The organism is Streptomyces sp. Y7, assembly GCF_043195415.1.
Classification (GTDB): Bacteria; Actinomycetota; Actinomycetes; order Streptomycetales; family Streptomycetaceae; genus Streptomyces.
Map to the genome: position 1 here is coordinate 1 of NZ_JBIDDQ010000007.1, position 56,254 is coordinate 56,254.

Below are 56,254 nucleotides of genomic sequence, written 5' to 3' on the forward strand. Positions count from 1 at the left end.
CCTCCGGCGGGTGGAGACTGGGGTGGGGATCCCGGCCCTCCGGCACGTCGTGGTCAGGCGTACAGCGCGGGTCGCTCGGTCAGGCTCACCGGGACCCGGCCGCCCTCCTGCAGGGCCTGTACGGCGGCCTCGCAGACCGCGGCGACCGCGTAGCCGTCCCAGGCGCTCGGGCCGGTGACCTCGCCTCGCCGGGTGGCGTCCACCCATGCCTGGACCTCGCGGTCGTAGGCGTCGGCGAAGCGTTCGATGTAGTCCTGGGCGATGATGCCGCCCCACCGGCCGGCGGCGTTGGTGACCAGGGCGTGGCCGTCGCCGACGCGGGCGGTGCCGCGTTCGCAGACGACCTCGGCCTGGACCTGGTAGCCGAAGCCGCAGTTGACGTAGATCTCGACGTCGACGATGGCTCCGCCGTCCGTCTCGAACACGACGAACTGGGGGTCGCGGATGCCGTCCGGCGCATTGCCCGACGGCGTCGGGGCGAGCACGGTGACGGCCGTGATCTCGTGGTCGAGCAGCCAGCGCGTGACGTCCATCTCGTGCGTGACGGAGTCGTTGATCAGCATCTCGGAGGTCCAGCCGGGTGGGCTGGCCACGTTGCGATGCCGGTTGTGCAGCATCAGCGGACGGCCCAGCTGCCCCGTCTCCAGCAGGGACTTGAGCTTCATGTACTCGGCGTCGTAGCGCCGCATGAAGCCCACCTGGACCCGGCGCCGGCCGAGCTTCTGCTCGGCCTCCAGCACCCGCAGGGCGGACGCCGCGTCCGGGGTGAGCGGTTTCTCGCACAGGACCGGCAGGTCGTGCTCGAAGGCCGCGAGGAGGGCCGCCTCGTGGGCGGGGCCCGGCGAGGCGATGATCACCGCGTCGACGTCGGCCGACGCCATCGCGGCGGCCGGGTCGGTGTGGACGGTGCAGCCGTCGACACGGGCCGCGACCGATGTGGCGCGTTCCGCGTCGACGTCCACGACGGCGGTCACCCGTGCCCCGCTGGTGACCTCCTGGATGCGGCGGACATGGTCCGCGCCCATCTTTCCGGTACCGATGACGGCGACTCCGAGCGTGTGCGGACGCTGAGTCATGGTGATCGGCCGTCCTTTCGGGTCGTCAGGCGCCGCAGGACCTCAGGAACTTGCGGGTACGGACCGCGATGGGCATGGGCTTGTCCGGCTCGCAGGGGTACATGTCCTGCTCGACGATGGCGAACAGGTCGACGTCGAGCTTCTGCGCGGCCTCCAGGACCGGGCCCAACGCCGGTACGCCGGAGGGGGGTTCGCACATCACGCCACGCTGGACCGCGGGTCCGAAGGGGATCTCGTTCTTCACCACGTCCGCGAGGATCTCCGGGTCCACCTGCTTGAGGTGCAGATAGCCGATGCGCTCGCCGTAGGTCTCGATCAGCTTGACGCTGTCGCCGCCGCAGTAGGCGTAGTGACCGGTGTCCAGGCACAGGTTGACGAGGCCGGAGTCGGTCGAGTCGAGGAAACGCTCGACGTGGGCCTCGGTGTCGATGTGGGTGTCGGCGTGCGGGTGCACGACGATGTCGAGGCCGAACGTCTCCTTCACCTCGCGCCCGAGCCGCTCCATGCCCTGGGTGAGGTGGCCCCACTGCTCGGAGGTGAGCTCCGGCGGCTCCAGGATCTCGGCGGTCTTGTCGTCCCGCCAGAAGGACGGGATGACGACGAGGTGCTTAGCGCCCATGGCCTGGGTGAGGGCGGCGACCTCGCTGACGTGGCTCCAGGTCGACTCCCACACGGCGGGGCCGCGGTGCAGGCCGGTGAAGATCGTGCCGGCCGAGACCTTGAGGTCGCGCTTGGTGATCTCGTCGGTCAGACGGGCCGGGTCGGTCGGCAGATAGCCGTACGGTCCCAGTTCGATCCAGTCGTAGCCGGCCTCGGCGACCTCGTCGAGGAAGCGTTCCCAGGGCACCTGGACGGGGTCGTCGGGGAACCACACGCCCCAGGAGTCGGGGGCCGAGCCCACCCGGATACGGTCCAGCGCAGGGGCCATGTCAGGACTTCCCTTCCGAGGAGGCCACGGGTGCGGTGAGGTCGGACGCCTCGGGGAGTTCCTCGACGTCGACGCCGCGCACCTGGGACAGCTCGTGCTTGAGTGCGGCCAGTTCGGTGCCGCCGGCCATGTGGTTGGTGAGCTCTTCCAGGCTCACCTCGTCACGGGAGGCGTTCAGCTCCATGGTGCCCAGGCGCAGGACGCTGAAGTGGTCGCCGACCATGTACGCGTGGTGAGGGTTGTGGGTGATGAAGATGACGCCGAGGCCCCGGTCGCGGGCGGCGGCGATGTACTTCAGGACCACGCCGGACTGCTTGACGCCGAGGGCGGCGGTGGGCTCGTCCAGGATGAGGACGCGGGCGCCGAAGTAGACGGCGCGGGCGATGGCGACGCACTGGCGCTGGCCGCCGGAGAGGGTGCCGATGGGCTGTTCCAGGTCGTCCAGGACGATCCCCATGTTGCGCAGCTCTTCATCGGCGGTCTTCTTCATCCTCTCGATGTCGAGACGGCGAACGGGCCAGGGGCCCTTCGTCATCTCCGAGCCGAGGAAGAAGTTCCGCCAGACCGGCATCAGGGGGACGACCGCGAGGTCCTGGTAGACCGTCGCGATGCCCTTGTCCAGCGCCTCGCGCGGGGTGGAGAAGCGCACCGGCGCGTTGTCGACGAGGAAGTCGCCCTCGGTGTGCTGGTGCAGACCCGAGATGATCTTGATGAGGGTCGACTTGCCTGCGCCGTTGTCGCCGAGCACGCAGGTGACCTGGCTGGGGAACACCTTCAGGTCGACGCCGTGCAGGGCGCGGATGTTGCCGTAGGACTTGCCCGCGCCGCGCAGTTCGACGATCGGGGCGTCCTTGTCGGGGACCTCGTCCTGGAGGACGGCGCCGTGGGTGCCGGTTTCTTTGCTGGTCATTCGGGTCACCTCCGGGTCGCCGTGCGCTGGACCCACAGATTGATGAGAACGGCGCCGAGGAGCATCACGCCGAGGAAGGCCTTGAACCAGTCCGGGTTCCAGCCGGCGTAGACGATGCCCTGCTGGACCATGCCGAACATGAAGGCACCGAAGACCGGGCCGATCGCGGATCCGGCACCACCGGTCAGCAGACAGCCGCCGATCACGGCCGCGGCGATGTAGATGAGCTCCTGGCCCACGCCCTCGCCGGACTGCACGGTGTTGAACGAGAACAGCTGGTGCATGCCGACGAACCAGGCGCCGAACCCGACCAGCATGAACAGCGAGATCTTCGTGAACGTCACCGGCACACCGACGGCGCGGGCGCTGCCCTGGTTGCCGCCGACCGCGAAGATCCAGTTGCCGTACTTCGTACGCAACAGCACCCACGTGGCCAGCGCCGCGAAGACCAGCCACCACACCACGGTGATCTTGACCTGGACGCCGCCGACGTCGAAGGAGGAGGCGAAGAGCGCCTTGGCCTGGTCGAAGCCGTCCATGTCGCTGATGTCGTCGGTGGCGACGTTGCCGGTGACCAGCTTGGTGACCGCCAGGTTCACGCCCTGCAGGATCAGGAACGTGCCGAGGGTGACGAGGAAGCTCGGCAGCCCGGTCTTGACGAGCAGCCAGCCGTTGAACAGGCCGATCGCGAGGGACACGATCAGGGCGACGATCACGCCGACCCACACGTTCATCGTCAGCTGGTAGCTGACCATGCTCGCGGTCAGGGCCGAGGTGATCACGGCGACACCGGCGGACAGGTCGAACTCGCCGCCGATCATCAGCAGCGCGACCGGGAGCGCCATGATCCCGATCGTCGACGACTGGTACAGGATGTTCGCCATCGAGCTGCCGTCACGCACGGCCGGGGCCGTGATGAGGAAGAAGATCAGCACCGCGACGGCACCGAGGAAGACACCGACCTCGGGACGGGCGAGGAGACGCAGCGCGAGGGGGCGCTGCCGGGTCCGCCCGTCGGATTCCTTGCCGGGGCCGGAGGCCGGCGGTGTGGTCACCGCCGGCTCAGCCTGTCGGGTCATGCTCATCACCGAGTGCCCTTCGCGGCGAACGCGTCGATCTTCTCGACGTTCGTCTTGTCGACGAAGGCCGGACCGGTCAGCACCGGGGCCTCGCCGCCGCCCATGTAGTTGCCGTTGTTCTTGTAGAGCCACAGGGAGTCGATGGCCAGGTAGCCCTGGAGGTAGGGCTGCTGGTCGACGGCGAACTCGATGTCGCCCTTGCTGATCGCTCCGGTCAGTTCCTTGTTGAGGTCGAAGGTCGCGACCTTCGCCTCGCTGCCCGCCTCGGACACGGACTGCGCGGCTGTCAGCGCGAACGGGGCGCCGAGGGCGACGACGTAGTCGATGTCCTTGTCCGTCTTGAGCTTGGCGGTGATCGTGGACTTCACGGACGGCATGTCCGTGCCGTTGACGTTCAGGGTCTCGGTCGTGCCCTCGAACGTCTTCTTCACGCCGTCACAGCGCTGGGTGAGGCCGATGTTGCCCTGTTCCTGGATGACGCAGACGGCCTTCTTGGCGCCGGCCTCGTTCAGGCGCTTGCCGAGCGCCTCGCCGGCCACCGTCTCGTCCTGGCCGAAGAACTCCATCAGGCCGAGCTTCTGCCACTCGCTGACACCGGAGTTGAGGCCGACGACCGGGATGTTCGCCTTCTGCGCCTTGCCGACGACGTCCTTGAGGGCGTCCGGCTTGGCGAGGGTGATCGCGATGCCGTCGACCTTCTGGTCGATCGCGTTCTGCACCAGGTTGGCCTGGTTGCCGGCGTTCGGGTCGGCGGAGTAGATCAGCTTGATGTTGTCCTTCGCGGCGGCCGCCTCGGCGCCCTTGCGGACGATGTCCCAGAACGTGTCGCCGGGCGACTGGTGGGTCACCAGGGCGACCGTCATCCGGGGCGTGTTGGCCTTGCCCGCGGAGGCGTTCGCCCCGCCCTCCTCGGACTCCTTTCCACCAGAGCTGCTGGAGCAGCCTGCGAGAGTCAGCGCGGCCGCGGCGGCCATGGCCACCATGGGGACCAGCTTGCGGGAGCGGGGGTAAGAGCGGTCCATCTTTCCAGCACCTCACTGTGCGACGGGGTGTGCGACGGGGGAAAGGGATTGATCACTGGGATCCATGACCCGGACCTCGTGGTCCGCGTCCTGTGTGCCGTGGAACACGGCGGTTTCGCTGGGACGGGATCCAATCCCTAGATGCGCCCGCTGTCAATACTTTGTTAAGACATCATTTCACACTCAGGTCCGAATGTAAGTACAAACTATTGACAGCGTCGGCCTTCACGTCCTACACCTGGGAGGCGGCAGGCCGCTTGGGACCCGCAACCCCTGTCCAGCTCTAGGAGCGTCACGCATGGCCGAGTCAGCCAAGTCCTTCGACTTGATCACGATGGGAAGAATAGGAGTCGACCTCTATCCCTTGCAGTCCGGCCTCCCTCTGGCGCGGGTGGAGACGTTCGGCAAGTTCCTCGGAGGCTCCGCCGCGAACGTCGCGGTGGCCGCCGCGCGGCTCGGCCGCGGCACCGCAGTGATCACGCGCACCGGCGACGATCCGTTCGGCGCCTACCTGCACGAGGCCCTGAAGGACTTCGGCGTCGACGACCGCTGGGTGACGCCCGTCGCGGCGTACCCGACGCCGGTGACGTTCTGCGAGATCTTCCCGCCGGACGACTTCCCGCTGTACTTCTACCGGCAGCCCAAGGCGCCTGACCTGGAGATACATTCCGACGAGCTCGACTACTGGGCGGTGCGTTCGGCCCGGGTCTTCTGGATCACCGGCACCGGTCTGAGCGAGGAGCCGAGCCGCTCCGCCACGCTCGCCGCCCTCAAGGCACGCGACAGGGCGGGCACCACGGTCTTCGACCTCGACTGGCGCCCCATGTTCTGGCGCGATCCCGACCAGGCCCGCCCGTACTACGCCGAGGCGCTGCGGCACGCCACCGTCGCCGTCGGCAATCTCGACGAGTGCGAGGTCGCCACCGGCGTCCGAGAGCCACGGGCGTGCGCCGAGGCGCTGCTGGCGGCCGGCGTGGAGCTGGCGGTCGTCAAGCAGGGCCCCAAGGGCGTGCTGGCGGTGCACCGGGACGGCACCGAGGCCGAGGTGCCGCCGGTGCCGGTCGAGGTGGCCAACGGACTCGGCGCGGGCGACGCCTTCGGCGGCTCGCTGGTGCACGGGCTGCTGTCCGGCTGGGAGCTGGAGAAGGTCATGCGGTACGCCAACGCCGCCGGCGCGCTCGTCGCCTCCCGCCTCGCCTGCTCCTCCGCGATGCCGACCGAGTCCGAGGTCGAGGAACTCCTCGCACAGGCGTCGTGACGGCCGCCCCAGCCACCCCTGAACGGAGCTTTCCTTGAGCATCACCATCCCCGACCTCACCGCGATCAGAGCCCGGCACCCCGAGGCGATCGCCGAGGCCGCCGCCCGCCGGGTGCGCCGCCCCCTGATCGGCGACAGCGGCCGCCTGATGATCGTGGCCGCCGACCACCCGGCCCGCGGCGCCCTCGGCGTGGGCGGCCGGCGTCTGGCGATGGCCGACCGGGCCGATCTGCTGGAACGTCTGTGCATCGCGCTCTCCCGGCCCGGTGTCGACGGAGTCCTCGCCACCGCGGACATCCTGGAGGACCTGCTGCTGCTCGGTGTCCTCGACGACAAGGTTGTCATGGGCTCCATGAACCGCGGGGGCCTGGCCGGCGCCTCCTTCGAGATGGACGACCGCTTCACCGGCCACCGCGCCGAGGACATCGCCCGCCTGCGCTTCGACGCGGGCAAGCTGCTGGTCCGCATCGACTACGACGACCCGGGCTCGCTGACCACCCTGGAGTCCACGGCCCGTGCCATCGACGCGATGGCGGCGCTGCGGCTGCCGCTGTTCGTCGAGCCCTTCATCTCCCGGCGCGTGGACGGCAGGGTGCGCAACGACCTCTCCGCGGAGGCCGTCACCCGCTCGATCGCCATAGCGTCCGGACTCGGCGGCACCTCCGCCTACACCTGGCTGAAACTGCCCGTCACCGACGACCCCGACGACATGGCCGAGGTCCTGGAGACGTCCACGCTGCCCGTCGTCCTGCTCGGCGGCGAGGTCGGGGGCTCGGCGGAGGAGCAGGAGGGAGCGTACGCGCGCTGGGGCAAGGCGCTCAGGCTCCCCACCGTCCAGGGCATGGTCGTCGGCCGCTCGCTGCTCTACCCGGCCGAGGGCAGTGTGGAGACGGCGGTGGACACGGCCGTCGGCCTGTTGTGACACGGACTGTGACGCGGAGGAACGACTGTGACGCGGAGGACACGATGACGTATCACCTTCCCGCGGGAAAGGCGCCCGACGGCCCGTACGTCGTGGACGTCACGCCCGAGAAGGCCGGCTGGGGCTACTCCGGCCTGAAGGTCCTTCAGCTGCCGCCCGGCGGCTCCCACACCTTCGAGACCGGAGACAGCGAGTGGATCGTGCTGCCGCTCAGCGGCGGCTGCACGGTCGAGGCGACGGACGATTTCGGCCACGACACCTTCCGGCTGAACGGCAGGGAAAGCGTGTTCAGCGGGGTCAGTGACTTCGCCTACGTGCCGCGGGACTCGCGGACGACCGTCTCGTCCGCCGCGGGCGGGCGGTTCGCGCTGACCGGCGCGCGCTGCTCGCGGCGGCTGCCCGCCCGCTACGGCCCGGCCTCCTCGGTGCCGGTGGAGCTGCGCGGCACCGGCAACAGCAGCCGCCAGGTGAACAACTTCGGCGCGGCCGGGGTCTTCGAGTGCGACAAGCTCATCGCGGTCGAGGTGATCACGCCGGGCGGCAACTGGTCCTCGTTCCCGCCGCACAAGCACGACGAGCACCGGCCCGGCGAGGAGTCGGTGCTGGAGGAGATCTACTACTTCGAGTTCGCCGGCCACGAGGGCATCCCCGGCCTCGGCTACCAGCGCGTCTCCCCGTCCGGCCACGGCCGGGGCACCGACGTCCTCGCGGAGGTGCGCGGCGGCGACGTCGTGCTCATCCCCAACGGCTGGCACGGACCGTCCATGGCCGTGCCGGGCCACCACATGTACTACCTCAACGTGATGGCCGGCCCGAAGGCCGAGCGCGCCTGGCTGATCTGCGACCACCCCGACCACGCCTGGATCCGCGGCACCTGGCCGGACCAGCCCGTCGACCCCCGTCTGCCCCTCTACACCGCTCCGTCCGAGTGAGGTCCCCGATGAGCCCATCCACCGTCCGCCTGACCGTCGCCCAGGCGCTGGTGCGGTTCCTGTCCGCCCAGTACACCGAGCGCGACGGCGTACGGCGCCGGCTGATCGCCGGCACCTGGGGCATCTTCGGCCACGGCAACGTGGCCGGCCTCGGGCAGGCCCTCCTCCAGGCGGGCGAGGACGTCATGCCCTTCCACCAGGGCCGCAACGAGCAGTCCATGGTGCACGCGGCCGTCGGCCACGCCCGTCAGCTCGACCGCCTCTCCGCGCAGGCGGTGACGACGTCGATCGGCCCGGGCGCGACGAACCTCGTCACCGGTGCCGCCCTGGCCACCATCAACCGTCTGCCCGTCCTGCTGCTCCCCGGCGACTACTTCGCCTCGCACGCCCCCGACCCGCTGCTCCAGCAGCTGGAGCACCCCACCGAGGCGGACGTCTCGGTCAACGACACCCTGCGTCCGGTCTCCCGCTACTTCGACCGGATCACCCGCCCCGAGGCGCTGATCCCGTCCGCGCTGAACGCGATGCGCGTGCTCGCCGACCCGGCCGAGACCGGCGCGGTGACGCTGGCCCTCCCCCAGGACGTGCAGGCGGAGGCGTACGACTGGCCGCAGGAGTTCTTCGCCGACCGCGTCTGGTACGTACGCCGCCCCGCGCCCGACCCCGCCGAGCTGACGGCGGCCGTCGAGGCGATCCGCTCCGCCGGGCGCCCGCTGGTCGTCGCGGGCGGCGGCGTCCACCACAGCGAGGCCGAGGCGGCGCTGAAGGCGTTCGTCGAGGCCACCGGCATCCCGGTCGCCTCCACCCAGGCCGGCAAGGGCTCGCTCCGCCACGACCACCCGGGCGACCTCGGCGGCATCGGCCACACCGGCACCTCGGTCAGCGACGACATCGCCCGCGCCGCGGACCTGGTGATCGGTGTGGGGACGCGGTACACGGACTTCACCACCGCCTCGGGCACGCTCTTCCAGAACCCGGACGTCCGCTTCCTGAACCTCAACATCACCGGCTTCGACGCGCACAAGCTGGCCGCGCGGACGCTGGTCTGTGACGCGCGCGCCGGTCTCACGGCTTTGACGGAGGCGCTTTCCGGCCATCGCGTGGAGGCCGCCTACGAGGCGGAGTACCGCGCCGGCAAGGAGCGTTGGGACGCGGTCGTCGAGGCCGCCTACCGCGCCGACGACGAGACGGCCGTACCGACGCAGACCCAGGTTCTGGGCGCGCTGGACGCGGTCGTCGGCGACGACGACGTGGTGATCAACGCGGCCGGTTCGCTCCCCGGCGACCTGCACAAACTGTGGCGGGCCCGGTCGCGGCGCCAGTACCACCTGGAGTACGGCTACTCCTGCATGGGCTACGAGATCCCGGCCGGGATCGGCATCCAGCAGGCCGCGCCGGACGTCGCCGTGTGGTCGCTGGTCGGCGACGGCACCTATCTGATGATGCCGACGGAGATCGTGACCGCGGTCCAGGAGGGCCTGCCGGTCAACATCGTCCTGATCCAGAACCACGGTTACGCCTCCATCGGCGGGCTGTCGAAGGAGGTCGGCGGCGAGCGCTTCGGCACCGACTACCGCTACCGGACCGCCGACGGCACCTTCAGCGGCGCCCCGCTGCCGGTCGACCTCGCCGCCAACGCCGCCAGCCTCGGCATGGACGTGCTGCGCGCCAAGACGGTCGGCGAACTGCGCGCGGCACTGGCCACGGCACGCGCCTCCGACCGGCCGACCTGCGTGTACGTCGAGACGGACGTCACGAACCCGGCCTCGCCGGGCGCCGAGGCCTGGTGGGACGTGCCCGTGGCCGAGGTCGCCTCCCGCGAGGCCGCCGTCGAGGCCCGCGAACGCTACGACCAGCACGTCGCCGGCCGCCGCCGTCACCTCTGAACTCCCCTTTACGAAAGGCACTTTCGCACCATGAAGACCATCACCCACTGGATCGACGGCAAGCCGGTCGAGGGCACCTCCGGCCACTTCGGCCCCGTCTACAACCCGGCCACCGGCGCCCAGGAGAAGCAGGTCGCCTTCGCGACCGTGGACGAGGTGGACGCCGCCGTCGCCTCCGCCAGGGCCGCGTTCGAGAGCTGGGGCGAGTCGTCCCTGGCCAGGCGCACCGCGATCCTGTTCAAGTACCGCGAGCTGCTCGACGCGCACCGCGACGAGATCGCCGAGCTGATCACCGCCGAGCACGGCAAGGTGCACGCCGACGCGCTCGGTGAGGTCGCGCGCGGTCTGGAGATCGTGGAGCTGGCCTGTGGGATCTCGGTGCAGCTCAAGGGCGAGCTGTCGACGCAGGTGTCGACCCGGGTGGACGTGGCCTCGATCCGGCAGCCGCTGGGCGTGGTCGCCGGCATCACGCCGTTCAACTTCCCCGCCATGGTGCCCATGTGGATGTTCCCGCTGGCCATCGCCTGCGGCAACACCTTCGTGCTGAAGCCGAGCGAGAAGGACCCGTCGGCGTCCTTCCGGCTCGCCGAGCTGGCCTCCGAGGCCGGGCTGCCGGAGGGTGTGCTGAACGTCGTGCAGGGCGACAAGGTGGCCGTGGACCGGCTCCTGGAGCACCCGGACGTCGAGGCGGTGTCCTTCGTCGGCTCGACGCCGATCGCGAAGTACATCCAGCTCAAGGCGGTCGAGCACGGCAAGCGCGTCCAGGCCCTCGGCGGCGCCAAGAACCACATGCTCGTGCTCCCCGACGCCGACCTGGACTTCGCGGCCGACCAGGCGATCAACGCCGCCTACGGCTCGGCGGGCGAGCGCTGCATGGCGGTGTCGGTCGTGGTCGCCGTCGGCGACACGGGCGACGAGCTGGTCGGCAGGATCGCCGAGCGGGCGAAGGCCCTGCGTATCGGTCCCGGCAACGACCCGGCGAGCGAGATGGGCCCGCTGATCACGCGCGAGCACCGCGACAAGGTCGCCTCGTACGTGGCCTCGGCCGCCGAGCAGGGCGCCGAGGTCGTCGTCGACGGCACCGGCTACTCCGTCGAGGGCCACGAGAACGGCTTCTTCCTCGGCGTCTCCCTGCTGGACCGGGTGCCGCTGACGGCGGACGCGTACCGGGACGAGATCTTCGGCCCGGTGCTGGCGGTGGTGCGCGCGGAGACGTACGAGGAGGCCATCAACCTCATCAACGCCTCCCGCTGGGGCAACGGCACCGCGATCTTCACCCGGGACGGCGGCGCCGCCCGCCGCTTCCAGCTGGAGGTGAAGGCGGGCATGGTCGGCGTGAACGTGCCGATCCCGGTGCCGGTCGGCTACCACTCCTTCGGTGGCTGGAAGGACTCGCTCTTCGGCGATCTGCACATCTACGGCAACGACGGCATCGCCTTCTACACCCAGGGCAAGGTCATCACGACGCGCTGGCCGGACCCGTCCGACGGCGGCATCAACCTCGGTTTCCCCAGCAACTCCTGACGCCCCGACAGGGAGGTTCGTCCCATGGCGAAGCCCCGTGGCTCCGCACGCGCCGCGTCCGTCACCGCGCTGGACTCGGTGGACTTCGCCCTGGACCGGGGCAGTCCCGTGCCGCTGTACTACCAGCTCGCGCAGCAACTGGAGGCGGCGATCGAGCACGGGGCCCTCGCCCCGGGCAACCTCCTGGGCAACGAGGTCGACCTGTCGGTACGCCTCGGCCTGTCCCGTCCCACCGTCCGGCAGGCCATCCAGTCACTCGTCGACAAGGGGCTGCTGGTGCGGCGGCGCGGGGTGGGCACCCAGGTGGTGCACAGCCAGGTCAAGCGCCCGCTGGAACTCAGCAGCCTCTACGACGACCTGGAGGCGGCCGGACAGGGCCCGACCACGCGGGTCGTCCGCAACGAGCGCGTCCCGGCGACCGCCGACGTCGCCGCGGCCCTCGGCATCGCGGAGGGCGAGGAGGTCACGCTGCTGGAACGGCTGCGCTGCACCCACGGCCAGCCCGTGGCGATCCTCTGCAACTACCTGCCCGCGAGCCTCCTCGACCTCGACACCGCGCGGCTCGAGGCGACGGGCCTGTACCGGATGATGCGGGCCGTCGGCATCACCCTGCACAGCGCCCGCCAGACCATCGGCGCCCGCTGCGCCACCGCCACGGAGGCCGAGCGCCTCGACGAGAAGGAGGGCTCCGCACTGCTGACCATGCAACGCACGGCATACGACGACACGGGCCGGCCGGTCGAGTACGGCACCCACATCTACCGCGCGTCCCGGTACGCGTTCGACTTCCAGCTGCTGGTCAGGACTTGAGGCTCGCGGTGAACGGCGAGACGGGCCGCTTCAGGCGCTCGCCGTCCACGACGATGTCCACCGCCTCGTTGTAGAACGCCACCATTCCCTTGATCGGCCCGACCGCGGGCAGCGGCTCGGCGTAGCTCCAGACGATGTTCCGCGGGACGTCGCCCTCACCGCGCCAGGTCCAGTACTGGGCCGTGCCCTTGTACGGGCACCCGGTGTGGTGGTCGGTGGGCGCGAACAGGTCGAGCCGGACGTCGTCGCGGGGCACGTAGTAGCGCGTCGGCAGCCCGGTCTCGAACAGCAGCACGGGCCGCATCGTGTCCGCGACGACCGTGCCGTCGATCTCGACCTGGACATGGCGGCTGCTGGGCATGGCGTCCACCCGTTTGTGCGGGTCCCGGGGGTGGATGAAGATCTCTTCCTCCTCCTCGAACCAGTGGTCGAGGCCGCTGCCCCAGCGCCAGAACCACTCGAAGGAGATGTGTCCGGCGAGGTCGGCGGAGGGGAAGGTCCACGCCGCGTTCTCCACCAGCTCGCCGGCGGCCTGAAGGTCGTAGAAGATCTGCGATCCCGTGTGCTTGCCCGGCGACGGGTTCTTCGCCGGGCGCAGGAGGTCGGTGCGGACCTCCTCGCGGGGGAACGCGTAGCACGGGACGGGCAGGTCGGGTTCCCACACCAGAAGGGGGTGGCGGCTGTCGACGACGGTGACGTCGCCCTTGAGGCCGCGCACCCAGCGCTCGCTGGGCTCCCACAGGAGACCTTCGGGGGTCGTGCGGACGGACCGCTCGTTGGGGAACAGAGGCATGGCCCACTCTCCTTCGGCTCCTCCTCGGAGCGTACTCCCGGCCGGGTCAGTGAGCCGCGTCGAGCCGGGCCCGCTGGTCCGCGGTGAGCTCCAGGTCCACGGCGGCCAGGCTCTCCTCCAGCTGGGCCACGGACGACGCTCCGACCAGGGGAAGGATCGGCAGTTCGGCACCGATCTGCCAGGCCAGGACGACCTGGTTGACGGTGGCGCCGGTCTCCTGGGCGACCTCGCGCAGCACCGCCAGCCGGGCCGGGGTGCCCGGGTGGTCGAAGTCGCCGGGGAGAGCGACGTCCGGTCGGGTGTACGCCCCCTTCAGCAGCGGTGAGTAGGCGACCAGCGTCAGACCGGGCTCGGCCCGCAGATGGCTCAGCAGCTCCGGGCCGGCGTGCCCGAGGCTGCCGTCGGGGAACAGGCCCTCGGGGACGTCGACGCGGGGCCGGAGATGGCTGTGGGCGTACTGGAGCACCTCGTAGCCGGGCAGACCGGCCTCCACTGCGAGCGCGCGGGCCCGCTCGACCCGCCAGATCGCGTGGTTGCTGACGCCGAGGAGGCCGACCGTGCCCTCGGCGACCAGCTCGGCGAACCCTTCCACGGTCTCCTGGAGGGGAACCTTCCGGTCTTCGATGTGGGCGTAGAGCAGGTCCAGCCTGTCGACACCGAGCCGGTCGCGGCTGCGCTCTGCGGACTCGCGGATCACCTTCGCCGACAGGCCCTCGGCGTTGTCGACGTAGCCGGTGCCCGGGGCCAGCGGGCGGGCGCCGAGCTTGGTGGCGATGACGATCTCGTCGCCGACACCTCGGCTGCGCCGCCACCGGCCGAGGAGTTCCTCGCTCTGCCCGCCCTGGCCGCCGTCCTCCCAGAAGGCGTAGTTGTCGGAGGTGTCGATGAAGGTCCCGCCGGCCTCGGCATAGCGGTCGAGTACGGCGAAGGAGGTCTCCTCGTCGGTGCGTGAGCCGAACAGCATCGCGCCGAGCGCGAGAACGCTGACCTCGCGGCGGGTGTTCGGGGCGGTGCCGATGGTGCGGTACTTCATGGATGAAATCCCTCCCGTTCGCGCGCCCGGGTCCGGGGCACGAAGGGGAGTGTTCATCTTGAAGCGCACTTCAAGTCAAGGGCGTGGGCGGCCAGTTGCCCTCACCTGGCGAACGGCCCCTCCAGCGCCGCCCACTGCAGCAGCATGATCGTCTTGGCGTCGGCGATCTCGCCGGTGCGGATCATCTCCAGGGCCCGGCGGAAGGGCAGTTCGAGGATCTCGATGTCCTCGCCCTCCTCGTCCAGGCCGCCGCCCTCGTGGGTGTGGGTCGAGGGGCCGTAGGCGGCGGCGTAGAAGCTGACGCGTTCGGTGACCGATCCCGGGCTCATGTAGATGTCGAAGACGTGCTGGACGTCGCCGATGGTGTGCCCGGTCTCCTCCACGACCTCGCGCCGCACGGCGATCTCCGGGTGCTCGTCATCGTCGTCGAGCAGCCCGCCCGGGGTCTCGATCAGCATGCCGTCGGGGTGGCCGTTGACGTACACGGGGAAGCGGAACTGGCGGGTGAGCAGGACGGTTTCGCGTTCGGCGTCGTACAGCAGCATGGTCGCGCCGTTGCCGCGGTCGTGCGTCTCGCGCTGCTGGGTCCGCCAGGTGCCGTCGGCGTGCCGGAAGTCGAAGGTGGTGGCCCGCTCGACGTACCAGTGGCTGGACAGGAGCTGCACGTCACGCACTTTGACGCGGGGGTTGCCGGTCAGGTCCCGGCCCGCCTGGTCGAGTCCGGTGCGGCCGCGGCGGTCGGGGGTGTCGATGCCGGCGGTCATCGGGCACCGGCCGGGGGGATGAGCGAGTTGGTCATGGCTCGCTTCTACCATCCGACCGCGGCCGACGTCGTACGGTCCGGGTGACGGCCGGGCGACCTCCGGGCGTCGTCACCCGACCGCCCGGGCCTCGATACCGGTCAGGCCCTGGGCGCCACGGCATGCTCGAAGCCGAGCTCGCGCAGGGCGACGCGGAGCTTGTCCGCGGCCTCGTCCAGGACCGCCGTGTCCGCCACGGGCTTGGCGTGGTCGAAGTTCAGGTTGCCCATGCCCCACATCGGCGCCACATGAAGGTGCAGGTGCGGCACCTCGAAACCGGCGATGAGCAGTCCGGCGCGCGGCGCGTCCCACGCCCGCTGGACACCCTGGCCGACCGCCTGCGCGACCTGCATGCAGTGGGCCAGCAGCTCACCGTCGGCCTGGGTCCACTGGTCGATCTCCTGCCGGGGCACGACGAGGGTGTGGCCGGGCGTGAGCGGCGCGTGGGACAGGAACGCCGTCGCGTGCGGGTCCTGCCAGACGAACCGGGCGGGAAGCTCGCCGTCCATGATCCGGGAGAAGACGGTGGTCATGCGTGCCCCTTCGCTGCGGAAGATCTCTCGGAACGGAGCTTACGCAGTCGGACACCTGCTCGTTCACGTATTCGATCTCGCTCCGGCACCGCAGAAGGGGCCTTTGCGGGCTACTGCCCACGAGGAACTTTGTGCACCATCGGAACGCCCCTTTCCCTCGTCAGTCCGCCGTGACCGGATGCGTGAGGTTCGCTCCGGTCGCCGGGTCGAACACGTGGGCCTTGCCCATGTCGACCTGCAGCTCCACCGGTTCGCCCTCGCGGGCACGCGTGGCGGCGTCCAGGCGGGCCACGATGTTGTGGGTGTCGGCGCCGGTGTCGCGCAGGCCCGAGTCCTTGGCGAGCTCCTCCAGTTCGGTGGTCGTCGCGGGCCCGCCCTCCGCGGTGAAGTAGACATACACATCGGAGCCCAGCGACTCCTGTACCTCCACGGTGACGGTGAAGACCGGGCCCGTCCGGTCCCGGTCGTGTGACAGGGCCACGTCCTCGAACGCCTCAGGTCGCAGCCCGACGATGACCTCGCGGGGCGCGTTCTGACGCTCCAGCGCCTGCCTCGTACGGTCGTCGAGGGGCAGCTCGCCGAGGGACGAGCGCAGGGCGCCTTCCTCCAGAGTGGCGTTCAGGAAGTTCATCGCCGGGGAGCCGATGAACCCCGCGACGAAGATGTTGCGCGGGAGGTCGTACAGCTCGGCAGGGGTGCCGATCTGCTGGACCAGGCCCTGCCTCATGACCACGACCCGGTCGCCGAGCGTCATCGCCTCAGTCTGGTCGTGGGTGACGTACACGGTGGTCGTGCCGAGGCTCCGCTGCAGCCGGGAGATCTGGGTGCGCATCTGCACCCGGAGCTTGGCGTCCAGGTTGGACAGCGGTTCGTCCATCAGGAACGCCTTGGGATCACGGACGATCGCCCGCCCCATGGCCACCCGCTGGCGCTGACCGCCGGAGAGGTTGGCGGGTTTGCGGTCCAGGTGCTCGGTGAGGTCAAGGATCCGCGCGGCTTCTGTCACCTTGGCGTCGATGGTGTCCTTGTCCACCTTGGCCAGGCGCAGCGGGAAGCCCATGTTCTCCCGGACGTTCATGTGCGGGTACAGGGCATAGCTCTGGAACACCATGGCGACGTCGCGTTCCTTGGGAGCCAGGTCGTTGACGACGCGGTCTCCGATGCGCAGGGTGCCCTCGGTGATGTCCTCAAGCCCGGCGATCATGTTCAGGGTGGTGGACTTGCCGCATCCCGACGGACCGACCAGGATCACGAACTCGCCGTCGGCGATCTCGAGGTCCACGTCCTTCACGGCGAGGGACCCGTCGGGAAAGCGCTTGGTGACTCCCTCGAGGATGATCTCGGCCATGGCTGGTTCCTCCTTGCCTTCATGCCTTCCGGGTCCGGGTACCGCGGTCGGTGTCCCGGGCCTGTGGCCTGTCCGCCGCGGTCGGCCCGTTCACCCCTTGACTGCCCCGGAGGTCAGTCCGGCGACGATCCGACGCTGGAAGAACAGGACGAAAACGATGATCGGGATCGTGATGACCACAGCGGCGGCGGCGATCGATCCTGTGGGCTGCTGGAACTGGGAGCTCCCGGTGAAGAAGGCGATCGCGGCAGGCACGGTGCGCGCGGATTCGGTGGACGTCAGGGAGATCGCGAACAGGAAGTCGTTCCAGCAGAAGATGAACACGAGAATGGCCGTGGTGAACACGCCCGGCGCGGCCAGCGGTGCGATGACCAACCGGAATGCCTGCGCGGGCGTCGCCCCGTCGACCTTCGCGGCCTTCTCCAGATCCCAGGGGATCTCCCGGAAGAACGCCGACAGGGTATAGATCGCAAGCGGCAGGGAGAAGGTCATGTACGGGATGATCAGCCCGATCCAGGTGTCGAAGATCCCGATGATCCGCTCGATGTTGAACAGCGGTGACACCAGGGAGATCGGGGGGAACATGGCGATCAGCAGTGACATCCCGATGAGCACCCGCTTGCCGGGGAAGCGCAGCCGGGCCACCGCGTAGGCGGCCATGGTGCCCAGCGCGACCGCGATCACCGTGGCGATCAGCGCGATACCGATCGAGTTGATCAGCGCACGGGTGAACTCGGAGGTGTCGAAGATGCCCCGGTAGTTCTCCAGGGTCCAGTCCCTGGGGATGTAGTCGCCGTCCGTGAGGGTGCTGGGGTCCTTGAACGACAGCGCCGCGATCCACCACACCGGGAACAGGGCGTACAGCACCACCACCACGTTGATGACACCCCATCGGGCGGCGTGCGTCTTTCCCACCTCGGCCATCAGCGCTTCACCTCCGCACCGGGTGCGGCAGCGCCGAACAACTTGACGAAGGCGAAGGCGATGATCCCGACGCAGATGAAGATCAGGACCGAGATCGCCGACCCGATGCCCAGGTTCAGGGCGGTGAACAGGTTGTCGTACCCGAGGATCGACACGGAGCCGGTCCCCTGCGCGCCGGCGGTCAGGATGTAGATGTTGTCGAAGATCCGGAACGCGTCCAGTGTGCGGAAGAGCAGTGCCACCAGGATGGCAGGCTTCATCAGCGGCAGCACGATCTTGGTGAAGCGCTGCCAGGCGGTGGCACCGTCCACCATGGCCGCCTTCAGCGTCTCCTCGGGGACCAGCGCGAGGCCCGCGAGCAGCAACAGGGCCATGAACGGCGTCGTCTTCCACACCTCGGCAAGGACGATCAGCCAGAGGGCGGGCCACTGTTCGGTCAGCGGAGCCTCTCCGCTGGGCAACAACTCGGCGAGGTATCCGAGGTCCGGGGTCCAGGCGTACTGCCAGGAAAAGGCGGCGACCACAGTGACGATCCCGTACGGAATGAGGACCGTCGTGCGGACGGTGCCGCGCCAGAAGATCGTGCGGTGCATCACCAGGGCGAGCCCCATTCCGAGGACCAGTTCGATCGCCACGGACACGCCGGTGATGAAGAGCGTGACCCAGAAGGCGTCCCACCAGAACGGGGAGGACAGCACCGCCCCGTAGTTGCTCAGGCCCACGAACTCCGCGCGTCCGGGAAAGCGCAGGTCGTAGCGCTGGAGGGACAGATAGACGGCGTAGCCGATGGGGTAGGCGGTCACCGCGATCATGACGACGACCGCGGGCGCGCAGAGCAGCCAGCCGAGCCGCCGCTCCTGCCTGGCGCCCGCCGAGAGTGCCGCGCGGTCCGGCTCCGTCCGCTCCACCTCCGGCTCGGGGGGTGGCGGTGCTCCGGCCGGTTGCGCCCGCGTGCTCATCTCAGGCCGCCCGAGGACGAGGCCCGTGCGCTGCGGCACGGGCCGGCGAAGTGGTGCGGTGGGAGGTGGTTCACGGGATCACACCCTCGGATCGCAGGGCATCGTCGATCTGCTCCCCGATGGTGTTGACGGAGCTCACCGGTTTGATCCCGGACGGCGGAGACAGCGTGTGGGAGACCGCGATCGACACGTTCTGGTAGACCGGAGTGATCGGGCGCACGCTCGCCGACTCCAGGGCGGCCAGCACGTCCTGGGAGAAGGGGTACTCCTTCATGAACGCGGGCTCGTCGTACAGGGCGCGCAGGGTGGGCGGCAGACCGCCCTCGAGCGCGGCGGTGAGCTGGTTCTCCCGGTTGCGCAGGCACAGCGCCGCCTCGAACGCCAGGTCGGGGTGGCGCGAGTAGGCGCTCACCGCCAGGTCGATGCCGCCGATGGTGGGCCGTGCAGGGCGCTTCGGGTCGACCCGGGGGTACGGCGCCCAGCGGAAGTTCTTGAACAGTGCGGGGTTGTTCGCCTTCATCGACGGATACACGAACGGGTAGTTGAGCTCGAACGCCGCCGACCCCGACTCCATGGCGAGGCGGTTCTGGTCCTCCATCTGGTTGGGCAGGGAAGGGTCCGCGGCCGGGGAGTTCGCCAGCTCACGCATGATCCCGGCGGCCCGCACCGCGGGAGGACCGAGCGAAGGCTCGGTCGCGCTCGCGTTGAGGATGGAGCCGCCCGCACTGTTGATCAGCGTGTTGAACCAGACAGTCAGGCCCTCGTACTGGGCGCCCTGGATCTCCACGAAGTGCGGTTTGCCCTGCCGGGCGAGCGCGCCGGCCATGTCCAGCATCTCGGCCCAGGTCCTGGGTGGGGTGGGCACCAGGTCCTTGCGGTACCACAGGAGCTGGGTGTTGGTGTTGTACGGGACGGCGTACAGCTTGCCTTTCCAGGTCGAGGTCTGCAGCGGTACGCGCAGGGTGCCCGCTACGGCCCGCCGCCTCGCCGTCCCCGTCCATTCCCGGATCCAGCGTGCCTCGGCGAACTCCGCCGCCCAGGTGACGTCCAGGCCCAGGATGTCGAGCGCATCGTCCTCGGCGGCGAGTCTGCGGACCAGCTGCTGGCGCTGGCCGTCCGCGGCACGCGGGAGCTTGTTGTAGCTGATCCTGTAGCGGCCGCCCGACGCCTGGCTGCACCGGTCGGCCGCCTTCTGGAGCGCACCGGAGTCGTCGGGGAAGTTGTACCAGTTGAGCGTGGGCCTGCCTGAGCCCTCGTCACTGCCACAAGCGGCGAGCACCGACGCCAGCAACGGCAGTACGGCGAACGCCCGTAGCCATCGCGTCCCTCTGAGACGCCCCTTCTGACCCGGAACAGGCCGGCAGCCGCACCTCGCGTGCACGCGCTCCACACCTCGATTCCGCATGATGGCACGGGACTCGGACCTCGCAGCGTTTCCCTCCGGCGAACACTAAGGAGGATAAAAAGTAAGATCAAGCACATATCGCACCAAATCACCCAACCTGACCCATCAGTGGGCCGGACTCTGCGACATGGAAGAGTCCGCTGCACCCGATCGGGGCGCCAGCTGTGCGAGGCCGTGCACCGTCGGCCGGCCGGACGCGGCATTGAGGGAAACGTCTGCACGACGAAGAGGCCACTTCCAAGTAACTGGAAATGACCTCCGACCTGCCAATTCGCAAGTCGGGACGACAGGATTTGAACCTGCGACCCCTTGACCCCCAGTCAAGTGCGCTACCAAGCTGCGCCACGTCCCGGTGCCTCTCGCGCGGTGAACCGCGTGATCGCGCGAACAGCACTTTACCTCACGACGACGACCGCACCGAAGCGGGCATCCGTCCGCCCTGGGACGGGGCGATGGACAATCGGGAGTATGGGCAGCACATCGTCAGGACGACAGGCGGCGGCACGGGACAGGGACAGCGAGGGGCGGGCGCGTAACGCGCGGCCCCGGGACGGTCTGGGGCGGCCCCTGCCGTACGGCGCGGACGGCGTCGCCCGCCAGCCCGAGGGTGTCGTACGCACTCCGCGGGCGTCGGTCGCGGAGGCGCAGGAACTGCTGGACGCGGGGAAGCCGTTCCATGCGCACGAGGTGTTCGAGGACGCGTGGAAGACGGGGCCTCAGGAGGAGCGGGCCCTGTGGCGCGGGCTGGCACAGCTGGCCGTCGGGCTCACGCACTCGGCGCGGGGGAACGTGACGGGTGGCGCGCGGCTGCTGCGGCGCGGGGCCGGGGCCGTGGAGGAGTGGGCGGCCGGGAGCGGTGAGCCACGGCCGTACGGGATGGATCTCGCGGGGCTGGCCGCTTGGGCGCGGGAGCTGGCGGGCGACGTGGAGGCCGGCGGTCAGGTGGACGCGCGGGAGCGGGCGCCACGGTTGCGCGGGCGGGCGTAGGAGGGTTCGGCGCGGGGCGCGGCTCGGCCGGTTCTCGGCACTCGGTGCGGCCTGCGTGGACTCGGTGACGGCGCTGTCGGTGGCGTGCGGCAGACTCGGGGCGTGCGAAAGATTCATGTCATCGGGATCGGGGCGGGTGACCCCGAGCAGCTGACGCTCCAGGCGGTCAGGGCGCTGCGCGGAACGGATGTGTTCTTCATCCTCGACAAGGGCGAGGTGAAGAACGACCTCACGCAGCTGCGCCGGGACATGCTGGACGCGCACATACCCGAGGGGACGTACCGGGTCGTCGAGGCCCGCGACCCGGAGCGGGACCGCTCGGCCGGCGGCTCGGCCTACTCCCCCGCCGTCGGGGACTGGCGCAGTGCCCGCGCCGGGATCTACGAGCGGCTGATCGCCGAGGAGCTGGGCGAGGACGAGACCGGCGCGTTCCTGGTGTGGGGTGATCCCGCGCTGTACGACAGCACGCTCGGGATCCTTCAGGAGGTGCTGGACAAGGGCGCGGTGGACTTCGAGTACGACGTCGTGCCCGGCATCAGCAGCGTCTCGGCGCTCGTCGCCCGGCACCGGACGGGGCTGAACCGGGTGGCGCGGCCGGTGCAGATCACCACGGGGCGGCGGCTGGCCGAGGGCTTCCCCGAGGACGTGGACGACGTGGTCGTGATGCTCGACGCCCACCAGACCTTCCGCCAGTACGCCGACCAGGACATCGAGATCTACTGGGGTGCCTACATCGGAACCCCGGACGAGATCCTCGCCTCGGGTCCGATCGCCGAGGCCGCGCCCCGGATCGAGCGGCTGCGCGCGCAGGCGCGGGAGCGCAAGGGCTGGATCATGGACACGTATCTGCTGCGCCGCCGGGATGCGGAGGCGCCGAAGGAGCAGTAGGCGGAGGGTTCCTTACGCCACCCGAGTGGCCCGTCCCCGCATGCGGCACGGGTTCCGCGCTGTGATCGTGGCCCCGTGACGCTCGCCGAGGAATCCGCGCCGCCCGCCGCCTCCCAGCCACCCGTGCTGGACAAGCGTCGCCGGAACGTGGTCTTCGTGACGATCATGCTGGGGATGCTGCTGGCGGCTCTCGACCAGACGATCGTGGGCACGGCGCTGCCGACGATCGTGTCGGACCTGGGCGGCGCCGAGCACATGTCCTGGGTCGTGACGGCGTATCTGCTCGCGGAGACCGTGGCAACGGTCCTGGTCGGCAAGTTCGGCGACCAGTTCGGGCGGAAACTGGTCTTCCAGATCTCCGCGATCGTGTTCATCACGGGCTCGTTCCTGTGCGGGCTGGCCTCGAACATGACGATGCTGATCCTGTGGCGGGCGATGCAGGGCGTCGGGGCCGGCGGGCTGATGGTGACGGCGATGGCGCTGATCGCGGACGTCATCCCGCTGCGCGAGCGCGGCAAGTACCAGGGCGCGATCGGCGCGGTGTTCGGTGTGGCGACGGTGATCGGGCCGCTGCTGGGCGGGCTGTTCACGGACCATCTGACCTGGCGTTGGGCGTTCTACGTCAACGTCCCGATCGCGATCGTCGTCGTCTTGGCGGCGGCCCGCACGATCCCGGTGGTCAAGTCGGCCGCCCGGCCGGTGATCGACTATCTGGGCATCGGGCTCGTCGCCGTCGGCGCGAGCGCGCTGATCCTGGCGACCAGCTGGGGCGGCAACGAGTACGCGTGGGGCTCCGGCCTCATCATCGGGCTGTTCGTCGGGGGCGCGGTCGCGCTCGGGCTGTTCTGCTGGGCGGAGACGCGGGCGGCGGAACCGATGCTGCCGATGCGGCTGTTCACCGACCCGGTCTTCTCGGTCTGTTCCGCTCTCAGCTTCATCGTCGGCTTCGCCATGCTCGGCGCGCTGACGTATCTGCCGACGTATCTCCAGTACGTCGACGGCGACTCGGCCACGGTGTCCGGTGTGCGGACCCTGCCGATGGTGATCGGGCTGCTCATCGCCTCCGTCTTCAGCGGCAACGTGGTCAGCAAGACCGGGAAGTACCGCATCTTCCCGATCGTCGGCTCCCTGGTGATGGCCGTAGGGCTGTTCCTGATGTCCCTCATGGGTCCGTCGACCGGCGCGTGGCTGGAGTCGCTGTACATGTTCGTGCTCGGCACCGGCATCGGCCTGTGCATGCAGGTGCTGACGATCGCCGTGCAGAACACCGTCGACTACGCCGACCTCGGCACCGCGACCTCCGGCGTGACCTTCTTCCGTACGCTGGGCAGCTCGTTCGGCACGGCCGTCTTCGGCACGATCTACACCAACACGCTCACCCCGAACCTCGCCGACGGGGTCGCGGCCGCCGCGGGCACGGGCTCCGGTCTCGATCCGGCGGCCATCGGCCGGGCCGCGACCAGCCCCGAGGGCCTGAACGGGCTGCCGTCGCCGGTCGCCGCGCCGATCGTCGAGGCGTACGCCGACACGCTCCAGACCGTGTTCCTGTGGACGGTGCCGGTCGCGGCCCTCGGCTTCGTGATCGCGCTGTTCCTCAAGCAGGTCCCGCTGCGCGACAGCGCCCGCATGGCCTCCACCGACCTGGGTGACGGGTTCGCGTCCCCGCACGACCCCAATGCCCAGCGGGTGCTGGAGGCGACCGTCGGGAAGATCATCGGGGGCACGGGCCCGGATGCCGCACGCCGGATCGTCAGCGCGTCCGAAACCCGCCTCGACGTGGCCGGCGCCTGGGCGGTGATGCAGGTGGAGATCCTGAACACCCTCGTCGGGCACGCCGGCCTCGGGCTGATCGCGGCCCGCCGCCACCTCCCTCCGGAGGTACTGCTCCCCGTCTTCGACCGGATGGTCGACGAGGGCTACCTCACCCGCGACGGCTCCCTCCTGACCCACACCCCGGCGGGCGCCCGGGAGGCCCGCGCCATCGGCACGGCCTGGGCGTCCTGGCTGGAGGAACGGGTCCGCGAGGACATCGGCCGCCCGCCCGGCACGGACCTGCGTGCCGCCGTCCACACCATCGCCAAGCGCCTCCTGGTCGAGGACCTCACCGAGGGACTGACGGGACGGGTGCAGGAGCGGGCGCTGAGCGAGCCCCGCTGAAGGCCGGCCTCGTCAGGGCGTCAGGCCAAGTCGCTCCAACACCACCGCCACGTCCGGCACCGCGTCCACGCCTTCGGCCAGTGCGGGGCGGCGTACGACCACGACCGGGAGGGCGAGGCCGCGGGCGGCGGTGAGTTTGGCGGATGTGGCGGTTCCGCCGCTGTCCTTGGTCACCAGGACGTCGATGCGGTGGTCGCGCAGCAGGGCCGCTTCGTCGGACGGGGTGAAGGGGCCACGGGCCAGGAGCACCTCGGTGTGCGGGGGCATGGGGGGCTCGGGCGGTTCGACGGAGCGTGCGACGAAGTGCAGGTCGGACAGGTGGGCGAAGGCAGCGAGTCCGAGGCGGCCGGTGGTGAGGAACACGCGCCGGCCGAGGCTCGGCAGCAGCGCGGCGGCCTCGTCGAGGGAGGCGACGTCGTGCCAGCGATCGCCCGGTCCGGGCAACCAGCCGGGGCGGCGCAGGACCAGTGCCGGGACGGCCGCCGACCTCGCGGCGCGGACCGCGTTCGCCGTGATCGACTCGGCGAAGGGGTGCGTGGCGTCGACGAGGTGGTCGACGTGCTCGGCGCGGAGCCAGTCGGCCAGCCCTTCCGCGCCACCGAAGCCTCCGATCCGTACGTCCCCTTCGACCGCGCCCGGCCGTGACACCCGCCCCGCGAGCGAGGTGGTGACGCGGACATCGGGCCGCGCCGCGAGCACGGCGGCGAGTTCACGGGCCTCGGTGGTGCCACCGAGGATCAGGATGTGGCGGGGGGACATGGGGTGAGCGTACGAGGAGGGGTGGGCGACGGAGATCGGGGGCCGGCGCTGCCCGGCGAGCTCATCGCGGAACCGCCCGAGGTGCGGGCGCACCAGAGTTCACGCCGCCCCGTCCCGTGCCCGTTCGGGCGGCCACTGTGCCCGGATCCGTCAATTCCGGTGCCCGTGGGGGCTCGTGACCGCGCCGATCCTGTTCGACCCGGCGAACACTATGAACACAACGGTCAGACCGTGGTCCCCCCGGCCCGCCGCTCCCTAGCATCTCGGCGCACGGCTCGGCGACGCGCCGACGAGGACGAGGAGCAGCGTCTTGGACTGGACGAGAACGAACTCAGTGATCCGCAGATCCGTCCCATCGCCCGCACAGCGGCGCACCACGCTGGCCGCGGTGCTGGCAGGTGCGCTCGCCGTCGGCATCCTCGTCGGCGCCTCCAACGCCCGGGGCGAGACGGCGGAAGGGCCGGCGCCCACCGAGTGCCCCGCGGAACTCGCCGGCCGGGCCGACTGCTACACCGGCCGTGACACGAACGGCGCCTACTACGCCATCGCCGTACCCGACGACTGGAACAAGTCCCTCGTCGTGCACGCCCACGGCGGCCCCGACCTCGGCGCGGAGTCCGACCCCGCGCGCAGCATCGACGACCTGGGCCGCTGGTCGGTGATGGTGAAGGAGGGGTACGCCTGGGTGGGGTCGTCGTACCGCCGGGGCGGTTACGGCACACGGATGGCCGCCGCCGACACCGAGAGCGCGCGCCGCCTGTTCGTCGAGGAGTTCGGCAAGCCGCGGCGCACGTATGTGCACGGCCAGTCGTGGGGCGGGAACGTCGCCGCGAAGGTCGTGGAGACGTACGCGAAGAAGCCGGGGGCCTACGACGGGGCGCTGCTCACCAACGGCGTCCTGGGCGGCGGCTCGCGCGGCTACGACTACCGCGTCGACCTGCGCGTCGTCTACCAGTACTACTGCGGCAACCACCCCCGCCCGACCGAGCCGCAGTACCCGCTGTGGCAGGGTCTGCGCGCCGGTTCGACCATGACCTCCGCGGGGCTTCGGGCCCGCCTGCAGGAGTGCACCGGCTTCGCGTCGCCGGCGGCGGAGCGGACCGCGCTCCAGCAGCGCAATCTCGACGACATCCTCGCGGTCACGCGGATCCCCGAGCGCACCCTGGAGTCGCACCTGCGGTTCGCGACCTTCACGTTCCGGGACATCGTGCACGAGCGCCTCGGCGACCGGAATCCCTTCGGGAACGTGGGCGTCCGCTACTCCGGATCGCATGACGACGCGGCGCTGAACGCCGGTGTCGAACGGTTCGCCCCGGACCCCACGGCCGTACGGGACCTGTCCTACGACAGCGATCTCACCGGCAAGGTCTCGATCCCGGTGCTGACGCTGCACGCCATCGACGACCCGACGGCGTTCGTCGAGCACGAGGCGGCCTACCGGGCCACGCTCCAGGGCGCCGGGCGCGACGGGCACCTGGTGCAGACGTTCACGCGGGAGCACGAGCACAGTGAGCTGAGCGACGCCGAGTACGCCACGTCCGTCGCCGCCCTCGACACCTGGGTGCGCCAGGGGAGGAAGCCCACCCAGAAGTCGGTCGCGGCGGCGTGCGACGCCTTCGACGGGAAGTACGGCACGGGCTGCCTGTACGACCCCGAATTCCGTCCGCAGCCGTACGCCTCGCGGGTCGAGCCGCGGCCGGGCGGGCTGCGGTGGCCGGCCATGACGTCCGCTCAGGAGCGGACGTGGAGCGGGATCGAGGGCGTCGGCATCGCTCCCTGAGAAGCCCGGCAGGGACCGGTCCGGGGTGTCGTCCGGTCCGGTCCCGTCGCGTTCTGGCCGCTATCGTCCTGGTATGGCATCCGTACGGGCCGTCCTCATCGACATCGACGGAGTCCTCACCGTGTCGTGGCAGCCGCTGCCCGGGACGGTGGAGGCGTTGCGGGAGATCCGCGAGGCGGGGCTCGGCGTCGCGCTGGTCACCAACACGACCTCGCGGACCCGGGGGTCGATCGCCCGCACGCTGGCGGACGCCGGGTTCCCGGTGGACGCCGGCGACGTCCTGACGGCGCCGGCCGTCACCGCCGCCCATCTCGCCGAGCACTTCCCGGGCGCGCGGGTCGCGCTGCTGAACAGCGGTGACATCGCGGAGGACCTCGCCGGGGTCACCCTCGTCGAGGAGGCCCGGGGCGCGGACGCGGGCGAGCCGCCCGACGTCGTGGTCGTGGGCGGTGCCGGGCCCGAGTTCGGGTACGCGGCGCTCGACCGGGCCTTCGGGCATCTCCAGCGCGGGGCGCGCCTGGTGGCCATGCACCGGAACCTGTACTGGCGTACGGACCAGGGGCTGCGGCTGGACACCGGCGCGTTCCTGGCCGGGCTGGAGAAGGCCGCGCGGGTCGAGGCCGAGATCACCGGCAAGCCGTCGCCCGCGTTCTTCGAGGCGGCGCTGGCGCATGTCGGGGTCGGCGCCGGCGAGGCGGTGATGGTGGGGGACGACATCGAGTCCGATGTGCTGGCGGCGCAGCGGGCCGGTGTCACGGGTGTGCTGGTGCGGACCGGGAAGTACCTGCCGGCCACGCACCGGGACGCGAGCGGTGTGCCGGACCATGTGGTGGACTCGTTCGCCGATCTGCCCGCCCTGCTGGCACGGCTGCGCTGATCAGCGCAGCAGCAGTTGTAGGCCGCCCACGACGGTCGCGGCGATCACGAGCTGCTCGAACAGCCGCTGGTTGATGCGGTCCACGGCCCATTTGCCGAGCACCGCACCGGGCACCACGAAGATCACCAGCGCGGCGTCGAGCAGGAGCGAGGACCCGTCGATCAGGCCGAGCCCGGCGCTGAAGGGCACCTTGGAGACGTTGACGATCAGGAAGAAGAAGGCCGACGTTCCCAGGAAGCCGAGTTTTCGGAAGCCGGCCGACAGCAGGTACATCGACATCACGGGGCCGCCCGCGTTGGCGACCATCGTGGTGAAGCCGCCGAGGACGCCGTACGAACGCGCCTTGACCCGGCCTGCCCTGGTGGTGACCGAGTCCGGTTCGGCCTCCTTGTCGGCGGTACGGCGGCGCCATACCGTGACCGCCGCCATCAGCAGCAGGATCGCGCCGATCGAGGTGCGGACGATCGCGTCGTCGGCCCACACCAGGAACAGCGTGCCGAGGACCACGCCCGCGGCGACCGCGGGGAACAGCCGCCACAGGGTGGGCCAGTGGGCGTGCCGCCGGTAGGTGAGCACGGCGAGCACGTCGCCGGCGATCAGGATCGGCAGCAGGATGCCGGTGGAGGCGCGGGCGGGCAGTACCGCGGCGAAGACCGCCAGGCTGACCGTGTTGGCCCCGCTCACGGCGGTCTTGGAGAAGCCGACGAGCAGGGCCGCGAAGGCGAGCGCGGCGAACTCCCAGCCTGTTATGTGCCAAAGCGTCATCGTGTCCATGCGGAGACCGATGGTATGTGCAGACAACAGGTACCGGTAAGGACCGTCTCGCCAGTCGGGAGCTTGCTAGTGCCTCTCCACCAGGACCGCACTCCCCTGCCCGACACCCACACACATCGTCGCCAGCCCTCGCTCCGCACCCGTCCGCCGCATCCGGTGCAGCAGCGTCGTGAGGATCCGTGCGCCCGAGCAGCCCAGCGGGTGGCCGAGCGCGATGGCGCCGCCACTGGGGTTGACCAGCTCCGGGTCGATCCCGAGCTGGTCCACGCAGGCGAGCGCCTGGGCGGCGAACGCCTCGTTGAACTCGGCCTCCTGGACGTCGGCGATCGTCCACTCGGCGCGGGCCAGGACCTTGCGGGTCGCGGGGACCGGGCCGATGCCCATGACGTCGGGGTGGACGCCCGCGGAGGCGCCGGCGACATAGCGGCCGAGGGATTCCAGGCCCAGGTCGTTCAGGGCCTCCTCGCTGACCAGGAGCAGTCCGGCGGCACCGTCGTTCATCGGTGAGGCGTTGCCCGCGGTGACCGTGCCGCCCTCGCGGAAGACCGGCTTCAGCCGGGACAGCTTCTCGTACGAGGTGTCCTCGCGGATGCACTCGTCACTGTCGACGAGGACGCCGTCGGGGCGCGTCACCGGCAGGAGTTCGTCGTCGAAGTGGCCGTTCTTGCGGGCGTCGGCGGCGCGTTGGTGGCTGCGCAGCGCGAACTCGTCCTGCCGCTCGCGGGCCACGCCGTGGCGCCCGGCGACCTCCTCCGCCGTCTCGCCCATCGCCAGCAGGCCGTGGAGGTCCTTCATCGCCGGGTTGACCAGCCGCCAGCCGAGCCGGGTGTCGTAGGTCTCGATGCGGTGCGGCAGTGCCTCGTCGGGGCGGGGCAGGACGAAGGGGGCGCGGCTCATGGACTCGGATCCGCCGGCGAGCACGATGTCGGCCTCGCCGGCCGCGATGGTGCGCGCGGCCGTCGTCACCGCCTCCAGGCCGGAGGCGCACAGGCGGTTGACCGTGGCACCCGGCACGGTCTCCGGGAGGCCGGCGAGCAGCGCGGCCATGCGGGCGACGTTGCGGTTGTCCTCGCCGGCCTGGTTGGCGGCTCCCCAGTAGACGTCGTCGATGCGTGCCGGATCCAGCGCGGGGACGTCGGCGACGAGACCCCTGATCACGGTGGCGGCGAGGTCGTCGGGCCGGACGCAGGACAGTGCTCCGCGCAGCTTGCCGATGGGGGTGCGGCGGGCGGCCGCGAAGTGGACGGGACGCACGACAGGACTCCTGACCGGGCAGCATGGACGGCACCCTGTTAATTAGCACCGCTAGTTTTGGACTATAGCCCGACCCGCGGCACCCTGGGAAGATCCCCCGGGGGACCTTCACCGACGCAGCCGACCAGACCGACGACAGCTGACCACAGCGACGCAGCCGACCACAGCGATCGCGGCAGATCGCAGCCGGAGGAGCAATGACCGACACCCGCGAGCATGCCCTCGCCGGACGCCGGGGATCGATCGTCGTGAGCGAATGGCCGAATCCCCGGCCCCGGTTCCTCACACTGGTGGCCCACGGCTACGGCGAGCACGTGGGCCGTTACGCCGAGGTGGCGCAGGTGCTGGTCGGGCGGGGCGCGGCGGTGTTCGGGCCGGATCACCTCGGTCATGGGCGCTCGGACGGCGAGCGGGTGGCGATCGGGGACTTCGAGGACGTGGTCGCCGATCTGCACGCCGTGGCCGGCCTGGCCCGCACCGCGCATCCGGACGTACCGCTCGTCCTGCTCGGCCACTCGATGGGCGGACTCGTCGCGGCACGGTACGCACAGCTGCACGGCGACGAGCTGGCCGCCCTGGTGCTGTCCGGGCCGGTGATCGGCGACTGGGAGCTGCCGCGGCGGCTGCTCGCCCGCGAGGAGATCCCCGACACGCCCATCAGCCCGGCCGCCCTCTCCCGTGACCCCGAGGTGGGCGCGGCGTACGCGCGGGATCCGCTGGTCTGGCACGGGGCGATGAAGCGGCCGACGGTGGAGGCGTTCGCGCGGATGCTGGACACCGTGTCCAGGAGCGGAGCCGTCGGACGGCTGCCGCTGCTGTGGCTGCACGGCGACGACGACCGGCTCGTCCCGCTCGCCGGCAGCCGCGTCGGGATCGAGGAGCTGCGGGGGAAGGACATGACCGAACGGGTCTACGCCGGGGCCCGGCACGAGGTGTTCCACGAGACGAACAAGGCGGAGGTCCTCGCGGACCTGATCCGCTTCCTGGACGGCGTGCTCACCCACTGAGACAGGTCGCGTTTGCACCGGTTCGCGCCTGGGCACCCGCGCCGACAGGGAGTGATCGCAGTGACAGGAGTGGTCAGGCACCGCATCGCTCCGTTCCGGCCTGGACCAAGCCAGAAGGAGGAGCCCGGAATGACTGGGGTGAACAGCACGCTTCCCGAACCGGCCCGTCGCGTGGCCGGGGACGCACTGCAGGGCACACTCGTCGACCTGCTCGGACTGTCGCTGATCGGCAAGCAGGCGCACTGGAACATCGTGGGCCCGCGTTTCCGGTCGATCCATCTCCAGCTCGACGAGGTGGTCTCCAGCGCCCGCTCGTTCGCCGACACCGTCGCCGAACGCTCCTCGGCGCTCGGCGTGCCGCCCGACGGCCGGCCGGAGACGATCGCCGCGGCCTACACGCTGCCCGGTCCGAAGGAGGGCTGGATCCGTGACACGGAGGTCGTCCAGCTCGTCGTGGACACCCTGGGCGCGGCCATCGAGCGGCTGCGCGAACGCATCGCCGCCACCGCCGAGCCGGACCCGGTGACCCAGGACCTGCTGATCGGCATCACCAGCGAGCTGGAGAAGCAGCGCTGGATGTTCGACGCCGAGAACTGGCCGCCCGGAGAGTGACCGGACCCGCCGCATGACACGACAAGCCACACCGAACGCCCGGCGAGAGACACGACCCGCCGCACTGACCGCCCGACCGGAGACAAGGGGCACATGGTGACCGACGCCCTCGAACTCGACGCGCTGTGGGAGGAGTTCCACCGCGTGGTGAACATGACCTCGCAGGAGCTGGCCGGCTGGCTGCGGGTCAGGGACGCACAGGAGGAGAGCGAGCCGCTGCCGGACCGGGCCGGCCCGCCGACCGGACAGCATGTCCTCGCGATCCTCCAGAAGCGGCGCACGGACCTGACGGACGACGACATCCAGGTGATGTTCGACGTCGTGGACACCGTGACCGAGGAGGCGGACCTGGAGAACGAACCCGAACCCGAACAGACCCGCCGACGACAGCAGTTGATGACGATCGGCCACGATCCGCTGAAGCCGTGAGCGACGACCGGAGCGTCGTACGGGAACTGGTGCGGGCGCACGGGCAGACCTACGCCGAGGAGGCGGGCATCCCGCTGCGCGACACCCCGCAGCCGCTGTACCGGCTGCTGGTCCTGGCGCATCTGCTCAGCGCCCGCATCCGCGGCTCGATCGCCGTCGACACCGCCCGTTCACTGTACGAGGCGGGGCTGCGTGACCCGCGCCGGATGGCCGACGCCGACTGGCAGGAGCGGGTCGACGCCCTGGGCCGGGGCGGCTACCGGCGCTACGACGAGAGGACCGCGACCCAGCTCGGCGACGAGGCCGCCCTGGTGAACGACCGCTGGCACGGCGATCTGCGGCGGCTGCGCAAGGAGGCGGACGGCGACGTCGCCGAACTGCACCGGCTGCTGGAGGAGTTCCCGGGCATGGGCCCGGCCGGAGCCGACATCTTCCTGCGCGAGGTCCAGCGGGTCTGGCCCGAAGTGGCCCCGCGCGTGGACGACAAGGCCCTCTCCGGCGCCCGGCGGCTGGGCCTGACGGAGGATCCGGACCGACTGCTCGACCTCGCCGGGGACACCGAACCGGCCGTGCTCGCCGCCGCGTTGGTGCGGGCCTCGCTCGACAAGGAGGTGGCCGAAGACAGTCTCCGCCGGGCCTCATGATCGTGACAGACTGCTCGGACACCGCCGTCGAGCGCAGGGAGTGCCGCGTGACCGGGTCCGAACCGGCACTGTCGAGGATCGACACGAGCAGGCCGCATCCGGCCCGGGTCTACGACTGGTTCCTCGGCGGCAAGGACAACTACCCCGTCGACGAGGAACTCGGCCGCCGGATCACCGCCATGCAGGGCGACGCCCCGCGGCACGCGCGCGCCAACCGCCGGTTCATGGAGCGGGCCACGCGGGCGGTCGTCCAGGAGGCGGGGATCCGCCAGTTCCTGGACATCGGCTCCGGCATCCCGACCGAGCCCAACCTGCACCAGATCGCCCAGTCCGTCGTACCGGACGCACGGGTGATGTACGTCGACAACGACCCCATCGTCCTCGCGCACGCCGACGCCCTGCTGCGCGGCACCGCGCAGGGCGTGACCGAGTACGTGCAGGCCGACGCGCGGGAACCGCGGCGGATCCTGGATGCGGCGGGCGCCGTCCTCGACCTGAACCGGCCCGTCGCCCTGTCGCTGATCGCGCTGCTGCACTTCATCGCGGACGACGACGGCGCCCGGGAACTCGTGGACACCCTGGTCGGTGCGCTGGCGCCGGGCAGCTGTCTGGTGCTGTCGGCGATGACCGCGGACTTCGATCCGGAGAACGTCCGTCGGGGCATCGCGGCCTACCGGGCGAGCGGGGTGACCCTGGTGGCTCGCTCGCACGCCGAAATGGGCCGTCTCTTCAAGGGGCTCGAGGTTCTGGATCCGGGCATCGTCTCCCTGTCGGACTGGCGGCCCGACGAGGAGGAGACCGGACAGCGCGGCGAGCCCGTGTCCCTGTACGGAGCGGTCGGACTCAAGCGCTGAGCCGCACCCCCGCCCAACGGGCCGCCAACCCACAGGATCAGCCCAGCAACCACCCGCCGTCCACGCTGAGTTCGACCGCGTTGACCGACCGGTTGCGCAGCAGGAAGTCCACCGCGTCCACGACGTCCGCCATGGTGGCGAGCCGTCCGCCGGGCGTCCTGGCGCGCACCCCAGCCAGCACCCCCTCGGGTTTGCCCGCCCAGTACGGGCTGTCGCCCACGACCCCGGGGTGCACGGCGTTGACCCGCACGGGCGCCAGTTCGACGGCGAGGGTGTTCACCAGGCCGCGCACGCCCGCGTTGACGGTCGCCACGGTCGTCGCCCCCGGGTACGGGCGCTCCTTGGCCTGACCGCCGAACAGCACGATGGCGCTGTCGTCGTGCAGCCGTGGGCCGAGGGCGTGCACGACCTCGGTGTAGCCGACGAGTTTGAGCGTGACGAGACGCAGGGCGGCCTCGATGTCGTACGCGGCGACCCGGTTCTCGTCGCGCGACACACCCGCGATCACCAGGTGGTCCACGCGTCCGGTTCCGTCCAGCGCGGCGGCGATCTCCTTCGGCCGGGAGAGGTCCAGGGCGAGGCCCTGGCCGGCCCCGATCTCCTGGGCGGCCGTGCCGGCTCGGTGGGCGTCCCGGCCGGTGATCACCACCTCGTCGCCCCGCCCCGCGCGCAGACGGGCGAACTCCCGGCCGATGCCGGACGTGCCGCCCACGACAAGCACACTGCTCATCGGTCCAGGGCCTCCCTCAGATAGTCCCAGTCGCGAGTGAACCGGTACGAGTGCCGCGGCGGTGGCTGCGGCGCCTGTGTCTCCAGCCAGCGCACCGGCCCCTGCCCCGCGTTGGAGAACCCGTGCACACAACCGGCACCCGCCCAGGCGAGGTCCCCCGGCCCGAGCCGGTACCGCTCCCCGTCGAAGGTGGCGTCCACCAGCCCTTCGAGGATCAGATACGTCTCCTCGAAGGGGTGGTCGTGGCCGCCCGCGACGCCGTCGGGGGCGTACCGCACCATGAACATGGTCGAGGCGACCGCGCCGAGGTCGCCGTCGACCATCATCTTCACGGTGATGCCGCTGTACACGAGGAGCGCGGTCCGCATGCTCGCCGACACCGCGAGCAGGTCCTGCGACTGCTTGCCGGGGTCCATCTGCGCCGGTTCGAAGTGGCCGAAGGACCGGGTGCGCGGGTCGCGGACGTCGATGCGTACGGGGTCGCGCTCGGGCAGCGCGGGGACGGCCTGGGTGTCGTGGCCGTAGCGGGCCCGCGGCACCGGCGCGAGCATGTCGGCCCACCGCCCGCCCGAGTCCCCGGCGCCGCGCCAGGCGTGCGGGACGCCGGCCGGGAGGAGGCCGTAGTCGCCCTCTTCGAGGAGGTGGGAGCCCTCGGCCACGTCGAGGATCACGGCACCGTCGAGGACGTGGAAGCTCTCCTCGTAGGAGTGCACATGGGCGGTGACCCGGCCGTCGGGCCGCAGCTCGCACAGACCGAAGCCGGTGTGCACGCTCCCGTCCGCCTCCCCCACCAAGTCCCTTCGCCGGTGGCCGAGTTCGTCGTACGGCGGCTCCGGGACATCGGCGGCCGCGCGCACCAGGTGTCGGGTCATGCGGCGCTCTTCGCCTCCTTCGCGGCCAGGAGCCGTTCGCGGGACTCCTCGACCAGCCGCCGGGCGCGGGCGACGTCGGCGACGAGCCGGCCGTCGCGCTTGCGGATCACGCCGTCGACGATGACCGTGTCGACGTTGGAGACGTCCGCCGACAGGGCCACCGCGGCGGCCGCGTCGTGCACGGGGGCGACGTTCAGCGCGGTGGCGTCGACGGCGACGACGTCGGCGCGTTTACCGGGGGTGAGCGAGCCGGTGCGGTCCTCGACGCCGGCGACATGGGCACCGTTGCGCGTGGCCATCTCCAGCATCTGACGCGCCGTCAACATAGTGTCGGGCACCGGCATGTTGGCTTTCCAGCAATCGGCGTTGACGCGGGCCCGCTCGGCACCGAACGCGGCGCGCATCTGGGTGAACATGTCGCCGGGCACGGTGGTGACGACGTCGATGCTCAGGGAAGGGCGCAGTCCGTACTCGACGGCCGTCATCACGGGCGGCCAGCCGTGCCCCATCTGCAGCTCCACCTGCGGCGCGATCGAGACCGTGCCGCCGCTGTCGGCGACCATCCGCCACTCGTCCTCGTGCAGGTAGCAGCAGTGGATGTAGGTGGTGTCGGGGCCGAGGAGCCCCAGGTCGTCGAGCTGCCTGACCATGCCGAAGCGGCCGGCGAGGCGGCCCATGGCCACGTGCACGGTGATCGGGATGCCGAGTTCCCGGGCGAGCGCCCACTCGGCTTTGACGACGTCGTTGAGGCAGAAGCCGGGGCCCCGGGTGGCCAGGGCCATGGTGAGCAGCCCGTCGTCGGAGGCGAAGTACTCGCCGCGGATCCGCCGGACGTCGTCGCCCGGGATCGCGATCTTGCTCTCGAACCAGTAGTCGGCGAGGGAGGTGTTGGCGCTGCCGTACGCGTACTGGGCGCGGATGCCGCTCTCCGCGAGAGCCCGGATCGCCGCGTCCGGATGCTCGGGCGTGTTGTTGATGTGGGACCAGTCGACGAGCGTGGTGATGCCGGCGTTCAGGCATTCCAGGGCGCCGGCGAGGTTGGCCGCGTACACGTCCTCGGGTGTGTACAGCGGGGCGAAGGTGTCGAGGATGTCGACGAAGTAGTCGTCGAGGGTGGCGTCGGGGGCGACGTTGCGGATGGACGCCTCCCAGGTGTGGCGGTGGGTGTCCACGAAGCCGGGGATGACGATATGTCCGGTCATGTCGAGCACTTCGGCGTCGGCGCCGATGTCGGGCTGCACCGCCACGATCCTGCCGTCCTCGATGAGGACGTCCCCCTGGGGCAGGTCCCCGATGTCGGGGTCCATCGACAGCACGTGACCGCCACGCAGGACTGTTCGATTGGTCATCGCCCTTCCTCCCATGGGGTGTTCAGTAGGCGGCGAGCCCGCGTACGGCCGCCACGACCTTGTCGACGGTGGGGATCACCCGTTCCTCCAGCGCGTCGGCGAAGGGCAGCGGGACGCACTCACCCGCCACCCGCCTGACCGGCGCGTCCAGCAGGGCGAACCCCTCGTCGGCGACGACGGAGACGAGCGTCGCGCCCCAGCCGCCCTGGTACGGGTTCTCCTCCACGGTGACGAGCCGTGAGGTCCGCCCGAGCGAGGTGAGTACGGTGGTGACGTCCAGCGGCACCAGGCAGCGCAGGTCGACGACCTCGGCCTCGATGCCCTCGCCCGACAGCAGTTCGGCGGCCTTCAGGGCGACCGGCACCATCGAGGCGAGCGCGACGAGCGTGACGTCGGCGCCCTCGCGGACTACGGCGGCGCGGCCCAGCTCGACGACGTGGTCCGCCGGCGGGGGCGCGCCCTTGGACGCGAGGAGCCCCTTGTGCTCGAAGAAGACGACAGGGTCGTCGCTGCGGATGGCCGCCGCCATCATGCCGATCACGTCGGCGGGGGTCGCCGGTGCGGCGATCTTCAGACCGGGCACGGTGAGCGCCCAGTTCTCGGTGGCCTGGGAGTGCTGGGCGCCGAAGCCGAGCCCGCCGCCGTTGGCGGTGCGCACCACGAGCGGGACGGTGACCTGACCGCCCGTCATGTACCGGACCTTCGGTATCTCGTTGGCGAGGTAGTCCCAGCAGCACGCCAGGAAGTCGGAGAACATGATCTCGGCGACGGGACGCATCCCCGTCATCGCGGCGCCCATGGCGGCCCCCACGATGGCCTGTTCGGAGATGGGCGTGTCCCACACCCGCTCGGGCCCGAACTCCTTGAACAGCCCGGCGGTCGTCTTGAACACCCCGCCCGCCTCGCCGATGTCCTCGCCCAGGCACACGACGGACGGATCGCGCCGCATCTCCCGCGCGATGCCGTCGGCGACCGCGTCCCGGTAGCTGATCACGTCCGCCACGCCGCACCTCCGTCGGCCCATACGTCGGTCAGCGCCTGGTCCGGATCGGGCGGCGGGGCGGCCTTCGCGGCCTCGACGGCCTGCTGCACGACGGTCGTCGCGCGCTCGTCCGCCTCGCCGAGGACGGCCTCGGGCACCCCCATCTCGACGAGCCGCCCTCGCGCCAGGTCCAGCGGGTCGTGCTTCAGCCAGCGTTCGACCTCCTCGGCCGGACGGTAGGTCGCCGGGTCGGCGCGGCTGTGCCCGAAGTGCCGGTAGGTCCGTGCCTCCAGCAGTGCGGGCCCGTCTCCCGCCCGGGCCCGCGCCGCGCGGCGGGCCACCGCCTCCTGGACGGCGACGACGTCGTTGCCGTCCACGACCTCGCCCTCGATGCCGTAGGCGGGCGCCCGGTCGGCGGCGGGCCGGGCCACCGCGGTGACGTCGGCGATCGGCGTGTACTCCATGTACAGGTTGTTCTCGCAGACGAACAGCACGGGCAGCTTCCATACGGCGGCCAGGTTCAGTGCCTCGTGGAAGGCGCCGATGTTGGTGGCGCCGTCGCCGAAGAAGGCGACCGCGACCTGGTCGGTGCCGCGCAGCCGGGCCGACCAGGCGGCGCCCGCCGCCATCGGGAGGTGGGCGCCGACGATGGCGTAGGAGCCGAGCATCCCGGTGGACGCCTTGGTCAGGTGCATGGAGCCGCCCTTGGCCCCGCACAACCCCGTCGCCCGGCTCATGAGTTCGGCGAGGCACTCCTCCGGTGTGGCGCCCCGCGCCATCGCGTGGTGGTGGCCGCGATAGGTGGCGAAGACGTAGTCGTCGGGGCGCAGGGCGGCGCTCGCGCCGACCGCGATGGCCTCGTGCCCGGCGGCCAGGTGGGTGGTGCCCTTGACCAGGCCCTGGAGGAACAGGTCGTGGGCGGCCTTCTCCGTGCGGCGGATGACGGTCATCTGCTCGTAGGCGGCGAGGAGTTCGGCCGGTTCCATCAGGGTGTCCCGGTGTTGAGGTGGGACTGCGCCTCGCGGCGGGTGTTCAGCTCGCCGCCCACCGTCCAGTACTTGCGGCCCGCGACCAGCAGCTCCTCCGCCGGGAACTTGGTGATGACCTCACAGCCGTCGGCGGTGACGACGACCTCCTCCTCGATCCGGGCGGCGGACCAGCCGTCGGCGGCGGGCCAGTAGGTCTCCAGGGCGAACACCATGCCCTCTTCGAGCACCTCGGGGTGGTCGAGGGAGACCAGCCGGCTGAAGATCGGCTTCTCCCAGATCGACAGGCCGACGCCGTGGCCGTACTGCAGCGCGAACGCGGCGGTCTCGTCGGCGAAGCCGAACTCCTCGGCGCGCGGCCACACTTGGACGATGTCCGCGGTCGTCGCGCCGGGCCGGACGAGGGCGATGGCCCGGTCCATGTACTCACGGCAGCGGACGTAGGCGTCGCGCTGGGCGCCGGAGGCGCTGCCGACCGCGAAGGTGCGGTAGTAGCAGGTGCGGTAGCCGAGGTGACTGTGCAGGATGTCGAAGAAGGCGGGGTCGCCGGGGCGGATCAGGCGGTCGCTGTAGACGTGCGGGTGCGGTGAACAGCGCTCGCCGGAGATCGCGTTGACACCTTCGACGTACTCGCTGCCGAGGTCGTACAGGACCTTGCTGACCACGCCGACGCACTCGTTCTCGCGCACGCCGGGGCGCAGATGGCCGTACAGCTCCTCGTAGGCGGCGTCGACCATCGCGCAGGCCTGGGTGAGCAGGGAGATCTCGTCCGGGGTCTTGATGCGGCGGGCCTCCAGGAAGACCTGCTGGCCGTCGACGACGTCGATGCCCTCGGCGCGCAGGGCGGTGAGGATCGGCATCTCGGCGACGTCGATGCCGAGCGGCTCGCCGGCCAGGCCGTGCTCGCGCAGCTCGGCGGCGATCTTCGCGGCGACGTCCTCGGCGATGCCCGCGTCGGGGTGGAAGGCGCCGCGGAGTGTGGAGATGCCGGCGCGGGCGCCGGTGGGCGGGCCGCCCTTGCCGTCGCTGTAGTCGAGCCACGGGTTGTACAGCTGGTGGTGGCGGGCGGCGGAGCCGAAGTCCCAGACGACCGGTTCACCGCCGCGTACCAGCAGGGCGAAGCGGATCAGCTTGTCCATCGCCCAGGTGCCGATGTGCGTGGCGGTCATGTAGCGGATGTTGGCGAAGTCGAAGCTGAGCACCGCGCCCAGCTCGGAGCGGTTCAGGGTCTCGTTGAGCCGGGCCAGCCGCTGTCTGCGCAGCCGGTCCAGGTCGACGCGCTCTTCCCAGTCGACGGCATTGGGTCCGAACGTGCGGATCGCCATGGCGACCACCCCCACTTCGGAGTGAACGACTGTCCGGGGCGGGTGTCAAGTGTCACTGAACATCTCGGTGGACACGAACCAGGTACCGATGGCCGGTACGTCTCCATCGTTGCGGTAGCGGTGCGGGGTCGTCGACTCGAAGCAGACGGCGTCTCCGGGACGCAGGGTGTATTCGTCGAAACCGAGGGTGAGGATCAGTTCCCCCGAGGTCAGGCAGCCGTACTCGGTGCCGGCGTGGCGCATGAGGCCGCCGGAGCTGGAGGAGGCTCCGCCGGGGCGGTAGGTGACCTGGAGGAAGTCGACGTGGGTGCCGGGTACGTGGCCGAGCCGCTCCCACACCACGCCGGAGTCCAGCTCCAGCACCTCCCGCTCACCCGGGGTGACCAGGGGCCCGATGCGACGGCCCGGGTCGGCGGCGAAGGCGGCGAGCGCGTGCAGGACGGTGCCGGGGGCGGTGGCAGATCCGGGATCCGGGGCGGTGCGGGGTGCCGTCACCGGGGACCGGGCGGCCCCCGCGGCGCTCTCGCCCGCGTCGAACAGCGACTCCACCGAGATCCCGAGGGCGGTGGTGATGGCGTACAGCGTGCTGACCGAGGGCTGGCTCTTGCCGTTCTCGATCTGCGAGACCAGGCTCGCCGACACGCCGATCTCACGCGCCAGCGCCCGCAGGCTCGTCCCGTGAGCGAGGCGCGCCTGCCGGATGCGCGCGCCGACGGGCGGGACGGCGGCGAGGGACATGGGGCGGCTCCTCTCGGGCGCCGGGAGACGGCACCGTTCGCTCCCATTGAACAGCGAAGGGTGCCCGAAAGGTATCGGTACCCGGAATCGACGGGGTCGCGGGCGCTCAAGCGAAGGGTGCCCGAAAGGTATCGGTACCCGGAATCGACGGGGTCGCGGGCGCTCACTCGAACGGTCCGGCGCCGCTGGTGGACCGTCGGGACCGGTGGTGCGCTGGGGACACCCGTCGCGTCCACAGGAGGCATCCCAGATGATCCGTCGCCCGTCCCGTCCTGTCCGTGTGCTCTCCTCGGCCCTGGCCGTCGGTGCGTTGCTGACCACCGCGGCCTGCTCGGACGACGGCGGCGACGTCTCCCAGGCCGGTGCCGTCGCCCGGCAGACGCCGACCGCGTCCCCGACCACCACGCTCACCGAGGCGGGTGCCGTCGCCGCGCTGATCACCGCGGCGGACATCGAGGACGACTGGACGCAGGTGAAGGACTCGGACGTCGCCAACTGGCACGACAGCCAGCTCATCGGCGACGTCGACGTGGACGACTTCCTCACCGGGAAGACGGATGCCGCGGACTGCCAGCGGCTGCTCGACGGCCTCTACACCGACCAGTTGCTGGGCAAGCCGTCCGGGGCGTCCGCGCTGCGCGGCTTCCAGCAGGGCGAGTCACGCCTGCTGTACCAGGTGGCCGCGTACGAGCGGACCGACCCGCAGGAGTCCCTGGAGTGGCTGAAGACCCTGCCGTCGGAGTGCGACCAGTTCACCGTCACCGGCAACGGCGGTGGGGAACGCACCGTCCAGGTCATCGAGACGTCGCTGCCCAAGGAGGGTGACGACCGCGTCGGTCTGCGCATCACCATGACGGGCACGTCGAACGGCGATCCGACCACCGTCACCGAGGACGTCGCCGCCGTGCGCGTCGGCACCGACGCGATCACCGTCACCGCGGGCGGTCTCGACGGGGGCCAGTCGGACTCCGTCGAACAGGCGGTCAAGCTCGGCACACAGCGTCTGAAGGACGTCCTGGCGGGGAAGACGCCCGCGCCGACGCCCAGCGAGTTCGACTAGCGCGGCCCGCCCACCGTCCTCTCCCCGCCCGCACGCCAACGGCCGCGCCTGCTCTGCCGATTCCCGGGACAACGTGATCAACGGAGCGGCACAATGGCGACGATGACCGGTTTCGGTCGTTCGTGCGAGGAGAGGACGAGTCGTGAGTGATGGCCACACCCCGTCGGGCGGGTCGGCGAGGCTGAACACCGGTGTGGCGCACAACGCGCGGGTGTGGAACTACTGGATCGGCGGCAAGGACAACTACGAGGTCGACCAGCAGGTCGGCGAGCACGTCGCCGGGATGTTCCCGATCATCCGGGACATCGCCCGCGCCGACCGGGACTTCCTCGGCCGCGCCGTGCGCTTCGTGGCCGAGGAGCAGGGCATACGGCAGTTCCTGGACATCGGCACCGGACTGCCGACGGCGGACAACACCCATGAGATAGCCCAGCGCGTCGCGCCCGACTCACGGATCGTCTACGTCGACAACGACCCGATCGTCCTGGTGCACGCCCGCACCCTGCTGACGGGCACGCATGAGGGCGTCACCGCGTACATCGACGCCGACGTGCACGACCCGGACGCCATCGTCGAACGCGCCGGGCAGACCCTGGACTTCGCCCGGCCGGTCGCGGTGATGATGCTGGGCATCCTCAACTTCGTCCTGGACTACGACAAGGCCCGCGAGATCGTGCGGCGCGTCATGGCCGCCGTTCCCTCCGGCAGCCTGCTGGTCCTGACCCACCCGACGTTCGACCCCGAGGTCGGCGGCGAGGGCCAGATCCCGGCGATGAAGTTCTGGAACGAGAACGCCACGCCGCCGATCACCGCCCGCAGCGGCACGGACATCGCCGCCTTCTTCGAGGGCCTGGAGCTGCTGGATCCGGGCATGGTGTCCTGCTCGCAGTGGCGCGCCCCCGGTTCTCCCGCCGCGGTGCCGCAGTACGGGGCGGTCGGCGTGAAACCCTGACGCCCGGCGGGGCGACCCGGACCGCCGCGCACCGTCCGAGCCCGTCGAGGAGAGCGTATGACCACCCTTGCCGACCCCGTCCCGGGCGGGCGTCCCGGTGACGTCGAGCGGGCCACCGCGCTGAGCGGCGAGCTGGCGGGGCGGGGCGTGCACGGGATCGTCCTGGCCTACGTCGACACGGCGGGCATCGGCCGGGTGAAGACGATCCCGACGGCCAAGCTGGCCTCGGCGGCGGCCTGGGGTGTCGGGATGTCGCCGGTCTTCGACACGTTCCTCGCGAACGACTCCATCGTCACCACCGACGTCCTCGGTTCCCCGGACGGCGATCTGCGTCTCTACCCCGACCTGGACCACCTGGTGGAGCTCGCCGGCCAGCCGGGCTGGGCATGGGCACCGGTCGACCGGATCACGCAGGAGGGCGAGCGGCATCCCGGGTGCGGCCGCACCTTCCTGCGGCGGACCGTCCAGGAGGCCGCCGCCCGCCACAACGTCGCCTTCAGGGCGAGCATCGAGATCGAGTGGGCCGTCGGCCTGCCGCCCGCGGCGGACGGCGCGTTCGTGCCGGCGGTCACGGGTCCGGCGTACGGGGCCACCCGCCAGGTCGAGCTGAGCGACTGCTCCGCCGAACTGCTGGCGGCGCTCGCGCGGCAGGGGGTGGAGGTCGACCAGTTCCATCCGGAGTACGCGCCCGGGCAGTTCGAGCTGTCGGTGGCGGCGCTGGACCCGGTCGCCGCGGCCGACCGCAGCGTGCTGGTGCGGCAGACCATCCGCGCGGTGGCGCGGCGGCACGGCCTCGCGGTGTCCTTCGCCCCGGCGGTCCTCGGGCAGGGCGTCGGCAACGGCGGCCACGTCCATCTCTCCGCCTGGCGTGACGGGGTGAACCTGCACGCGGGCGGTGAGCGCCGGTACGGGATGCGGCCGGAGGCCGAGTCCTTCGTCGCCGGCGTGCTCGGCCATCTCCCGGCCCTCACCGCGGTGACCGTGCCGAGCCCGGCCGGCTATCTGCGGCTCAGACCCTCGCAGTGGGCCGGGGTGTTCACCGCCTGGGGCCGGGAGACACGGGAGGCGGGGCTGCGCGTGGTCACCGGCACGGTGGGCCACCGCGACCAGGTGGCCAACCTGGAGGTCAAGCCCGTCGACCTGGCCGCCAACCCGTATCTCGCCCTGGGCTGTGTGATCGCCGCCGGTCTGGACGGTGTGGAGGCGGGCGCGGCGCTGCCCGAGGAGATCACCGGTGACCCGGCGCGCCTCGGCCCTGAGGAGGCCGCCGCGCGCGGGGTGCGCAGACTGCCGGCCTCGCTCGGCGAGGCCGTCGAGGAGTTCCGCGCGAGCCGGCTGCTGCGGGCCGCGCTCGGCCCGGTGCTCGCGGACGCGGTGATCGCCGTACGACAGGGCGAGATCGACGCGGTCGCCGGGCTCGACGACGACCAGGTGGCCGCCGCCTACCGGTGGAAGTACTGACATGGGCGCCACAGGGCCGGTCCACGAGGCGCTCGCGGCGCTGCCGCTCATCGACCATCACTGCCACGGGATCGTCACCGCCGAACCGGACCGAGCCGGCTTCGAGTCCCTGCTGACCGAGGGCGAGCCATGGCCCGGCATCTCCCCCTTCGACACCCCGCTCGGCATCGCCGTACGCCGCCACTGCGCACCCCTGCTGGGCCTGCCCCGCCACGCGCCCGCCGACGCCTACCTGGCCCGGCGCGCGGAACTGGGCGGGGCCGAGGTCGACCGGCGCTTCCTGTCCGCCGCGGGAACCGAGGCGTTCTGCGTCGACACCGGGTACACGCCCCACCCGATCACCTCGCCCGGGGAACTCGCGCGGGCCGCCGGCGCGACCGCGTACGAGGTCGTACGGCTGGAGTCGGTGGCCGAGGCGGTCGCGGCCGACGGAGTCGAACCGGACGCCTACCCCGCCGCGTTCCGTTCGGCCGCCGAGGAGGCCGTACGCCGGCCGGGGGTGGTGGCGGTGAAGTCCGTGGCCGCCTACCGTACCGGTTTCGACCTGGACCCGGCGCCTCCCCCGGACGCGGTCGTCGTCGCGGCGGCCCGGCAGTGGCTCGCGGACGGCGGACGGCTCGCGGACCCGGTCCTGGTGCGCCATCTGCTGTGGACGGCTGTCGACCTGGGCCTCCCGCTCCAGCTGCACACGGGGTTCGGCGACAACGACATCCGGCTGCACCGGGTGGACCCCACCCACCTCACGGACTGGCTGCATCTGACCCGGGGCACGATCCCCGTCCTGCTCCTGCACTGCTGGCCGTACCAGCGGCAGGCAGCCTATCTGGCGGCGGTCTTCGAGCAGGTCTATCTGGACGTGGGCCTGACCCTGCACCACGTGGGCCCCGCACGCTCCCGGGCGATCCTGGCGGAGGCCCTGGAGATCACGCCGTTCCGCAAGCTGCTGTACAGCTCGGACGCGTATGGTCTGGCCGAGTTGTACCGGCTCGGCGCACTGGCGTTCCGCCGCGGCCTGGGCGAGCTGCTCCAGGACCGGGTGGACGCCGATGAGCTCGGCCTGCCGGACGCGCTGCGGATCGCGGCGTGGGCGGCCGGTGACAACGCCCGCCGCCTCTACGGACTGCCCGACCCCGTCCCCCGTTCCGATCGCGACTGAGCGTTCGCAATTCCCGGAAAGTATGATCAAGCAATGTCTGACATGACCGAAACCACGCCCGGCTGGCTGAGCAGCGACGAGCTGGAGCAGGCACGCGCCAACATGCCCATCCTGTACGTCGAGGCAGTGCCCGTGCGCGTCGACGACAGCGGTGAGGTCACCAGCATCGGCCTCCTGCTGCGTATCGGACCGGACGGTACGGTCAGCCGGACCCTGGTCTCCGGCCGCGTACTGCACCACGAGCGCGTCCGTGACGCGCTCCTGCGTCATCTGGAGAAGGACCTCGGCCCGGTGGCGCTCCCCCGGGTGCCGACGTCGCTGCAGCCGTTCACGGTCGCGGAGTACTTCCCGACGCACGGCGTCACGCCGTACCACGACCCGCGTCAGCACGCGGTGTCCCTGGCCTACGTCGTCCCGGTCACCGGCGACTGCCGGCCCCGCCAGGACGCCCTGGACCTGGTCTGGTTCAGCCCGCAGGAGGCCCTGTCGCCCGCGGTGCAGAGCGAGATGCCGGGTGGGCACGGGGTGCTGCTGAAGCAGGCGCTGGCGCACGTGGGCTGCGTCATCTGAGAGCGCGGCCGCCTCGGCGTGCGGCGTCGGAAACGACGAAGGCAAGGAGTTCGCCGACTCCTTGCCACTCTCAACGTATAGCGCACCGGGGGCCTTGCGGCAAGGCCCCCCTGGTGCAGCACAATCACCGACCGAAGCCAGGACCTGCGGAAACGGGGATTGTGATGATCGATGTGATCGTGGTCGGCGGTGGCCCCACCGGCCTGATGCTGGCAGCGGAACTGCGGCTGCACGATGTGCACGTGGTCGTGCTGGAGAAGCTGACCGAACCGACCCCGCAGTCCCGGGGACAGGGGCTGCACGCGCGCAGCGTCGAGATGATGGACCAGCGCGGCCTCCTGGACCGGTTCCTGGCGGTCAGTGAGAAGTTCCAGGTCGGCGGCCTGTTCGGCGGCATCGCCAAGGCGTGGCCGGACGGCCTGGACACGGCTCACCCTTACGGTCTGGCCACCCCGCAGCCGGTCACCGAGCGGTTGCTGAACGAGCGCGCCCTGGAACTCGGCACGGAGATCCGGCGGGGCTGCGAAGTGGTCGGGCTGAGCCAGGACGACGACGGTGTGAGCGTGGAGCTGGCGGACGGTACGCGGCTTCGCTCGCGCTATCTCGCCGGCTGCGACGGCGGCCGCAGCGTGGTGCGCAAGCTCCTCGGCGTCGGCTTTCCCGGCGAGGCCGCCACGGTCGAGACGCTGCTGGGCGAGATGGAGCTGACGGAGGATCCGGAGAGGATCGCCGCCGTGGTCGCCGAAGTCCGCAGGACCCAGCTGCGGTTCGGTGCCGCCGCCGGCGAGGACGGGGTCTACCGCGTCGTCGTGCCGGCCGACGGCGTGTCCGAGGACCGTGCGAGCGAGCCGACCCTCGATGAGTTCAAGCGGCAGTTGCGGGCCACGGCGGGCACCGACTTCGGTGCGCACTCGCCGCGTTGGCTCTCCCGGTTCGGTGACGCCACCCGGCAGGCCGAGCGCTACCGGGTCGGCCGGGTGCTGCTGGCCGGCGACGCGGCGCACATCCATCCGCCGACCGGCGGGCAGGGCCTCAACCTCGGTATCCAGGACGCGTTCAACCTGGGCTGGAAGCTGGCCGCCGCGGTCCGGGGCCGGGCGCCGGAGGGGCTGCTGGACACCTACCACGCCGAACGGCACCCGGTGGGGGCCGCCGTCCTCGCCAACACCCGGGCGCAGATCACCCTCCTGGGCAGCGAAGCGGGCCCGACCGCGCTGCGGGAGCTGTTCTCGAAGCTGATGGACTTCGCGGAGGTGAACCGGTACGTCACGGGGATGATCACCGCGGTCGATGTCCGCTACGACTTCGGCGAGGGCCACGACCTGCTCGGCCGGCGCATGCGGGACCTTCCGCTGAAGCAGGGCCGCCTCTATGAGTTGACGCACGCCGGCCGCGGCCTGCTGCTCGACCGGACCGGTCGGCTGTCGGTCCGGGGCTGGGCTGACCGGGTCGACCATGTCGTCGACGTCAGTGAGGACCTGGACGTGCCCGCGGTGCTGCTGCGGCCGGACGGCCATGTGGCGTGGGTCGGTGAGAGCCAGGAGGAGCTGCTCGAAGCGCTGCGCCGGTGGTTCGGGGACGCCGACTGAGTGCGCGGGGCCGTCACTCTTCCTGGTCGGCCGGCGTGCGGTAGAGCAGCCGTGTCCCGGCGGCCAGCAGCCACCAGTACTTGGCGAGGGCCGGCGAGTAGAAGGCGACCGGGACCGACGTGGCGAAGACGAGGACCAGCAGGACGCCGTGCCGGATCTCCACCTTCAGCAACGTGCGGGAGGTCCCCGGCGCCGCCACCTCGGGGTTCACCAGCAGGCGCACGTACATGCCGCACATCAGGGCCACGGCCAGGGCGATCGCCCCCGCGTAGCAGGCGGTCGCCGTGGTCGTCTCGCCGTACTCGCTGATCAAGCGGGTCGGGAAGGGCAGCGCGGCAACCGTCGCCAGGAGCGCGAAGTAGAGCAGGAGCAGCCAGCGGTCGAGTGTGGCGATCAGGCGGAACAGGCCGTGCTGGACGAGCCAGAGCGTGCCGATGACGAAGAAGCTGAGCAGATACGCGCCGATGGTGGGCACCGCGTCCGCCACGGCGTCGGCGACCTCGGTCTCGGGCAGGCCGTCCGGGACGGTGATGTCCAGCGCGAGCAGTGTCATCGCGATGGAGAACACGGCGTCACCGAGGGCGAGAAGTCGTTCGGGGCCCACGGCCACATGAGGGCGGCGCAGGCCGAAGGGGTGGTTCGTCATATCGGTGCCACCAGGTGGATCGGCGACGGCTCGGTACGGCTGCGAGGCCGGGGAAGGCAAGAAGTACCACGTGCCGCGGCGGGGCTCCGGGAGGCGGGTCGGTCGGTTCCGACCGGGGCCGCAATTAATTGTTGCCAAAGCTTACTTCACGTCTTGACGTAAGTGGTCCAGACCTTTAGGTTCACGGGTCAACCAGACACCCACGAGACGCACTCACCGTTCAGAAGGTGAACGCGGCCCCGGTTGCTCACCCCCACGAAGGGCTTCCGCGCGCATGTCCAAAATCCTCCCCGCGGCCATATCCGTCACCGCACTCTCGCTCACCACCGGCCTGCTCTCCACTCCCCCCGCACAGGCCGCGGCCCCCTTGGCGTCATCGGCCGTGGCGCCCTACCTCTACAACGGCTGGGGCAGCCCACCGAACCCGACCACGGTCAGCAACGCCACCGGCGTCCGGTACTTCACCCTCGCCTTCGTCCTCAGCAACGGCTACTGCACCCCGCAGTGGGACGGCGGCCGGGCGCTGACCGGCGGGGTCGACCAGCGCACCATCGAGACCGTACGGGCCAACGGCGGTGACGTGGTCCCCTCGTTCGGCGGCTGGAGCGGCAACAAGCTGGAGAGCTCGTGCTCGAGTGCGGGCGAACTGGCCGCCGCCTACCAGAAGGTCATCAGCGCCTTCGGACTGAAGGCCATCGACATCGACCTCGAGGCCGACGCCTACGACAGCCCGACCGTGCAGCAGCGCACGGTCGACGCCCTGAAGAAGGTGAAGGCCGACAACCCCGGCCTAAAGGTGTACGTCACCATCGGCACCGGCCAGAGCGGCCCCGACACCAGCCTGATCAACCGCGCCGCGGGCGCCGGTCTGACGGTGGACGCCTGGACGATCATGCCGTTCAACTTCGGCGGCAACGGACAGAACATGGGCGACCTGTCCGTGCGGGCCGCCGAGGGCCTGAAGAACTCCCTGAAGTCGGCGTACGGCTACAGCGACGACCAGGCCTACCGGTCCATGGGCATCTCGTCGATGAACGGCATCACCGACCAGAACGAGACCGTCACCGTCGACGACTTCACAACGATGCTCGCCTACGCCCAGCAGCACCACCTGGCGCGGCTGACCTTCTGGTCCGTCAACCGCGACCGCCCCTGCACCGGCGGCCCCGCCGACAGCTGTTCCGGCGTGAACCAGTCCGACTGGGACTTCACGCGCGTGTTCGCCGGATACACCGGCTGATCCAGCCACCCCGCAGCGCTCGACCCCTCCCCCGGCTCCGGCCGGAAAACCCCGCATCGCTTCCCCGGCGAGGAGAATCAGTGCTCACCTTTGTGCGTCCCGCGCTCAGGCGCCTCCGCAGATCCACCGCCGTCACGGTCGTCACCGTGGCGGCCGCGTCCCTGCTCACCTCGGGGCCCGCGCCCGCCGGCGCCGCCGAGAGCGCGGCGGCGGCGCTGCCCGCCGATTTCGCGACCGTCATGAACGCCGCGAGCGGCCGGTGCCTGGACGCCCGGTCGGCCGCCACCGCCAACGGCACCGTCGTGCAGCAGTACGCGTGCAACGGCTCCACGGCCCAGAACTGGAGCTTCACGCCCACCAGTGACGGCTACGTCCGCATCAACAACCGCAACAACACCGGCCAGGTCGTGGACGTCGCCGACCTGTCCACCGCCGACGGCGCGCCGGTCCATCTGTGGGCCTACGGCGGCGGCGCCAACCAGCAGTGGCTGCCCGTCGACGAGGGCGGCGGCGTCTACCGGTTCGTCAACCGGGGCAGCGGAAAGTGCCTGGACGACCCGGGCGCCTCGCTCGCCGACAGCGTGCAGTTCGTGCAGTACGCGTGCAACGGCAGTGCCGCCCAGCGGTTCCAGGTGGTCCCGGTGAACCAGTCGACCGCGAACCCGGACCTCGGCCCGAACGTGGTCGTCTTCGACCCGTCCATGTCGTCCTCGACCATCCAGAACCGGCTCGACTCGATCTTCCAGCAGCAGGAGACCAACCAGTTCGGCTCGCAGCGCTACGCCGTCCTGTTCAAGCCGGGCTCCTACAACGCGAACGTCAACGTCGGCTTCTACACCCAGGTCGCCGGGCTCGGTCTCTCCCCGGACGCGGTCACCGTCAACGGCGCCGTGCACGCCGAGGCCGACTGGTTCCCGCCGCAGAACGCCACCCAGAACTTCTGGCGCGGCGCCGAGAACCTGTCCGTCAACCCGACGGGCGGCGCCGACCGCTGGGCGGTCTCGCAGGCGTCGGCCTACCGCCGGATGCATCTGCGCGGCAACCTCGCGCTGGACGACGGCGGCTGGTCCAGCGGCGGTCTGCTCGCCGACACCAAGGTCGACGGCCAGGTCAACTCCGGCAGCCAGCAGCAGTGGTTGACCCGCAACTCCCAGCTCGGCAGCTGGACCGGCTCCAACTGGAACATGGTCTTCGTCGGCAGCCAGGGCGTCCCGGGCACCAGCTTCCCCAACCCGCCGTACACCACGGTCGCGCAGACCCCGGTCAGCCGGGAGAAGCCGTTCCTGTACGTCGACGGAGACGGCACCTACAAGGTGTTCGTGCCGTCGGTGCGGTCCAACTCCAGCGCGACGAGCTGGGCGGGCGGCTCCCCGTCCGGCAGCTCGCTGTCCCTCGACTCCTTCTACGTCGTCAAGCCGGGCGCGACCGCCGGTGACATCAACGCCGCCCTGGCCGCGGGCAAGAACCTGCTTGTCACGCCCGGCGTCTACCACCTCAACCAGACGCTCCAGGTGAACCGCGCCGACACCGTCGTCCTCGGCCTGGGCCTCGCCACGTTCATCCCGGACAACGGGGTCACCGCGATGAAGGTGGCCGACGTCGACGGCGTGAAGGTCGCGGGCGTCCTCTTCGACGCGGGCACCACCAACTCGCCGACCCTGATGGAGGTCGGCCCGACCGGCTCGTCCGCCTCACACGCCGCCAACCCGACCTCGCTGCACGACGTGTACTTCCGCGTCGGCGGCGCGGCCGTCGGCAGGGCGACCACCAGCCTCGTCATCAACAGCGACAACGTCATCGGCGACCACATGTGGATCTGGCGCGCCGACCACGGCAGCGGCGTCGGCTGGAACACCAACACCGGCGACACCGGCCTCATCGTCAACGGCGACGACGTCACCGCGTACGGCCTGTTCGTCGAGCACTACCAGAAGTACCAGACCATCTGGAACGGCAACGGCGGCCGGACGTACTTCTACCAGAACGAGATGCCGTACGACCCGCCGAACCAGGCGGCCTGGATGAACGGCGCCACGCAGGGCTACGCCGCCTACAAGGTCGCCGACTCCGTCACCAGCCACCAGGCCTACGGCCTCGGCAGCTACTGCTTCTTCAACGTCAACCCGAGTGTGACCGCCGAGCGGGCCATCGAGGCACCGAACAGGACGGGAGTGCGCTTCACCAGCATGGTGACCGTCTCCCTCGGCGGTACGGGCACCATCCGGCACGTCGTCAACAACACGGGCGGTCCGTCCAACTCCGGCTCCAATGTGGCCAATCTGACGAACTACCCGTAGCGCGTCCCTGAGCTCTGCCGTCGGCCGCCCCACGCGAGGAGGGGCGGCCGGCTCACCCCCGACACATCGAAGGAGCGTCCTCGACCATGTCCACGACCCATCTCAGACCCCGGCTCGCGATCTTCGCGGTGCTCACCGCCGTCCTCACCGCCCTGCTCACCGTGACGCCCGCGCGGGCCGCCGACGGCACGATCACCGGCCTCGCCGGCAAGTGCGTCGACGTGGCGGGCGCGAGCAACGCCAACGGCACCGCCGTACAGCTCTACGACTGCAACGGGACCGGCGCGCAGATCTGGTCCAACTCCGGTGACGGCACCCTGCGCGCGCTCGGCAAGTGTCTGGACGTCACCGAGCGCAGCACGGCGGACGGCGCCGCGGTCCAGCTGTGGGACTGCTCGGGCGGCGCGAACCAGCAGTGGGTGGTCAGCGGTGCGCGCGACATCGTCAACCCGGCCGCGAACAAGTGCCTGGACGTCCGGGACAACAACAGCGCCAACGGCACCCGGCTGCAGATCTGGACCTGCACCGGCGCCGCGAACCAGAAGTGGAACGCGCCCGCGAGCGGGGGCGGCGGCAACCCGTCCGGTTTCGTCGTCAGCGAGGCCCAGTTCAACCAGATGTTCCCGAACCGGAATTCGTTCTACACGTACAGCGGCCTGACCGCCGCGCTGAGCGCCTACCCGGGCTTCGCCACGACGGGCAGCGACACGGTGAAGAAGCAGGAGGCGGCGGCCTTCCTCGCCAACGTGAACCACGAGACCGGCGGCCTCGTGCACATCGTCGAGCAGAACACCGCCAACTATCCGCACTACTGCGACTGGAACCAGCCCTACGGCTGCCCCGCCGGCCAGGCCGCCTACTACGGCCGCGGTCCGATCCAGCTGTCGTGGAACTTCAACTACAAGGCCGCCGGTGACGCCCTCGGCATCGACCTGCTGAACAACCCCTGGCGGGTCCAGAACGAGTCGGCCGTCGCCTGGAAGACGGGTCTTTGGTACTGGAACACGCAGTCCGGCCCCGGGACGATGACCCCGCACAACGCGATGGTGAACCAGGCCGGCTTCGGTCAGACGATCCGCTCCATCAACGGGTCCCTGGAGTGCGACGGCAGGAACCCGGCGCAGGTGCAGAGCCGCGTCGACGCCTACAACCGGTTCACCTCGATCCTCGGCGTCTCGCCGGGCGGCAACCTCTACTGCTGAACCGGGAGCCGTGATGCGTAAGTTGAGCACCCTCGCGATGGCCCTTCTCGGAGCGATGACGCTCGTGGTGGGCCTCCCCGCGAGTGCCCACGCGAGTGTCCTGACCCTGCTCCCCCAGAACGCCGACGGCCTGGAGCAGACTTTCTCCCCGGCCTACGACTACGACGGCGACGGCTGCTACGCCACGGCCGCCATCGGCGCCGACGGGACCCTCAACCCGGGTCTCAAGCTCGGCGGCGACGTCAACGGCAAGTGCCACGACTACGCCCAGCTGGCCAACGCCAACACCTACTCGCGCGCGAAGTGCAACAACGGCTGGTGCGCGGTGATGTACGCCAGCTACTTCGAGAAGGACCAGATCACCCTCGGTCCGGCGGCCCTCGGGCACACGCACGACTGGGAACACGTCATCGTGTGGATCCGCGACAACCAGGCCGAGTACGTGTCGGTGTCCCAGCACAACACGTACCAGCTGGCCGCCCGTTCGGCGATCCGCTTCGACGGCACCCACCCGAAGATCGTCTATCACAAGGACGGCGTCTCCAGTCACTGCTTCCGGTTCGCCGGCAGCAACGACGAACCGGCGGAGAACGCCACCGGCAACTGGTTCTTCCCGCGTCTGGTCGGCTGGAACGGCTATCCGGCCGGATACCGCGACAAGCTCATGAGCGCCGACTTCGGCTCCGCCACGATCAAGATCGACGACGGCGACTTCCAGTGGGCGCTCAACTACGCGAAACCGTCCGGGATCCCCTTCGACGCCTACGCCTGACGCTCGACGGCGCACGGCCCCGCGGGCACGCGCCCGCGGGGCCGTCCCTTTGCGTGCGGCGGCTACGCGCCGCGGGCCTTGCGGGCCGCCCGGGCGAGGTCCATGTCGGTCGTCTCCGGGGCGAGGAACTGCGAGACGAGACCGCCGAGGGCGAGCACCCCGGCGCCGATCAGGAGCACGAACTCCGCGCCGAACCGGTCCAGGCCCATCGGCAGCAGGAAGGTGCCGATGGCCGCGCCGACCCGGCTCATCGCGGTGGCGAAGCCGACGCCGGTGGTGCGCAGGGAGGTCGGGAACACCTCCAGCGGGTAGATGGCGGTCAGTGCGCTGGAGGCGGCGTTGAGGAAGATGAAGAACAGGAAGCCGCCGACGATGACCGGGGTGGACGTGGGCCACAGCGCGACCAGCGCCAGAGCGCCGGCGGTGATCCAGAACGGCGGGATCAGCAGCCTGCGCCGGCCGATCCGGTCGACGACGAGACAGCCCGCCGTCACGCCCGCCACCGCGGTGAACGAGTAGACGAGCAGCGCCGCGACCGCGTTGTCGCCCATGTTCAGCGCCTCGAAGACCTGCGTCCAGAACGTGCCGATGGCGAAGTACGGCAGGACGAGCGCGGCCCAGAAGACGCTGGCGAACACCGTGCTGCGCAGGTGCCGCCGGCTGAACAGGGCCCGGAACCCCTCCCGCGCGGGTGCCTGGGACTCGTCGAGCTCGGCGTCGATGTCCACCTCGATGCCGTACTTCTCGATCAGTGCCTCGGCCTCCTCGCGGCGCCCCCTGCTCAGCAGCCAGCGTGCCGACTCCGGGATGCCGCCGCGCAGCGCGACGCACACCACGGCGATGACCGCGCTGCTGGCCAGGGACCACCGCCAGCCGCCGTCGACGTCCGCGAACAGCGCGCCGACGACCGTGGCCAGCGCGTAGCCGACGTACCAGCTGATCTCCAGGCTGGCCAGCAGCCGGCCGCGGCCCTGCCGGGGCGCGTACTCGGACAGCAGCGGGGCGCCGATGGCGTACTCGCCGCCGATCGCCACGCCCATCAGCAGGCGGATGAGGAACAGCTGGGTGCCGTCGGTGACGAAGAACTGCAGGACCGAGCCGATCAGGAAGATCAGCATGTCGACGAGGAACACCGGGCGGCGGCCGAAGCGGTCGGCGAGCCGGCCGAAGAGGGGGCCGCCGATGAAGATGCCGATCAGCGGGGAGGCGCCGACCAGGCCCTGCATGAAGGTGGAGAGGTGCAGGTCGGTGGTGAGCGCGGCCATGGCCATGCCGATGCCGCCGATGATGTAGCCGTCGATGCCCTGCCCGATCTGGGTGGCGAGCTTCAACTTGGTGTGCAGACGGCGGCGTTCGCGGTGCAGGTCGGGGACGTCCGGTGTGCTGGGCTGATGCTGGGTCGCAGGCGTCATTGCCATGGGCGGTCCTTGTCGTGAGCGGAGGGAGGGGAGGTGGGTGCGGGGGAAGGTCAGTCGGTCCAGTCCAGGGCGATGTACTGCGTCTCCAGGAAGGCTTCGATGCCTTCGCGGCCGCCTTCCCGGCCCAGTCCTGACTGCTTGACGCCGCCGAAGGGGGCGGCCGGGTCGGACAGCAGGCCGCGGTTGACGCCGACCATGCCGGCCTCCAGACGTTCGGCGAGGCGCAGTGCGCGGCCGACGTCGCGGGAGTAGACGTACGAGGCCAGGCCGTGGACCGTGGCGTTGGCGCGGGCGATCATCTCGTCCTCGTCGGTGAACGTGGTGAGCGGCGCGACCGGTCCGAAGACCTCCTCGTGCAGGATCCGGGCGTCCTCGGGGACGTCGACCAGGACGGTCGCGGGGTGGAAGTGGCCGGGCCCGTCGGGAGTGCCGCCCCGCGCGGCGATGCGGGCGCCGCGGGCGACGGCGTCGTCGACGAGGGAGCGGATCTTGTCGACGGCCCCCCGGTTGATCATCGGCCCGAGGGTGACACCGTCCTCCAGACCGGGTCCGACGCGTACGGCGGCCATGGCGGCGCCGAACTTCTCGGTGAACTCGTCGGCGACGGACGCGTGGACGTAGAAGCGGTTGGCGGCGATGCAGACCTCGCCGCCGCCGCGCATCTTCGCGTCCATCGCACCGCGTACGGCGGCGTCGACGTCGGCGTCCGCGCAGACGACGAAGGGGGCGTTGCCTCCCAGCTCCATGGTGACGTTGACGACGTTCGCGGCGGCCTGCTCCAAGAGCACCTTGCCGGTGGCGGTGGAGCCGGTGAAGGAGAACTTGCGGACCCGTTCGTCGCCGAGCCAGGCCGAGACGACCTCGGGGGCGCGGTCGGTGGGCAGGACGTTCAACAGGCCGTCGGGCAGGCCGGCTTCGGTGAGCAGCGCGGCGACGGCGAGGGCGGTGAGCGGGGTCTCCGGGGCGGGCTTGAGCAGGACGGGGCAGCCGGCCGCGAGGGCCGGGGCGATCTTGCGGGTGGCCATGGCGGCCGGGAAGTTCCAGGGGGTGACGAAGGCGGTGACGCCGACGGGGTGCTTGCGTACGACGTGGCGGAATCCGCCGGCCGGGGCGTCCCCGAAGGACGAGCCGACCCGGACGGCTTCCTCGGCGAACCAGCGGAAGAACTCGGCGGCGTAGCCGACCTCGGCCGCCGCGTCCCGGTACGCCTTGCCGTTCTCCAGGACGATGAGCCGCGCGAGGGTGTCGGTGTGCTCGCGCATCAGCCGGAAGGTGTCGTGCAGGATCTCCGAACGGCGCCGGGGCGGTGTCGCGCGCCAGCCCGCCGCGGCCGATCGTGCGGCGTCGATCGCGGCGCGGGCGTCCGCCTCCCCCGCCGAGGAGACCTCGCGGATCAGGTCTCCGGTGGCCGGGTCGTGGACCGGGTAGGTCCGTGCGTCGGCGGCCGGGAGCCAGTGGCCGCCGAGGAACACATCGCCTTCCGCAAGCGGGGCCTTGGCCAGGAGGTCGATGCCGGCGAGGTTCATGAGCTGCTCTTTTCTCCGTTCCGGACGGGGCTCGTCCGATGCGCGGTGAATTTACGAGCGCGTCATGGGGCGGACAAGACAACTCCGGCGGATCGCAACCGTGGTTGCTGTGAGGGCAACTCACCGATCATGTGCGGCAGTACGGGGGCGCCGTCAGGTGAGTCGGTCGCTGTGACGGTGGTGCGCCCTCAGGTCAGCCGGGCCCGCAGCTGCGGTGTG

The 56,254-nt window shown here is 70.8% G+C and carries 52 protein-coding genes, 1 tRNA gene and 1 pseudogene (1 of these 54 cut by a window edge); 26 read left to right on the plus strand and 28 right to left on the minus strand.

Annotation, left to right across the window (positions count from 1 at the left end; all coding sequences use genetic code 11):
- Window positions 1–53: 53 nt before the first annotated feature.
- Genes ACGFW6_RS19360 through ACGFW6_RS19380 form a run of 5 tightly spaced genes read right to left on the minus strand, consistent with a single transcriptional unit; the run spans window position 54 to window position 5,015 of the window.
- A complete protein-coding gene (locus ACGFW6_RS19360; RefSeq protein ID WP_393510881.1) occupies window positions 54–1,076 on the minus strand; it encodes a Gfo/Idh/MocA family protein in 1,023 nt (340 codons plus the stop codon).
- A 25-nt stretch (window positions 1,077–1,101) separates the two neighbouring features.
- Window positions 1,102–2,004: a sugar phosphate isomerase/epimerase family protein gene (locus ACGFW6_RS19365; RefSeq protein WP_393510884.1), complete on the minus strand. Its 903-nt coding sequence runs from the start codon at window positions 2,002–2,004 to the stop codon at window positions 1,102–1,104.
- A gap of 1 nt (window position 2,005) precedes the next feature.
- A complete protein-coding gene (locus ACGFW6_RS19370) occupies window positions 2,006–2,914 on the minus strand; it encodes an ATP-binding cassette domain-containing protein (protein ID WP_393510887.1) in 909 nt (302 codons plus the stop codon).
- 5 nt (window positions 2,915–2,919) lie between these two features.
- Window positions 2,920–3,999, minus strand: coding sequence for an ABC transporter permease (locus ACGFW6_RS19375; RefSeq protein ID WP_393510890.1), 1,080 nt, complete (start codon window positions 3,997–3,999; stop codon window positions 2,920–2,922).
- Window positions 3,999–5,015 (minus strand): sugar ABC transporter substrate-binding protein, encoded by a 1,017-nt coding sequence (locus tag ACGFW6_RS19380; protein ID WP_393510893.1) that lies wholly within the window; start codon window positions 5,013–5,015, stop codon window positions 3,999–4,001. Before ACGFW6_RS19380 ends, ACGFW6_RS19375 begins: the two co-directional genes overlap by 1 nt.
- Before the next feature lie 298 nt (window positions 5,016–5,313).
- Between ACGFW6_RS19380 and iolC the strand changes: the two genes are divergently transcribed.
- The 6 genes from iolC to ACGFW6_RS19410 are packed head-to-tail and all read left to right on the plus strand — an operon-like array spanning window position 5,314 to window position 12,347.
- A complete protein-coding gene (iolC, locus tag ACGFW6_RS19385; protein WP_393510896.1) occupies window positions 5,314–6,273 on the plus strand; it encodes a 5-dehydro-2-deoxygluconokinase in 960 nt (319 codons plus the stop codon).
- Between the two features lie 34 nt (window positions 6,274–6,307).
- Entirely contained in the window at window positions 6,308–7,195 is an 888-nt protein-coding gene (locus ACGFW6_RS19390; RefSeq protein ID WP_393510899.1) for a deoxyribose-phosphate aldolase, read from the plus strand.
- A gap of 44 nt (window positions 7,196–7,239) precedes the next feature.
- Window positions 7,240–8,127, plus strand: coding sequence for a 5-deoxy-glucuronate isomerase (iolB, locus tag ACGFW6_RS19395; RefSeq protein ID WP_393510902.1), 888 nt, complete (start codon window positions 7,240–7,242; stop codon window positions 8,125–8,127).
- A gap of 8 nt (window positions 8,128–8,135) precedes the next feature.
- Window positions 8,136–10,013 (plus strand): 3D-(3,5/4)-trihydroxycyclohexane-1,2-dione acylhydrolase (decyclizing), encoded by a 1,878-nt coding sequence (iolD, locus tag ACGFW6_RS19400; protein ID WP_393510905.1) that lies wholly within the window; start codon window positions 8,136–8,138, stop codon window positions 10,011–10,013.
- Window positions 10,014–10,043: 30 nt separating this feature from the next.
- Window positions 10,044–11,537: a CoA-acylating methylmalonate-semialdehyde dehydrogenase gene (locus tag ACGFW6_RS19405; protein ID WP_393510908.1), complete on the plus strand. Its 1,494-nt coding sequence runs from the start codon at window positions 10,044–10,046 to the stop codon at window positions 11,535–11,537.
- A 24-nt stretch (window positions 11,538–11,561) separates the two neighbouring features.
- Window positions 11,562–12,347: a GntR family transcriptional regulator gene (locus ACGFW6_RS19410; protein ID WP_393510911.1), complete on the plus strand. Its 786-nt coding sequence runs from the start codon at window positions 11,562–11,564 to the stop codon at window positions 12,345–12,347.
- Here ACGFW6_RS19410 and ACGFW6_RS19415 read toward each other — a convergent pair.
- From ACGFW6_RS19415 to ACGFW6_RS19455, 9 genes are all read right to left on the minus strand, one after another.
- On the minus strand, window positions 12,337–13,140 hold the full coding sequence (locus ACGFW6_RS19415) for a DUF427 domain-containing protein (RefSeq protein WP_393510914.1): 804 nt from the start codon (window positions 13,138–13,140) through the stop codon (window positions 12,337–12,339). The genes ACGFW6_RS19410 and ACGFW6_RS19415 overlap by 11 nt on opposite strands.
- A 46-nt stretch (window positions 13,141–13,186) precedes the next feature.
- Window positions 13,187–14,173, minus strand: coding sequence for an aldo/keto reductase (locus ACGFW6_RS19420; protein WP_393510917.1), 987 nt, complete (start codon window positions 14,171–14,173; stop codon window positions 13,187–13,189).
- Between the two features lie 101 nt (window positions 14,174–14,274).
- Window positions 14,275–14,937, minus strand: coding sequence for an NUDIX domain-containing protein (locus tag ACGFW6_RS19425; protein WP_393510920.1), 663 nt, complete (start codon window positions 14,935–14,937; stop codon window positions 14,275–14,277).
- Window positions 14,938–15,074: 137 nt separating this feature from the next.
- Window positions 15,075–15,506 carry an HIT family protein gene (locus tag ACGFW6_RS19430; protein WP_393510923.1) on the minus strand — a complete coding sequence of 144 codons (432 nt, stop codon included), beginning with the start codon at window positions 15,504–15,506 and terminating at the stop codon, window positions 15,075–15,077.
- Between the two features lie 160 nt (window positions 15,507–15,666).
- Complete coding sequence (locus tag ACGFW6_RS19435; RefSeq protein ID WP_393510926.1) at window positions 15,667–16,854, minus strand: ABC transporter ATP-binding protein; 1,188 nt, start codon at window positions 16,852–16,854, stop codon at window positions 15,667–15,669.
- 90 nt (window positions 16,855–16,944) lie between these two features.
- Window positions 16,945–17,778 carry a carbohydrate ABC transporter permease gene (locus ACGFW6_RS19440; protein WP_393510929.1) on the minus strand — a complete coding sequence of 278 codons (834 nt, stop codon included), beginning with the start codon at window positions 17,776–17,778 and terminating at the stop codon, window positions 16,945–16,947.
- Complete coding sequence (locus ACGFW6_RS19445) at window positions 17,778–18,737, minus strand: carbohydrate ABC transporter permease (RefSeq protein ID WP_393510932.1); 960 nt, start codon at window positions 18,735–18,737, stop codon at window positions 17,778–17,780. The genes ACGFW6_RS19440 and ACGFW6_RS19445 overlap by 1 nt, the downstream gene beginning before the upstream one ends.
- Before the next feature lie 70 nt (window positions 18,738–18,807).
- Complete coding sequence (locus ACGFW6_RS19450; RefSeq protein ID WP_393510935.1) at window positions 18,808–20,028, minus strand: ABC transporter substrate-binding protein; 1,221 nt, start codon at window positions 20,026–20,028, stop codon at window positions 18,808–18,810.
- Window positions 20,029–20,420: 392 nt separating this feature from the next.
- Window positions 20,421–20,494, minus strand: a tRNA-Pro gene (locus tag ACGFW6_RS19455).
- A gap of 116 nt (window positions 20,495–20,610) precedes the next feature.
- Between ACGFW6_RS19455 and ACGFW6_RS19460 the strand changes: the two genes are divergently transcribed.
- The 3 genes from ACGFW6_RS19460 (at window position 20,611) to ACGFW6_RS19470 (ending at window position 24,174) form a co-directional block, all read left to right on the plus strand.
- Window positions 20,611–21,129, plus strand: a complete 519-nt coding sequence (locus ACGFW6_RS19460) for a DUF309 domain-containing protein (RefSeq protein ID WP_393510938.1) — start codon at window positions 20,611–20,613, stop codon at window positions 21,127–21,129.
- A gap of 102 nt (window positions 21,130–21,231) precedes the next feature.
- The gene (gene cobF / locus ACGFW6_RS19465; RefSeq protein WP_393510941.1) at window positions 21,232–22,017 is read left to right on the plus strand and encodes a precorrin-6A synthase (deacetylating); all 786 of its coding nucleotides are present in this window, start codon (window positions 21,232–21,234) and stop codon (window positions 22,015–22,017) included.
- Between the two features lie 75 nt (window positions 22,018–22,092).
- Window positions 22,093–24,174 carry an MDR family MFS transporter gene (locus tag ACGFW6_RS19470; RefSeq protein ID WP_393510944.1) on the plus strand — a complete coding sequence of 694 codons (2,082 nt, stop codon included), beginning with the start codon at window positions 22,093–22,095 and terminating at the stop codon, window positions 24,172–24,174.
- A gap of 12 nt (window positions 24,175–24,186) precedes the next feature.
- On the opposite strand, the gene ACGFW6_RS19475 is transcribed toward ACGFW6_RS19470, so the two are convergent.
- Window positions 24,187–24,933 carry a cobalt-precorrin-6A reductase gene (locus ACGFW6_RS19475; protein WP_393510947.1) on the minus strand — a complete coding sequence of 249 codons (747 nt, stop codon included), beginning with the start codon at window positions 24,931–24,933 and terminating at the stop codon, window positions 24,187–24,189.
- Between the two features lie 334 nt (window positions 24,934–25,267).
- Here ACGFW6_RS19475 and ACGFW6_RS19480 point away from each other — a divergent pair, with 334 nt between their 5' ends.
- Together ACGFW6_RS19480 and ACGFW6_RS19485 are read left to right on the plus strand one after the other, a co-directional pair.
- The gene (locus tag ACGFW6_RS19480) at window positions 25,268–26,713 is read left to right on the plus strand and encodes an alpha/beta hydrolase family protein (protein WP_393510950.1); all 1,446 of its coding nucleotides are present in this window, start codon (window positions 25,268–25,270) and stop codon (window positions 26,711–26,713) included.
- A 73-nt stretch (window positions 26,714–26,786) separates the two neighbouring features.
- The gene (locus ACGFW6_RS19485) at window positions 26,787–27,590 is read left to right on the plus strand and encodes an HAD-IIA family hydrolase (RefSeq protein WP_393510953.1); all 804 of its coding nucleotides are present in this window, start codon (window positions 26,787–26,789) and stop codon (window positions 27,588–27,590) included.
- Here ACGFW6_RS19485 and ACGFW6_RS19490 read toward each other — a convergent pair whose 3' ends face one another.
- Together ACGFW6_RS19490 and ACGFW6_RS19495 are read right to left on the minus strand one after the other, a co-directional pair.
- Window positions 27,591–28,364, minus strand: a complete 774-nt coding sequence (locus ACGFW6_RS19490; RefSeq protein WP_393510956.1) for a sulfite exporter TauE/SafE family protein — start codon at window positions 28,362–28,364, stop codon at window positions 27,591–27,593.
- Between the two features lie 66 nt (window positions 28,365–28,430).
- Entirely contained in the window at window positions 28,431–29,618 is a 1,188-nt protein-coding gene (locus ACGFW6_RS19495) for a thiolase family protein (RefSeq protein ID WP_393510959.1), read from the minus strand.
- Window positions 29,619–29,815: 197 nt separating this feature from the next.
- Between ACGFW6_RS19495 and ACGFW6_RS19500 the strand changes: the two genes are divergently transcribed.
- The 5 genes from ACGFW6_RS19500 to ACGFW6_RS19520 all read left to right on the plus strand — a co-directional run bounded on the left by ACGFW6_RS19500 (window position 29,816) and on the right by ACGFW6_RS19520 (window position 33,164).
- Window positions 29,816–30,625 (plus strand): alpha/beta hydrolase, encoded by an 810-nt coding sequence (locus ACGFW6_RS19500; RefSeq protein ID WP_393510962.1) that lies wholly within the window; start codon window positions 29,816–29,818, stop codon window positions 30,623–30,625.
- Between the two features lie 129 nt (window positions 30,626–30,754).
- Window positions 30,755–31,237 (plus strand): Dps family protein, encoded by a 483-nt coding sequence (locus ACGFW6_RS19505; RefSeq protein WP_393510964.1) that lies wholly within the window; start codon window positions 30,755–30,757, stop codon window positions 31,235–31,237.
- A gap of 96 nt (window positions 31,238–31,333) precedes the next feature.
- Window positions 31,334–31,666 carry a DUF3140 domain-containing protein gene (locus tag ACGFW6_RS19510; protein ID WP_393511923.1) on the plus strand — a complete coding sequence of 111 codons (333 nt, stop codon included), beginning with the start codon at window positions 31,334–31,336 and terminating at the stop codon, window positions 31,664–31,666.
- Window positions 31,663–32,310, plus strand: coding sequence for an endonuclease (locus ACGFW6_RS19515; protein ID WP_393510967.1), 648 nt, complete (start codon window positions 31,663–31,665; stop codon window positions 32,308–32,310). The genes ACGFW6_RS19510 and ACGFW6_RS19515 overlap by 4 nt, the downstream gene beginning before the upstream one ends.
- A gap of 47 nt (window positions 32,311–32,357) precedes the next feature.
- Complete coding sequence (locus ACGFW6_RS19520; protein ID WP_393510970.1) at window positions 32,358–33,164, plus strand: SAM-dependent methyltransferase; 807 nt, start codon at window positions 32,358–32,360, stop codon at window positions 33,162–33,164.
- Between the two features lie 37 nt (window positions 33,165–33,201).
- Here ACGFW6_RS19520 and ACGFW6_RS19525 read toward each other — a convergent pair whose 3' ends face one another.
- The 7 genes from ACGFW6_RS19525 to ACGFW6_RS19555 are packed head-to-tail and all read right to left on the minus strand — an operon-like array spanning window position 33,202 to window position 40,146.
- Window positions 33,202–33,894 (minus strand): SDR family oxidoreductase, encoded by a 693-nt coding sequence (locus tag ACGFW6_RS19525; RefSeq protein ID WP_393510973.1) that lies wholly within the window; start codon window positions 33,892–33,894, stop codon window positions 33,202–33,204.
- Complete coding sequence (locus ACGFW6_RS19530) at window positions 33,891–34,766, minus strand: cupin domain-containing protein (protein WP_393510976.1); 876 nt, start codon at window positions 34,764–34,766, stop codon at window positions 33,891–33,893. The genes ACGFW6_RS19525 and ACGFW6_RS19530 overlap by 4 nt, the downstream gene beginning before the upstream one ends.
- Window positions 34,763–36,115: an amidohydrolase family protein gene (locus tag ACGFW6_RS19535; RefSeq protein ID WP_393510979.1), complete on the minus strand. Its 1,353-nt coding sequence runs from the start codon at window positions 36,113–36,115 to the stop codon at window positions 34,763–34,765. The genes ACGFW6_RS19530 and ACGFW6_RS19535 overlap by 4 nt, the downstream gene beginning before the upstream one ends.
- A 22-nt stretch (window positions 36,116–36,137) precedes the next feature.
- Window positions 36,138–37,118: an alpha-ketoacid dehydrogenase subunit beta gene (locus ACGFW6_RS19540; RefSeq protein WP_393510982.1), complete on the minus strand. Its 981-nt coding sequence runs from the start codon at window positions 37,116–37,118 to the stop codon at window positions 36,138–36,140.
- Window positions 37,106–38,083: a thiamine pyrophosphate-dependent dehydrogenase E1 component subunit alpha gene (locus tag ACGFW6_RS19545; RefSeq protein WP_393510985.1), complete on the minus strand. Its 978-nt coding sequence runs from the start codon at window positions 38,081–38,083 to the stop codon at window positions 37,106–37,108. Before ACGFW6_RS19545 ends, ACGFW6_RS19540 begins: the two co-directional genes overlap by 13 nt.
- Window positions 38,083–39,408 (minus strand): M24 family metallopeptidase, encoded by a 1,326-nt coding sequence (locus ACGFW6_RS19550; RefSeq protein ID WP_393510988.1) that lies wholly within the window; start codon window positions 39,406–39,408, stop codon window positions 38,083–38,085. The genes ACGFW6_RS19545 and ACGFW6_RS19550 overlap by 1 nt, the downstream gene beginning before the upstream one ends.
- A 45-nt stretch (window positions 39,409–39,453) precedes the next feature.
- Window positions 39,454–40,146, minus strand: a complete 693-nt coding sequence (locus tag ACGFW6_RS19555; protein WP_393510991.1) for a helix-turn-helix domain-containing protein — start codon at window positions 40,144–40,146, stop codon at window positions 39,454–39,456.
- A 250-nt stretch (window positions 40,147–40,396) separates the two neighbouring features.
- Here ACGFW6_RS19555 and ACGFW6_RS19560 point away from each other — a divergent pair, with 250 nt between their 5' ends.
- From ACGFW6_RS19560 to rox, 6 genes are all read left to right on the plus strand, one after another.
- Entirely contained in the window at window positions 40,397–41,206 is an 810-nt protein-coding gene (locus tag ACGFW6_RS19560) for a hypothetical protein (protein WP_393510994.1), read from the plus strand.
- A gap of 142 nt (window positions 41,207–41,348) precedes the next feature.
- Window positions 41,349–42,158 (plus strand): SAM-dependent methyltransferase, encoded by an 810-nt coding sequence (locus ACGFW6_RS19565; protein ID WP_393510997.1) that lies wholly within the window; start codon window positions 41,349–41,351, stop codon window positions 42,156–42,158.
- Between the two features lie 57 nt (window positions 42,159–42,215).
- Window positions 42,216–43,619 (plus strand): glutamine synthetase, encoded by a 1,404-nt coding sequence (locus ACGFW6_RS19570; protein WP_393511000.1) that lies wholly within the window; start codon window positions 42,216–42,218, stop codon window positions 43,617–43,619.
- Window position 43,620: 1 nt separating this feature from the next.
- Window positions 43,621–44,775, plus strand: coding sequence for an amidohydrolase family protein (locus ACGFW6_RS19575; protein WP_393511003.1), 1,155 nt, complete (start codon window positions 43,621–43,623; stop codon window positions 44,773–44,775).
- Window positions 44,776–44,817: 42 nt separating this feature from the next.
- On the plus strand, window positions 44,818–45,345 hold the full coding sequence (locus tag ACGFW6_RS19580) for an NUDIX hydrolase family protein (RefSeq protein WP_380848355.1): 528 nt from the start codon (window positions 44,818–44,820) through the stop codon (window positions 45,343–45,345).
- A gap of 164 nt (window positions 45,346–45,509) precedes the next feature.
- On the plus strand, window positions 45,510–46,934 hold the full coding sequence (gene rox / locus ACGFW6_RS19585) for a rifampin monooxygenase (RefSeq protein WP_393511006.1): 1,425 nt from the start codon (window positions 45,510–45,512) through the stop codon (window positions 46,932–46,934).
- Window positions 46,935–46,947: 13 nt separating this feature from the next.
- On the opposite strand, the gene ACGFW6_RS19590 is transcribed toward rox, so the two are convergent.
- Window positions 46,948–47,580, minus strand: coding sequence for a TMEM175 family protein (locus ACGFW6_RS19590; RefSeq protein ID WP_393511009.1), 633 nt, complete (start codon window positions 47,578–47,580; stop codon window positions 46,948–46,950).
- Window positions 47,581–47,956: 376 nt separating this feature from the next.
- Here ACGFW6_RS19590 and ACGFW6_RS19595 point away from each other — a divergent pair.
- From ACGFW6_RS19595 to ACGFW6_RS19610, 4 genes and pseudogenes are all read left to right on the plus strand, one after another.
- Window positions 47,957–48,820 (plus strand): annotated as a pseudogene (locus ACGFW6_RS19595) (chitinase); the annotation flags it as partial.
- A gap of 92 nt (window positions 48,821–48,912) precedes the next feature.
- On the plus strand, window positions 48,913–51,117 hold the full coding sequence (locus ACGFW6_RS19600) for an RICIN domain-containing protein (RefSeq protein ID WP_393511926.1): 2,205 nt from the start codon (window positions 48,913–48,915) through the stop codon (window positions 51,115–51,117).
- Window positions 51,118–51,203: 86 nt separating this feature from the next.
- On the plus strand, window positions 51,204–52,319 hold the full coding sequence (locus tag ACGFW6_RS19605; RefSeq protein ID WP_393511012.1) for a glycoside hydrolase family 19 protein: 1,116 nt from the start codon (window positions 51,204–51,206) through the stop codon (window positions 52,317–52,319).
- A 13-nt stretch (window positions 52,320–52,332) separates the two neighbouring features.
- Window positions 52,333–53,091: an NPP1 family protein gene (locus ACGFW6_RS19610; RefSeq protein WP_393511015.1), complete on the plus strand. Its 759-nt coding sequence runs from the start codon at window positions 52,333–52,335 to the stop codon at window positions 53,089–53,091.
- A gap of 62 nt (window positions 53,092–53,153) precedes the next feature.
- Here the strand turns inward: ACGFW6_RS19610 and ACGFW6_RS19615 are convergent, their stop codons facing one another.
- The 3 genes from ACGFW6_RS19615 to ACGFW6_RS19625 all read right to left on the minus strand — a co-directional run.
- Window positions 53,154–54,509 (minus strand): MFS transporter, encoded by a 1,356-nt coding sequence (locus ACGFW6_RS19615; protein WP_393511018.1) that lies wholly within the window; start codon window positions 54,507–54,509, stop codon window positions 53,154–53,156.
- A gap of 50 nt (window positions 54,510–54,559) precedes the next feature.
- Window positions 54,560–56,035, minus strand: a complete 1,476-nt coding sequence (locus tag ACGFW6_RS19620; protein WP_393511021.1) for an NAD-dependent succinate-semialdehyde dehydrogenase — start codon at window positions 56,033–56,035, stop codon at window positions 54,560–54,562.
- 188 nt (window positions 56,036–56,223) lie between these two features.
- A protein-coding gene (locus ACGFW6_RS19625) for an IclR family transcriptional regulator (protein ID WP_393511024.1) crosses the window boundary here: on the minus strand, window positions 56,224–56,254 show its end. The gene runs 758 nt beyond the window's last position; only the last 31 of its 789 coding nucleotides appear in the window; the start codon falls outside the window, past its right edge; the stop codon is at window positions 56,224–56,226.

Coding starts and splice junctions, on each gene's coding strand:
- ACGFW6_RS19535 (WP_393510979.1), bottom strand. CDS start 36,115: ATGACCAATCGAACAGTCCTGCGTGGCGGTCACGTGCTGTCGATGGAC.
- ACGFW6_RS19440 (WP_393510929.1), bottom strand. CDS start 17,778: ATGGCCGAGGTGGGAAAGACGCACGCCGCCCGATGGGGTGTCATCAAC.
- ACGFW6_RS19405 (WP_393510908.1), top strand. CDS start 10,044: ATGAAGACCATCACCCACTGGATCGACGGCAAGCCGGTCGAGGGCACC.
- ACGFW6_RS19435 (WP_393510926.1), bottom strand. CDS start 16,854: ATGGCCGAGATCATCCTCGAGGGAGTCACCAAGCGCTTTCCCGACGGG.
- ACGFW6_RS19555 (WP_393510991.1), bottom strand. CDS start 40,146: ATGTCCCTCGCCGCCGTCCCGCCCGTCGGCGCGCGCATCCGGCAGGCG.
- ACGFW6_RS19525 (WP_393510973.1), bottom strand. CDS start 33,894: ATGAGCAGTGTGCTTGTCGTGGGCGGCACGTCCGGCATCGGCCGGGAG.
- ACGFW6_RS19410 (WP_393510911.1), top strand. CDS start 11,562: ATGGCGAAGCCCCGTGGCTCCGCACGCGCCGCGTCCGTCACCGCGCTG.
- ACGFW6_RS19360 (WP_393510881.1), bottom strand. CDS start 1,076: ATGACTCAGCGTCCGCACACGCTCGGAGTCGCCGTCATCGGTACCGGA.
- ACGFW6_RS19445 (WP_393510932.1), bottom strand. CDS start 18,737: ATGAGCACGCGGGCGCAACCGGCCGGAGCACCGCCACCCCCCGAGCCG.
- ACGFW6_RS19370 (WP_393510887.1), bottom strand. CDS start 2,914: ATGACCAGCAAAGAAACCGGCACCCACGGCGCCGTCCTCCAGGACGAG.
- ACGFW6_RS19505 (WP_393510964.1), top strand. CDS start 30,755: ATGACTGGGGTGAACAGCACGCTTCCCGAACCGGCCCGTCGCGTGGCC.
- ACGFW6_RS19415 (WP_393510914.1), bottom strand. CDS start 13,140: ATGCCTCTGTTCCCCAACGAGCGGTCCGTCCGCACGACCCCCGAAGGT.
- ACGFW6_RS19620 (WP_393511021.1), bottom strand. CDS start 56,035: ATGAACCTCGCCGGCATCGACCTCCTGGCCAAGGCCCCGCTTGCGGAA.
- ACGFW6_RS19460 (WP_393510938.1), top strand. CDS start 20,611: ATGGGCAGCACATCGTCAGGACGACAGGCGGCGGCACGGGACAGGGAC.
- ACGFW6_RS19615 (WP_393511018.1), bottom strand. CDS start 54,509: ATGGCAATGACGCCTGCGACCCAGCATCAGCCCAGCACACCGGACGTC.
- ACGFW6_RS19500 (WP_393510962.1), top strand. CDS start 29,816: ATGACCGACACCCGCGAGCATGCCCTCGCCGGACGCCGGGGATCGATC.
- iolB (WP_393510902.1), top strand. CDS start 7,240: ATGACGTATCACCTTCCCGCGGGAAAGGCGCCCGACGGCCCGTACGTC.
- ACGFW6_RS19430 (WP_393510923.1), bottom strand. CDS start 15,506: ATGACCACCGTCTTCTCCCGGATCATGGACGGCGAGCTTCCCGCCCGG.
- ACGFW6_RS19420 (WP_393510917.1), bottom strand. CDS start 14,173: ATGAAGTACCGCACCATCGGCACCGCCCCGAACACCCGCCGCGAGGTC.
- ACGFW6_RS19475 (WP_393510947.1), bottom strand. CDS start 24,933: ATGTCCCCCCGCCACATCCTGATCCTCGGTGGCACCACCGAGGCCCGT.
- ACGFW6_RS19545 (WP_393510985.1), bottom strand. CDS start 38,083: ATGGAACCGGCCGAACTCCTCGCCGCCTACGAGCAGATGACCGTCATC.
- ACGFW6_RS19605 (WP_393511012.1), top strand. CDS start 51,204: ATGTCCACGACCCATCTCAGACCCCGGCTCGCGATCTTCGCGGTGCTC.
- ACGFW6_RS19490 (WP_393510956.1), bottom strand. CDS start 28,364: ATGGACACGATGACGCTTTGGCACATAACAGGCTGGGAGTTCGCCGCG.
- ACGFW6_RS19570 (WP_393511000.1), top strand. CDS start 42,216: ATGACCACCCTTGCCGACCCCGTCCCGGGCGGGCGTCCCGGTGACGTC.
- ACGFW6_RS19610 (WP_393511015.1), top strand. CDS start 52,333: ATGCGTAAGTTGAGCACCCTCGCGATGGCCCTTCTCGGAGCGATGACG.
- ACGFW6_RS19485 (WP_393510953.1), top strand. CDS start 26,787: ATGGCATCCGTACGGGCCGTCCTCATCGACATCGACGGAGTCCTCACC.
- ACGFW6_RS19550 (WP_393510988.1), bottom strand. CDS start 39,408: ATGGCGATCCGCACGTTCGGACCCAATGCCGTCGACTGGGAAGAGCGC.
- ACGFW6_RS19580 (WP_380848355.1), top strand. CDS start 44,818: ATGACCGAAACCACGCCCGGCTGGCTGAGCAGCGACGAGCTGGAGCAG.
- ACGFW6_RS19560 (WP_393510994.1), top strand. CDS start 40,397: ATGATCCGTCGCCCGTCCCGTCCTGTCCGTGTGCTCTCCTCGGCCCTG.
- ACGFW6_RS19365 (WP_393510884.1), bottom strand. CDS start 2,004: ATGGCCCCTGCGCTGGACCGTATCCGGGTGGGCTCGGCCCCCGACTCC.
- ACGFW6_RS19530 (WP_393510976.1), bottom strand. CDS start 34,766: ATGACCCGACACCTGGTGCGCGCGGCCGCCGATGTCCCGGAGCCGCCG.
- ACGFW6_RS19380 (WP_393510893.1), bottom strand. CDS start 5,015: ATGGACCGCTCTTACCCCCGCTCCCGCAAGCTGGTCCCCATGGTGGCC.
- iolD (WP_393510905.1), top strand. CDS start 8,136: ATGAGCCCATCCACCGTCCGCCTGACCGTCGCCCAGGCGCTGGTGCGG.
- ACGFW6_RS19575 (WP_393511003.1), top strand. CDS start 43,621: ATGGGCGCCACAGGGCCGGTCCACGAGGCGCTCGCGGCGCTGCCGCTC.
- ACGFW6_RS19375 (WP_393510890.1), bottom strand. CDS start 3,999: ATGAGCATGACCCGACAGGCTGAGCCGGCGGTGACCACACCGCCGGCC.
- iolC (WP_393510896.1), top strand. CDS start 5,314: ATGGCCGAGTCAGCCAAGTCCTTCGACTTGATCACGATGGGAAGAATA.
- ACGFW6_RS19590 (WP_393511009.1), bottom strand. CDS start 47,580: ATGACGAACCACCCCTTCGGCCTGCGCCGCCCTCATGTGGCCGTGGGC.
- ACGFW6_RS19425 (WP_393510920.1), bottom strand. CDS start 14,937: ATGACCGCCGGCATCGACACCCCCGACCGCCGCGGCCGCACCGGACTC.
- rox (WP_393511006.1), top strand. CDS start 45,510: ATGATCGATGTGATCGTGGTCGGCGGTGGCCCCACCGGCCTGATGCTG.